The organism is Campylobacter sp. 2014D-0216, assembly GCF_014931215.1.
GTDB lineage: Bacteria > Campylobacterota > Campylobacteria > Campylobacterales > Campylobacteraceae > Campylobacter_D.
On record NZ_CP063089.1, the window covers coordinates 1,494,724 to 1,552,394 of the forward strand.

Consider the following 57,671-nt stretch of genomic DNA (forward strand, 5'->3'; position numbering starts at 1 on the left):
CCAGATAAATGGAGAAGTAGCCACTTTTTCAAAAATTTTAAAAGCCATTGCTTCGGCTGAATTTGGCGTGATATTTTCAAAACTTCCTTGTCCTACTTTGGCTGCTCTTAGTTTGCGTATTAAATCCGCAAGAGGAATTTGCACCGGACACACTTGAGAACATCTTCCACAAAGCGAACAAAAAGAAAGAATATCTCCATTTTCTTGCATACCAAAAAGATTAGGACTGATAACCTCTCCGATCGGCCCTGGATAAACACTTTGATAAGTATGGCCACCGATTTTATCATACACGGGACAAAAATTCATACAAGCACCACATCTTATACAGCGTAAGGCTTCATAGTAGTCTTTGTCATTTAGCATTTTACTTCGATTATGATCAAAAAGGATCACATGCACTTCTTTAGGGCCATCTAAGTCGCCATTTTTTCTAGGGCCTGTGATGATATTGTTATATGTTGGTATAAACTGCCCCGTTGCTGATGGTGTGAGCAGTGAAACCATAGTCGCAGCATCTTCAAAGCTTTCCATTACTTTTTCTATGCCACAAAGTGCCACATGGATATCACTTGCGGTAGTGCACATTCTGCCATTTCCTTCATTTTCTATCAGCCAAAAAGCCCCTTCTTTAGATATGGCAAAATTCACACCACTTAAGCCCATTTTCAAACCTTCAAATTCATCTCTTAAGTGTTTTCTTGCGATAGAATTAAGCTTTTCAGGTTCACTTTCTAAACTAGAACCTAGCTTTTCTTCAAAAATTTTTCCGATTTCATAGCGGTTTTTATGCACCGCAGGAACCACGATATGCACCGGTGTTTCATCATTTAGCTGTAGTATGAGTTCGCCTAAGTCAGTTTCTATGGCTTTTAAACCTTTAGCTTCTAGATAGTGGTTTAACCCTATCTCTTCACTAGCCATAGACTTTCCTTTGAGAATTTTACTGATGTTTTTTTCGATCATTAGTTCATAGATGATTTCACATGCATCCTCATCAGAACTCGCCCAATGCACGTTGATACCGTTTTTTGTCGCATTTTGTTCAAATTCTAAAAGTCTATCATGTAAGCTTGAAAGTGCGTTGTTTTTTGCTTGCTTTGCTTTAGAACGCAAACCTTGCCAGTCTTCGAATTTTTCATCGATGATTTTCAAGCGATTTTTTTGCAATGTATGCATTGCCGATCTTAAGTTTTCCCTCATTTGCTTGTCGTGAATTTTCACATCGACAATTTGCTCATGTGCCATTTTCATATCGCTACCCCTTCAAGGCGTTTGTTTAAGAAGTCATATAAGTGAATTCCTTTTATATCAAGCCCCATTTTACTCATCGTTCCTGCGATATTCATCAAACAACCGCCATCAGAACTTAGCACGTATTTTACGCCTGTATTTTGAATGTCTTTGATCTTTTCTTGTGCCATGGAATTTGAAATTTGAGGTTCCTTCACCGAAAAAGTCCCACCAAAGCCACAGCATTCTTCTTCAAATTCCAAAGGGATCAACTCTACATTTTTGAGTTTTTTAAGTAAATTTTTACTCGCTTGGATGCTTTTTTGAATTCTTAATGCATGGCAGTTTGAATGCCAAGTTACTTTTATAGGCTCGCCTTTGTCTTCATAGTCTACTTTTAAAACCTCATCTAAATACTGACTAAGATCAATCACTCTAGCACTAAAATCCTTCACCAAACTAAAGTTTTCATCATCTTTAAAAAGCTCTAGGTAATCATGGCTCATCATACCCGCACAAGATCCACTTGGCACGATGATGGGATAATCTTGCGTAAAAAGTTTGATATTGTGCAAAGCGATATTTTTACTTTCTTTAAAATACCCCGAATTAAACGAGGGTTGGGCACAGCAAGTTTGCTGTTTTTTAAATATCACTTCCACCCCTTCTCTTCTTAAAAGCCTAACTGCATTTAAAACACTTTCTTGCATGATAGCGCTACCCAAACAAGTAGCAAATAAATATACTTTTTTCATTTTACTTCCTTATTTTAAAAGTACTGCTTGAGGTATGATCCCATGGAAGAAAAACGCTATGATAAAGGTCCAAATTCCTATCAAGATGATAAATCCAAGCGAGTATTTTAAAGTAAATCTAAACAACTCAGACTCCTTACCCACAAGTCCAACTGCTGCACAAGCAACTGCTATGCTTTGCGGTGATATCATTTTCCCTACCACTCCACCAACGGAATTAGCCGCTAAAAATAAAGTCTCTGAAATTCCTAATTTTTGAGCACTCACTTGCTGTAATGTCCCAAAAAGCAAATTCGAACTAGTGTCAGAACCTGTTAAGAACACACCTATCCAACCTATGATAGGAGAGAAAAACGCATAAGCATCGCCTGTATTTGAAAATGCAAGCCCTAAAGTCGTACTCATACCGCTATTTTTTGCGATAAAAGCAAAAGCAACCACCAAACCTATGGTTAAACATGGTGTGGCCATTTCTTTTAAGGTGTCCCAAAAACATTCGGTTGCTTCGTTGATTTTGATCTTTAACACAACAATGCTTAGCAAAGCTGCCACTAAAATGGCTGTTCCTGCTTGTGCGACTAAGTCTATAGTGTGTGATGGGATCATGGTTTTTGTGATCTGTGGGTTGACTATGTCAGGGCTTATGATCGCGCCTAGGGTTTCGTTAAATTTCAAAGTAAATTGCATGAAATTTAAAACACCATCTTTTGCAAACAAAGCTTTAAACCATGGTTGAGTCCATATCACTATACAGATGATCAAAAGCACAAAAGGCATCCAAGCTAGAAGGACTTTTTTTAATTCTAGTTTTTGCGTGTTATCGAAGTCTTTTACATCATCTAGTCTAAAGATGTTTTTTGGTTTCCAAAATTTTAAAAATACCGTAGTCACAGACAAAGAAACAACCGCCGAAATGATATCAGGAAGTTCTGCTCCTAAGTGATTTGAACTCCAAAACTGCGTAGCGGTAAAAGACACCGAAGCTACAAAAATAGCCGGAAAAGTTTCTTTAACTCCTTTAAAGCCATCCATTAAAAATACTATAAAAAACGGTATGGTTAGACTAAGTGGCACGAGCATTCTACCTACCATAGCCGAAACACCGTGCTGTTCTATGCCTGCTAGGTTACTCATAGCGATGATGGGAATTCCCACTGCACCAAAAGCTACTGGAGCGGTATTGGCGATGAGGCAAAGTCCTGCGGCATATAATGGTCTAAGCCCAAGCCCCACAAGCAAAGCCGCCGTGATAGCCACTGGCCCTCCAAAACCTATAGCACCTTCTAAAAATGAACCAAAACAAAATCCGATCAAAATCACTTGAATTCTATGATCTGGAGTGATACTCATCACACTTTGTTTGATCACTTCAAACGAACCTGACTTAATGGAAAGTTTGTATAAAAATATAGCCGCGATAATGATCCAAGCAATAGGCCAAATACCGTTTGCAAAGCCTTGTATGAAACTCGCACCAAGCAAAGAAAATGGCATATCATAAGCAAATAACGCCACAAAACTTGATACAATGAGGGTCAAAAACCCCGCCTGATAACCCTTGAGTTTAAACACTACAAGAGAAAGCAAAAAGCACAAAATAGGCAAAAAAGCCACCAAAGCACTTAAAAGTATGTTGTCAAATGGATTATATATTTGCTGCCACATATTTTTCCTTTTGATAAAATCTCCAACATTTAGCTTAACAAATATATTCTTTTTTTTGTATTTTTGTTAAATAAAATCAGCACTATGAGTATAAGAGTAACACCTGATGTTGAAATTTGTAAATCCTAAGCTAAAAAGCACACTATGCTTTTTAGCTTGGCACTATGGAGTTTTTACGTGCAGTTTTTTGGAGTGAGAAAAGGACTAAAAACATTAAGATGGTATAAGTAAATGTCATTACCATTGCTAATGGATCTTCGATTTTTATTTTATCGTTTAAAATTTTACCTATAAGTGGATTTAAAATAATAGGACAATACACAATAACTAAAATAAAATTTATATAACTTAATATAGCACAATAATATCTTAGATACAAAGAATCAATATAAATCACTAAAAAAAATATACTCAAAAAAACAACTATTTTAGTCAAAGGGATAAAAAAGTTAGAATTTATCACAAAAAGCATAAAACAGATCGCGGCAAAAATACTGACAACCGATAAAAACCTTCCTATTTTAAATTTAATTTTTTTAAAAACAACGCTTCTTTTTTGTTTGTCACTATAATACAATGAAGCAATGAATATAGCTATTGGAGCAAAAAACAATAAAAGCAAACAAGATAAAGGTGAAACTTTAGCAGCTGCAACAATTTTATCATCACCATAAAAACTAAATGACTTTAAAAAAGAAAAAATATTAATTTCTTCTATTCCTAAAAAATCAATATTTGTAAAATTAAATATACATATAAAATATATTGCTATCAATATAAAACAATTATTTATCACTTTAAGCAAATCTGTATGATGATCGCTAAGTTTTCTATAAAATAACAACAAACACCAATCGACTTTTTGTTTAAGACGCAAAGATAACTTATCAAAAACTTCATCTCTTTCATATTTTGAGAGTACATCATTTGAATTTAATTCTATTTCTTTACAATAAAGCTCATATTTGTGAAAATTTGAAGCCTCTAAAAGATTATTATCTTTTATCAATGCATTTTTAAAAACTCTAAAAGAATCTCTAAAATCATTTGCAAATTTATCTAAAGATTTTTGATATTGTTCATTTTTATCTTTATTAAAATTTTCATATTCTTGCTTAATTTTTTCTTGTAAATCATCAAAAGTAAAATTTAAATTTGTATTTACAACATTTAGACTTCCCTTGAAAACAGATTGAGAAAAATTAAACATATTAAAATCAGAATTATAAAACATAACATCATTTAGAAATTGATTTTTTTCAAATTGAGCATTATTAAATAAATTATCTTTAAAATTACATGATCCAAAAAAAATATTTTTATTAAAGCGACATTTTGCTTTGAAAACACAAGATGTTATATCTAATTTTTTTCTGAATATCGCATCATTGATATTTATATCTTTTTTAAATATACATTTATGTATGAAAATATCATTTTGTATATCTAATATTATATTTTCTGAGTTATAAACGAAGCAATCAAAAACACAATTAATAAAAGATAATTTATATAATTGAAATAATTGAAAATCGAAACTGTGCATTATTTCATTAGAAATTTCCACACACTCTAGATAAAAATTGTAGCATATGTTTTTTACTCCAAGAGAATCTATCAACTCTGCTTTTATGATATCAAATTTATCAAAATACGATTCATTTTCTTGCATTGTTTTCCTTCGATATTTTTATTTTCTAGTGAAATTACAAAATTTACAAACAAAAACTTATTTATATTTTACAATTCTTTTATTCTTAATATTTATTTGTAAATTTTTATCATAAAAACCCAATTAAGAACTTTTTTTATACAATAATTGGCTAATATGATCAATCGTATTTACCATATCATCAAGAGTTGTTATATTAAAAACATAACACATAAAATCAATAAACATGATTGCTAATATCATAAAATTAAAACTAACAAAAAACCAATTGATTTTAATGTAAACATTTGAAGAAATTTTTAAGAGAAAAGAAAACAAGGCATAAAGAATATTTCCTATAAACAAAGCTATAAAAGACATAACAAAAACCAATCTAAAAATACTCGCTTTATCTATATTTGATAATACAGAATTTGAAAAATTCAAACCTGCAACAAACGATAAGATTATAGAAGCAAAAATACCCAATATAGTTATATAACTTTTTTTACTTTCTTGAACTTCTTTGCTTGTTTTTTCTATTTCTATTTTACTTTCTTGAACTTCTTTGCTTGTTTTTTCTATTTCTATTTTACTTTCTTGAACTTCTTTGCTTGTTTTTTCTATTTCTTGTTTTATCTCTCTGATATTATTTAATCTTACAATTTCCAATAATATATGATCTTGTAATTTCAATAAATTATCTTTAAGTTGTTTTATATTATCTGGTTTATCTATCAATAATTGGATATTTTTTCTTATATTATCTATTTTGCCATCTTGTTTCATATGCAAACGAAATAAATGTGATGTTATATCAGAATACCTATGTCTTTTATTAGTATCATAAAAATTTTTTATATCTTTTTTTAAATCTTGAATATTTTCTAATTTATCGCTAGATAGTTTCTCTAAAATATTTTCAATTTTAGAAGATTTATTTTTGGTTTCAGCAAGATTAGCATCTTTTTTATTGTCGATAATATCAAATAACGACTCATTGTTACTTTCTGTATCTGTTTGCATATTCTTCCAATAAATCAGGTGAAATTATTCCATATTTTTTTGTTTTATCCCAAGGACTATTTTTTTCATGGCTTTTTTTAACTAAATCAGACGCATACATATTAGATAATTTATCAATATAACCATATAGCTCACCTCTCATATTATCATCAAACTCTTCACTTGTTTCCTCATAAACATTAATTGGATTTGACGCATAAAAAGAATATTTTTTATATATGCTCTCTATTACTGGACCATAATCCCAAGCACTAAAATTCTCATCGGTGATTAATCTTTTTCTAGTTCTTATTAAATTGTAAATATCCATAAAATACATTATCTTTTGCAATTGTAAGTTGCTTATAGGATTTTCTATACCTATACAATAATTAATAACATGTCTTGCAACATTTTCAGCTTTCATTTGCAATTCCCTTTAATTATTTTGCAAGGATTATAACAAAATAATATTAATTAACTATGTCTCAATGATTTTTACTTCTTCTTCGTTTAGGTTGTAAAGTTTGTAAACGATAGAGTTTATTTTGTCTTCTTGGGTTTTGGTGTTTGCGTTTTTGTCTTGTTCTTTTAAAACTAAAATCTCATCGACTAAGCTTATAAGCTCGTTTGCTAGTTTTTCATTTTTAGAATTTATTTTTGGTATAGGAAGTCTTTCTAAAAATGCTTTTTTGTATCTAAACCCATTTTCACCTAAGTTTCCACCGGCATAAAACATTTTAAACATAAAAGCCACAAAATCATTGTTTAAAAAAGCAATAAGATATTTTAGATTTTCCCCTGTTAAAATAAAACTTGTTGCTTCTGCGTAAAAATTTAACTTTGTATCTAAATAAAATTGTGGTTTTCTTACTATTTCACTATACACTATCTTTTCTTTTTCAAATTCCTCCAAATAAGCACAATTTCTAAGGTTATAAGGTGTTTTTCCTTTGTCAGTTCTTTTTTCTAAAGTTTTATAATACGGCTTTAAATGCTGTTTTAAGCTAGGGTATTCATCTATGTTTATTGCTTCTATCTTTTCTCCACTTTTGCTTTTATAGCCATTGTGAGTGTTGATCACCCAAAGCCCTGCCCACTCATAACTATATCTTTTTATATCTCTACCGCGTAGCATTTTGCATATGAGTTTGGCGGTGCGTTCTTTTTCGGCTTCATCTTTGCATTTAGCTAGAATTTCATCTCTTTTTTCAGTAGTGATGATAAAGGCTTCATTAAGCCCTGTTAAAATTCCACGATATATATTAAGCCCATGCCAGTCTTTAAGTGGAGTGCCGTGCTTTTCTATCTTTGCTTTTAGTGCGTTTGTGCTTTCATCGTTAAAAGTAAAGCTTTCTTTGCTTAAGGAATTTTGTGCGATTTTGTTAAAATTTAAAATGCTTTCTATGTTAAAGTCGTTTTCTTTTAAAAGCTCGGTGTTTGGAGCTAGGTATTTGAAGCTACTATCTTTAGTTTTTGCTTTTTCAAAGCTTAGTATGGAAGTATCTACCGTAGCACTTTCAAAGACTTTTATGCCATTTAGATCGATGTATTCTAAAAGTGTGGTATTTTTGAGCAAAAATTCACGCAAAGACTCTCCATAACCTGCTCTTGTGTATTTGTTTGAAGTGATGAAAGACAAAACACCATTTTGCTTTAGCACATTAAACCCAAGCTCATAAAAGTAGGTATAAATATCACTTGTGCCTTTATATACTTTATAGTTTTTGGCTAAATTTGGCTTTAACTCTTTGATGTCTTCTTGTCTGATGTAAGGTGGGTTACCGATGATGAGATCAAACCCTTGAAAATTCCCACCCTCATCAAGCACTTCGCTAAATTCAAAACGCCATTCAAAAGGATTTGCACTTTCTAAGTCAAATATACTCTCATAAAGCTTTTTAAGCTTTTTAAATTCTTTCTTGGCAGCACTTTCATCAAAGTCAAATTCAAACATATTTTTAGAGAAAAATGCTCTAAAATTCTCATCTTTTTCATCTTGTGCTAAAAAATCGCCGTATTTTTTAGAGTATTCATTAGCACCGTTGGTAAGTTGCTTGATCTCTTTGGCAAATTTGTCTTTTAAGCAGAAATTTTTAAAAGACTCTTTGAGGTTTTTGATCTCTTTTGCGATGAGAGTTTTGTCGGTGTAAAAGCCTTCTTTGTAGTCTTTGACTATGCGTTTGTATTTATCCATGCGTTCTTTGATGTTGGGGTAGTGAGAAAGGCTTTTATGAATTTCAAAGTAGCTTATTAAAGAATTTCCGCATTTTATGTTGATATCGATGTTTGGTAGGGTTTTAAGATCATGATAGTTTGCATCATCAAAGCTTTCATAAAAGCTGTGTTTTAAAAGCTCTATCCAAAGTCTTAGTTTAGTGATCTCGCATGAGTTTGGGTTGATATCTACTCCAAAAAGGTTGTTTTCTATGATGTCTTTTTTACGCTCGAAAAGTTCTTTTTGGCAAAGGTGGGTTTTGTCTTTGTCAAAATCAGGGCGTTTATACTCTAAAAACTGGCCTTTGTGATTTTGCACTAAAATTTCATCATTTTGCACGCTTAGGTAAAAGTCCTCTTCAAACAAACCAAGCTCATAATGCACCATAAGCATGGCATTTAAAGCTGAAACTAAAAAATGCCCACTTCCCACCGCAGGATCGCAAATGCGTATGGAATTTAGCAAGGCTAGTTTTTGTTCTTGAGGGATTTTTTCTTGGCGTAGCTGGGTTCTTAGCTCGCTTAGCTTGGTGGCATTTAGCTTAAAAGTATGGTTAAACTTATCAAGCACGACTTTTTCTATGCTTGCTTTACACATGTATGAAGTGATAAAGCTTGGGGTATAAAAACTACCTTCTTTGTAGCCATTTAGCTTTTCAAAGACATTTCCTAAAACGCTTGAGTTGATGAGTTCTTTTTGCTTGATGAGTTCTTCGCTTTGCTCATCTGCTCCAAAGTCAAAGCTGTCTAAAAACTCAAACAAATACTCTAGCAAACCTACTTTGCCTTTTTTACTTTTGCTTTTGTCATCTTTTAACTGCGTATGTGGGTGGTACTCTAGTAAAGCGTCATTTTCTAAAGTAGCGATTTCTAGTGTGGTTTTTTCGATGGCTTGTTTTTCAAAAAGCGATGAATTTAAATAAGGCAAATAGCTAAATTTACTCTGCGTCCTTGTGTGCTTTTCTTTAGCTAAGATATCAAAGAAAAGATGTGAAAGGGTGGTGAAATTTGGAATTTTTTCATAGTTTAAGAATTTTAGGGTTTTATCATCGTTGAATCTAACCAAATTTGACTCTATAAGCTTTAAAAATAAAATGCGATTTAGCCAAAGTATGATGAATTTTAACACCTCTTCAAAGTCGTGCTTTGGAAGCTTGCTCGCTATGAGATGATAAAGTGTGCCTTGGGCTTGTTTGCTTTGCTCACTTTGTGTGATGATGAATTTAGAAAGCTGTTTGCTCTCGCTTAAACCCAAGATATATAAAAGCTCTTTATAGAATGCATTGTTTAACGAGTTTGCGTCATTTGGGCTAAATTCATTTAGCAAAAAGTCTTTGTGGAAAGTTTTAAAAATGCTTGCTAGGTTTTTGAAATTTGACTTTTGCTTGTCTTTTAAAAAGGCTAAATCGATGAAAAAGCCTTTTAAGCTTTCTTTAGAATTTTCTATGAGTTTGCTTGCTTCTTTGTAAAATTCATCGGTGTTGCCTTTAAAAAGTGAATTTGGGCTTTGAAATTCTTCAAAAAGCTTTTTAAAGCTTGTATTTTTATAAAAAAGCTCTTCAAACTCACTAGCTTTGAAAATGTAAAATTTATAAAAGTCTGTGATGATGATAAATTTCAAACTAAAGCTATGTTCTCTATTTCTAAAATAATACAAAATGGCTTCATGCAAAGCTTTAGAATTTGGCTTTGTGTGGGTGATGAATTCTTTTGAGTTGGGCTTTTTAGCTTCGATGAGAACTTCTAAGTCTTTACTAAGCTCATCTTTAGCGATGGCTAAGTCGATCTCGCTTTTGCCTTTTTGTTTGGTTTTGATGTGGGTTTTGAAATTTAGCGTGGTTAAAAATGGGCTAAGTGCATTGCGACTAGGTAGTCTTCGTTTTCGCTTTGTGAGTTTTCAAGCCTTTCTAGATACTGCGTTAAAGCTTTGCAAAAAGTGTCAAATTCATTTTGTGTGATTTGCTTTTTGCGGTAGTAAGGGTTGAAAAAATCTTTTTCGTTTAAAATCAATACATTCATCACTTTAGCCTTTTGTTTTTATATCGTTGATTTTACTTAAATTTATTTTATATTGTAACTAATCACAAATATGCAAAGCTTTTTGTTTTATTATCATTAATACACAGTATACTAAATATTTTAAAATATTCTCGATGATTAAGTTTTATTTTATATATATGCAATAAAATATAAATGATTATTTAACTAGGAGGTTAAATGAAAAAGATTTTCATCACATGTTTAGCACTAGCTTCTTTAGTATGTGCTAGGGAGGAATTTTTCACAAGTGAGGTTAATTCGCTTTACTTAAGCAAAAATGACACAAAAGCTGTTGGTAGACTACTACCTACAAATCCTTTTGAGGTGTTAAAAGTAGAAGGAGATAAAGCACTGATCAAAATCACAGGCTATGTTAATCCCGCTTCTGCTTCTGTGCTATACTATAATGATAGTCAAAGGATCATCGTAGCTGCATTTTCTAAAAATACAAAGCTTGATTTTAAAACTTACACAAAAAGCAAAAATGGCAAATGGGATAAAGCCACCATAGAAGTTTGGACTGATAAGAAAGATTTTGCCAAGAGTGATAAAGAAATGTTTATAAAAGCCAAAGAACTTTATATGAACAACTGTGGAATTTGCCATAGCGTGCATAAAGAAAGTGAATTTACCGCTAATGGTTGGCCTGCTACGTTTAGATCAATGGTAAATCGAACAGGTATTGATAAAAAAGATCATTGGTTAGTGATACAGTATTTGCAAAAAAATGCAAAAGACTTCAAGGAGGCAAAATAAAATGGGACTAGATAGAAGAAAATTTTTAAAAATCGGAGCGGGTTTAAGTGTGCTACCTTTGGTGCCTAGTTTGGCTATGGGTAAGAGTGTGAAAGCTTCTAGTATAAATTCAGGATTAGTAAAAAACGGCACAGTGATCACCGCAGCACATTGGGGAATTTTAAAACTTACTATCAAAGATGGGGTGGTTGTTAAAAGTGAGCCTTGGGAAAAGGTTACGCAAATGGACAATCCTTTGCAGCATTACACCCCTGATATGATCTATCAATCTCGTGTAAAATACCCTTATGTGAGAAAAAGCTACCTTGCAAACCCTGACAGCCCAAAACCAGAGCTTAGAGGTAAAGAAGAATTTGTTCGTGTGAGCTATGATGAGGCGATCAAGCTGATCGCTAGAGAACTTAAAAAAACAAGAGAGAAAAAAGGCACTCAAGCGATTTTTGGCGGTAGCTATGGTTGGAAATCAAGCGGAAATATGCAAAATTGTAGAATTTTACTGCATAGGTTTTTAAATGTAACCGGTGGATTTGTCGGAACTACGGGCGATTACTCAACCGGTGCTTCTCAAGTGATCATGCCTTATGTTGTAGGGTCTATTGAAGTATATGAGCAGCAAACATCTTGGGAAAACATCTTAGAGCATTCTAAATGCGTTGTCATTTGGGGTGCTAACCCTCTTGCAACCTTAAGGATAGCGTGGACTTCAAGCGATCAAAGAGGTTTGCAGTATTTTGAAAAATTAAAAAATAGCAAAATCAAGGTTATTTGTATAGATCCTATCAAAACAGAAACTGCTAAATTTTTAAACGCACAATGGATCGCACCTAAGCCAAATACCGATGTTGCTATGATGCTTGGTATGGCTAGTCACTTGATCGAGAAAAATAAAGTAAATTATGAATTCTTAGAAACCTATACTAGTGGTTTTGATAAATTTAAAGCATATTTAGATGGCAAAAAAGATGGTGTAAAAAAAGATGTAAAATGGGCAAGTAAAATTTGTGGAATCGATGAAAAAACAATCAAATCTCTTGCTGAAAGCTTCTATGATAATCCTACTATGATCATGAGTGGTTGGGGTATGCAAAGGGCACACCATGGCGAACAACCTCACTGGATGTTGGTCACTCTTGCTTCGATGATCGGGCAAATTGGCACCAAAGGAGGTGGCTTTGGCTTAAGCTATCATTACAGTAATGGTGGCGTTCCTTCGTGTAAAGGTGGAGTGATCGGAGGGATCACTGCTGGTGCTGTGGGAATTTGGGAAAATGGAAAATTTAAAGGTCTTCCAAAAGCAGGTGCTACTCAAAGTGGTGCTGAATGGCTACAAAATGCCGCTAGCTACTCTTTTCCTGTAGCTAGGATAGCAGATGCCTTGCTTAACCCTGGTAAAACCATAGACAACAATGGAGCAAAGATCACTTACCCTGATATAGACTTTATATACTGGGCGGGTGGAAATCCTCTTGTGCACCACCAAGATACCAATACAAACGTAAAAGCATGGCAAAAACCAAGAACGGTAGTGGTAAATGAAATTTACTGGACTCCAACAGCCAAAATGGCAGATATCATCATGCCTGCTACGAGTTCTTACGAAAGAGATGATATCACTATGACAGGAGATTATTCTAATATGAATATCGCTCCGATGAAACAAGCGGTTTTACCTATAGGCGAGAGTAAAGATGACTATGAAATTTTTTCAGATATTTGCAAAGTATATGGAGATGATGTATTTAATGCTTATACCGAAAATGGCAAAAAAGCTAAAGATTTCATCAAAGAATACTACAATAGCGCTTTAAAACAAACTCAAGCTTATGGAGATGTTTTTGAAACACCTATGCCTAGTTTTGAAGAGTTTTGGGCAAAAAATGAGCCGATTACTTTTTCTCCAACCATAGAAAGCATGGAGTGGGTTAGATTTTCAGAGTTTATCGAGGATCCTATTTTAAATGCGCTAGGCACCGAATCAGGCTTGATAGAAATTTACTCTAATACTATCGAAAAATACAACTATAAAGACTGCAAAGCACACCCTACATGGATGGAGCCGATAGAATGGTTAGGAAATGCCACTAAAGAAGCACCTTTTCATCTTTTAACCAATCACCCAACCAACAGACTGCATTCGCAAATGTGCCATACATCATTACGCGATAAATACGCAGTGAAAGGAAGAGAGCCTATTTTGATCAATCCTGCTGATGCTAAAAAGCTAGGCATTAAAAATGGCGATGTTGTAAGAGTGTTTAACAAAAGAGGTCAAACCCTAGCGGGCGCTGTGGTAACAAAAGACATCATGCCAAATGTAGTAAGACTTTGTGAAGGTGGCTGGTACGATCCTGATGAAAATGGCATGTGTAAGTATGGTAATGTGAATGTTTTAACCATAGATATGCCAACTTCTGAACTTGCAAATGGCAATATCTCGCATACAGCTTTAGTAAACATAGAAAAGTATAATTCTTCTTTACCAGAAGTTACGGCGTTTTCTGCTCCAAAAGGCGCACAGTAACGTTAACTTTTCCTTAGAAAATCTAAGGAAAAGTTTATTTACTCCAAAACTTTACCAACCTCACTATAAAAACTACTAAAATCCAATTTTCACCCCGCCTACTTTTTTAACACTCAAGCCCATAAAAAAATAACATTCACAATAAATAGCATTTTCCACACAAAGCAAATAAACTACAACTTACCCACAATTAGCCATAACCTAAAATGATGATACATAAAAATACCCCCTCCCACAAACAACCTAAAAACTATAAAAAACAATTAACCCACATCCACCATACACCCTAAAAAGCCATAATTACACCAACAAGTTTACCAAAGCTACTTTCTTATATTAATCAATAATCCTAAGCCTATTAATGATAAAAAACAATATCTTATTAAATAAAAACATCTATAACAATCTAAGCAAATAAACAAGCAATCTATCAATTATAAATAATACACACCTAAGAACATAAAACTACAATTTCATCTAAAAAACCCATAAAAGCAAATTTAATAAAGCAATAAAAAAGATATACACAATTAAAAATTAAAACAAGCCTCCATAAATTATTAAAATAATTTAATACAAACTACAAAGCACCGCCAACTAAAAAACTAAAAAACTAAAAAAGTAATTTACCAAACTTACTATAAGCATTTTAAAGCTAAAACAACTAAACCTTCAAACCAACTAAGCCAACTATTAAAATAATTCAATCACAATAACACAACTTAAAAGCTATAGCAACCAAATAAACCAACTCTATACAAAAACGCTACGCCCACCCCCCCCACACACAAACCACACAAACCACACAAACCACACAAACCACACAAACCACACAAACCACACAAACCACACAAACCACACAAACTACACAAACTACACAAACTACACAAACTACACAAACTAATCCACGACAAGCAGTAAAAACTAACTTAACCACTAAACAATTCATGATCGCACCATAAAAGAAATAAAAGAAACCTACTTTTTACAACTATCTCTAAAGCTCTTTATTATAATTTAATCACTTTCCTAGAAAGATATTTATTATAAAAAACCATAAAAGAAATAAATTATAAAACAATAAAAACTATCTCTAATAAAAAAACAAAGAATAAACTAATTAAGGATTTAACTAAGTAATAAGTAAGAATAATAAGAGAATTAACAAGTCCGCAATGAGCTACTTTCCCCCTGCCAGTAAGGCGTAGTATCATCACCCACGATGTGCTTAGCTTCTTGGTTCGGGATGGAGCAAGGCGTCTCCACATCTGTATAATCACGGACATTGTTATTTAAATATTCTATTTAAATCTTTATACTGTTTTATCAAGAATACTTAAAAAACAATGTTAAGAGCAAGTTCTAATATCAACGAACTTCTACTATAAGATTTTACTTTTAAGACTAAAGCTTAATAAAAACCTTAACAAGGAAGTGATGCTTAAATAAGATAAGCCAAACGCTCTATTAGTACTGGTCAGCTAAAGGACTTTCATCCATTACACACCCAGCCTATCAAACTAGTAGTCTTCTAGAGAGCTTAGAGAAGATTCATCTTAGAGTTGGCTTCACGCTTAGATGCTTTCAGCGTTTATCCGTTCCAAACTTAGCTACGCTGCGATGCTCTTGGCAGAACAACAGCTACACCAGTGGTTTGTTCAACCCGGTCCTCTCGTACTAGGGTCAAATCTCTTCAATCTTCTTACGCCCACGGCAGATAGGGACCGAACTGTCTCACGACGTTCTGAACCCAGCTCGCGTACCGCTTTAAATGGCGAACAGCCATACCCTTGGGACCTGCTCCAGCCCCAGGATGCGATGAGCCGACATCGAGGTGCCAAACCTCCCCGTCGATGTGAGCTCTTGGGGGAGATCAGCCTGTTATCCCCGGGGTACCTTTTATCCTTTGAGCGATGGCCCTTCCACACAGAACCACCGGATCACTAAGACCGACTTTCGTCTCTGCTTGACTTGTATGTCTTGCAGTTAAGCTGGCTTATACCTTTATACTCTACGAACGATTTCCAACCGTTCTGAGCCAACCTTTGTAAGCCTCCGTTATTATTTGGGAGGCGACCGCCCCAGTCAAACTACCCACCAGACATTGTCCCACTTGAGGATAACTCAAGCTGGTTAGCTACCCAAATAAGAAAGAGTGGTATCTCAACAACGGCTCATATACAACTGGCGTCATATACTCAAAGCCTCCCACCTATCCTGCACATTCTTATCCAAATAGCAGTGTCAAGCTGTAGTAAAGGTCCACGGGGTCTTTCCGTCTTGCCGCGGGTAGGAGGAATTTTCACCTCCACTACAATTTCACTGGATCCCTCTTTGAGACAGCTCCCATCTCGTTACGCCATTCATGCAGGTCGGTATTTAACCGACAAGGAATTTCGCTACCTTAGGACCGTTATAGTTACGGCCGCCGTTTACTCGGGCTTCGATCAAGAGCTTCGCTAATGCTAACCCCATCAATTAACCTTCGAGCACCGGGCAGGCGTCACACCCTATACATCCTCTTACGAGTTAGCAGAGTGCTGTGTTTTTGGTAAACAGTCGGGAGGGACTCTTTGTTGTAAGTTTCTTCGCTTTCGGAGTAAATCCTAATACGAAGCGAACCACACCTTATACCGAAGATACGGTGCTATTTTGCAGAGTTCCTTAAAGAGAGTTCTTCCACGCGCCTTAGAATACTCATCCCACCCACCTGTGTCGGTTTACGGTACGGGCAACATTAGCTAAACTTAGAAACTTTTCTTGGCTCGACGGCATCAGCAATTCTCCTCGCTGTCCGAAGACTTTGAAGAGCCTTTCAGTTCTCGGAGTATTGTTATACGGATTTGCCTATATAACCTCCTACGACCTTAGACTAGCACTTCCATCCGCTAGCTTGCTTAGCCCTAAGCGTCCTTCCATCGCACACTAATGTTGGTATTGGAATATTAACCAATTTGCCATCGTCTACCCCTTTCGGACTCGACTTAGGACCCGACTAACCCTACGATGACGAGCATCGCGTAGGAAACCTTGGGTTTACGGCGTTAATGATTCTCACATTAATTATCGCTACTCATGCCTGCATGCTCACTTCTATTCGCTCCAGCACTCCTTACCGGTATACCTTCGGCGCAAATAGAACGCTCTCCTACCACTTGATAAAATCAAGTCTACAGCTTCGGTACTTACTTTAGCCCCGTTATATTTTCCGCGCAAAATCACTAGACCAGTGAGCTATTACGCTTTCTTTAAAGGATGGCTGCTTCTAAGCCAACCTCCTGGTTGTTTAAGTAACTTCACATCGTTTTCCACTTAAGTAAGATTTAGGGACCTTAGCTGGTAGTCTGGGTTGTTTCCCTCTTGACGACGGATTTTATCACTCGCCGCCTGACTGCTGTGATTACATATAAGGTATTCGGAGTTTGATAGGGTTTGGTACATTGGTGTATGCCCTAGCCCATTCAGTGCTCTACCCCCTTATATTACGACACAACGCTATACCTAAATATATTTCGGAGAGAACCAGCTATCACGAAGTTTGATTGGCCTTTCACCCCTATCCACAAGTCATCCGGGGGCTTTTCAACGCCTATCGGTTCAGTCCTCCACTAGTTCTTACACTAGCTTCAACTTGCTCATGGATAGATCACTTCGTTTCGGGTCTGCAGCATCTGACTTAATCGCCCTATTCAGACTCGCTTTCGCTACGGCTTCGCGTGTGCTTAACCTTGCCAGACACCACAACTCGCAGGCTCATTATGCAAAAGGCAGTCCATCACACTGTATTGCTACATAGTGCTCTGAATGATTGTAAGCAAATGGTTTCAGGTTCTATTTCACTCTGATCACCTCAGTTCTTTTCACCTTTCCCTCACGGTACTTGTGCACTATCGGTCTGGTAGTAGTATTTAGGGTTGGATCGTGGTCGACCCAGCTTCAGACAGGATTCCTCGTGTCCCGCCCTACTCAGGATACTGCTAGCTAAGGTTTGGTTTTCGTATACGGGACTATCACCCTCTATGGCTACACTTTCCAGAGTGTTCTACTAACCTCACCTATTGCACATTGCAGTCCTACAACCCCCAGTGCAAGCACTGGGTTTGCCCTCTTGCGCTTTCGCTCGCCGCTACTGACGCAATCTCTATTGATTTCTTTTCCTGTAGGTACTAAGATGTTTCAATTCCCTACGTTCGCTCCATTATGGTAGTATATATCTCTATATACTGGGTTGCCCCATTCGGAAATCTACGGATCAAAGCTTCTTGACAGCTCCCCGTAGCTTATCGCAGTCTAGTACGTCCTTCATCGCCTTTACCAGCCAAGGCATCCACCATTCGCTCTTAATAGCTTACCTTTTAAATTCATTCTAAAACGCATCACTTCCTTGCTAAAGTTTTTATGATAAGACTTTACTATCTTAAGACGGAAAGCATTTAAACACTTAATAAAACTAAAAATATTAGTCCAACTAAGCTGTGAGTTTAAAACTTGTCTTTAACTAAAAGCTAAAGAAAAGATAGCTAGGTTTTATCCTTTAACAAGTCCTGTAAAATTGTTTTTATTAAAACTTGCTTGTGACTCTTAACAATGATAATTCAAATAACATTAAATAACTAATCTAATATATAAAATATTCTATTATTTATTTAGCTTAGGTCTTAAAACCTAAAGGAAGTATATATCAAGAGTTTAAATAATTTAAAAACATAAGTAATAAATCATTTTACTTTACTTATTGCTTTATTATTAGCTATATACTTGCTTTAAGTTTTAAAACTTTAATTTATGATTGATAAACAAATCTTTTATGGTGGGCCTAACAAGACTTGAACTTGTGACCTCACCCTTATCAGGGGTGCACTCTAACCAGCTGAGCTATAGGCCCTTAATAAATGGTGGAGAATAGCGGGATCGAACCGCTGACCTCCTGCGTGCAAAGCAGGCGCTCTCCCAGCTGAGCTAATTCCCCAAAATTAGCTTTTCATCAATCTTTGAAATCTAAACAAGGATGATTGAGTCTATATATGAACTGATAGTTGTGAGACTTATCAGTTTGTACTCTAGAAAGGAGGTGATCCAACCGCAGGTTCTCCTACGGTTACCTTGTTACGACTTCACCCCAGTCGCTGATTCCACTGTGGACGGTAACTAGTTTAGTATTCCGGCTTCGAGTGAAATCAACTCCCATGGTGTGACGGGCGGTGAGTACAAGACCCGGGAACGTATTCACCGTAGCATGGCTGATCTACGATTACTAGCGATTCCGGCTTCATGCTCTCGAGTTGCAGAGAACAATCCGAACTGGGACATATTTTATAGATTTGCTCCACCTCGCGGTATTGCGTCTCATTGTATATGCCATTGTAGCACGTGTGTCGCCCTGGGCATAAGGGCCATGATGACTTGACGTCGTCCACACCTTCCTCCTCCTTACGAAGGCAGTCTATTTAGAGTGCTCGGCCGAACCGTTAGCAACTAAATACGTGGGTTGCGCTCGTTGCGGGACTTAACCCAACATCTCACGACACGAGCTGACGACAGCCGTGCAGCACCTGTCTCTAAGTTCTAGCAAGCTAGCACCCTCATATCTCTATAAGGTTCTTAGGATATCAAGCCCAGGTAAGGTTCTTCGCGTATCTTCGAATTAAACCACATGCTCCACCGCTTGTGCGGGTCCCCGTCTATTCCTTTGAGTTTTAATCTTGCGACCGTACTCCCCAGGCGGTACACTTAATGCGTTAGCTGCATTACTGAGATGACTAGCACCCCAACAACTAGTGTACATCGTTTAGGGCGTGGACTACCAGGGTATCTAATCCTGTTTGCTCCCCACGCTTTCGCGCCTTAGCGTCAGTTAAGTTCCAGCAGATCGCCTTCGCAATGGGTATTCTTGGTGATATCTACGGATTTTACCCCTACACCACCAATTCCATCTGCCTCTCCCTCACTCTAGACTACCAGTTTCCCAAGCAGTTCAACGGTTAAGCCGTTGGATTTCACAAGAGACTTGATAATCCGCCTACGCGCCCTTTACGCCCAGTGATTCCGAGTAACGCTTGCACCCTCCGTATTACCGCGGCTGCTGGCACGGAGTTAGCCGGTGCTTATTCCTTAGGTACCGTCAGAATTCTTCCCTAAGAAAAGGAGTTTACGCTCCGAAAAGTGTCATCCTCCACGCGGCGTTGCTGCGTCAGGGTTTCCCCCATTGCGCAATATTCCCTACTGCTGCCTCCCGTAGGAGTCTGGACCGTGTCTCAGTTCCAGTGTGACTGATCATCCTCTCAGACCAGTTAAGCGTCATAGCCTTGGTGAGCCATTACCTCACCAACTAGCTGATACTATATAGTCTCATCCTACACCGAAAAAACTTTCCCTACTCAACTTGTGTTAAGCAGGAGTATAGAGTATTAGCAGTCGTTTCCAACTGTTGTCCTCTTGTGTAGGGCAGATTAACTATACCTTACTCACCCGTGCGCCACTAATCCACTTCTAGCAAGCTAAAAGCTTCATCGTTCGACTTGCATGTATTAGGCACGCCGCCAGCGTTCACTCTGAGCCAGGATCAAACTCTCCATAAAAAATAATTGGATAAGTTTAATCTTTTTCTTCAAAGAAAAAGTTGATTGTTAAGATTTAAAAATAAATCTTTCTGGCTCAATCGATCACTTATTTAGATTTCAAAGATTGACTATAAGATTTGATTAACAATATTAATAATTTAAAGAACAAATACTAAAAAATTAAGACAAAAAATCTTAGCTTTTTAAATCCCTTTCGTTTGAAAAGGAAATGAAATTATAGCAACAAAAGCTTAAAGTTTTATTAAATGAAAAAAGAAATGAAAATAAAAAAAGAAATTTATAGAAAGGAGAATTTATAAATATAGAATAATAAATATAAAAGAATATAAAGTGTATTGATATAGGGTGTATGAAGTGAAGTGTGTTAAAGAAGTGGGGGGGGGGATTTAGCTAAGAAGTATTTTAAACTTCAAAACAAAATACCTTTTTTATAAAAATATGTTTTCCAATAAAATAATATTTTTTATCCAAATAACTCCATCGCATCTTTATATGCGCTAATAAGTGAAGCCAAAGTAACAAAACCACCGATAATCAAAAAAAACATCTCGATTTTTTTTCTTTTATCTTCTTTGATTTTTTCTATTTTTTCTTCTTCTTGATTTTGGTCTATATATAAGATGTCTACAAGATTTTCTATCTGGATTTTAAGTTCTTGATGTTGTTCTAAAATATCATAGTATTGAAATATAATTTTCCATATCGTGTGTTTTTGTTGGTAATTATAATGCACCGGATTGCTAAAAAAATATTTTAGATTAAAAGTATAAAAGTCTTTTTTTACATCGATCACATCGTGATAATTTTCTTTATCTACAATGCTTGATGTTAAATTCAAATAATACTCCATTTTCTCACGATATGCCAAAGAAAGAGCAAACATCGTCATAGTATCATCAAATTTACTCTCACAGTTGCTAAATTTAGCCTGAAATAAAAAACCTTTTTCTGAAAACACAACTTTAGCATCTGGATTATCATAACAGTTTGATTTGTCAATTTTTAAAGTAGAGCTACCCCTTAATAGTTGCGATATAGCACTATCACTCATACTTTCATCGGTATATACTGCCATGTGATCTATCACACCTTTTTTGAATTGGCAATACTCTTGATTTACTAAAACCCCACCTTTTATACATATAATACATATATCAAAAATTTTATATACTACTATCGTATTCTTAGCATACTTTTGATCTTCTATATTGGTATAGATTTGTAAATTTTGTGCTAAAAAGGTATGAAAAAAATCTTTTACTCTTGAGTCTTTTCTAAATTTAGTTTCATTGAAACTCTTGATGATTTTTACTTGATACACATTGATCATGATATGTCCTATTTTGTATATTTTATAATTTACTTTATATCACTGCAAAATTAAAATGTATTATGAAATTATATTTATAATGGGAGTTGCTAATAAGTGGTGCGGATGAAAGGACTTGAACCTTCACGCATTGCTGCACCAGATCCTAAGTCTGGCGTGTCTGCCAATTTCACCACATCCGCAAAGTGGTACGCTCAAGAGGATTCGAACCTCTGACCTACGGCTTAGAAGGCCGTTGCTCTATCCAGCTGAGCTATGAGCGCATAAAAATAAACAACAATGGGCTTAATGGTGCGCCCGATAGGAATCGAACCCATAACCTACAGATCCGAAGTCTGTCGCTCTATCCAGTTGAGCTACGAGCGCTGATGGGGTGAGTGATGGGAATCGAACCCACGACCCTCAGGACCACAATCTGATGCTCTAACCGACTGAGCTACACTCACCATTTATAAAAATGGTCGGGGTGAAAGGATTCGAACCTTCGGCCCCTTGGTCCCAAACCAAGTGCGCTAACCAGACTGCGCTACACCCCGATGTACAAAAATAAAGCGTTATTTTACATAAAAAAATATCAAAAGTCAAGATAAACAAAAATATTTAGCACAAAAATGCTAAATATTTTAAAAATTAGTCTTTATTTTGCTTTTGTGAAATAATATTTAAAATTTCAACCACCAAAGAAAAAACCATAGCCACATAGATATATGCCTTATCTATATGAATATCAAAACCTTCGCTTACCAAAACAAAACCTATCATTACTAAAAACGCCAAAGCTAAAATCTTGATACTAGGATATTTTTCAACAAAATCCGCAATTGGTTTAGAAGCAAACAACATCACAAGCACAGCCATAATAACCGCTATGATCATAATTTCAATATCTTGAGCAATACCCACAGCAGTGATGACGCTATCAAGTGAAAATACAATATCAATCACAGCTATTTCAGCTACCACAATCCACAATTTATTGCTAATTTTTATATTGCTTTGTTCTTGCTCTTTATGATTAATGCTTTCTTTGATTTCTTTAATAGATTTAACTATCAAAAACAAGCCTCCGAGTATAAGCACCAAATCCCTACCTGAAATTTCATTGCCTAAAACACTAAACAAAGGTGTAACAAGTTTCATCACCCAAAATAAAGACAACAACAACAAAATTCTAGTAAGCATTGCAAAAGCAAGTCCTAAAATTCTCCCTTTATCTCTGTGTTCTGGTGGTAACTTACTTACCAAAATCGCTAAAAAAATGATATTGTCAATCCCTAGCACAATTTCCAAAGCAGTAAGGGTAAACAATACCACCCAAGCATCTACACTAAAAATCCACTCAAACATTTATTTTCCTTAAGACAAAAAAAGCGTAATTATAATGACAAAAAATTAATTATTTTCAAAAATTTGCACAATCGCTTCAGGTAAAAGCTCATGTTCTAGTGCGTGAATTTTAGCTTCAAAGTCTTCAAAATTTAACTTTCCTTTTTCAAAGGCCTTTTGCGCGATGATTTTTCCACCATCTAATTCTTCATTGACCCAGTGTACACTAATGCCTGCAACTTTCATATCGCTTTCATAGCTTTCTTGAATAGCATGAGCACCTTTAAACAATGGAAGCAAAGATGGATGAAGATTGATAGCCTTTACTTCTTGCGTAAAAACAGGGCTTAAAATTCGCATAAACCCTGCCAATACAGTTAAATCTGCTTGACTTTCTTTTATAGTCTTTACTAACTCTGCATCAAATTCTTCTCTTGAAGTAAATTTTTCATGCTCTATGATTTTTGTGTTAAGACCGTATTTTAAAGCTCTTTGTATGCCATAAGCTTCTTTTTTATTGCACACACATAAAACCACTTCAAAGGTATTTTCTCCAAAAGTTTTTTGGTGTAATTTCTCTAAAATATTTTCTAGATTGCTTCCATTGCCACTAAATAAAACTGCCAATTTTATAAGCATTTTAACCCCTTTATTAATTTTAAAGCATCAAAGCTGTTTTTGTTTTTCTTGTAATCTTTAGCCACTAATGCATGTGCTAATACCGCATTTTTCGCAGCCTCTAAAGCACTAAATTTAGCTCCAAGCAAAGCAGCGATCATGCCACTCAACACATCTCCGCTTCCAGCTTTTGCCAAAGCCTCATTGCCACAATTTACCACAAAAAGCTTATCTTTTTGGGCAATGATAGGATTTGCTCCTTTTAAAACTAAAACACATTCAAATTGTTTACTAAATTCTTTAACATAAAAAAATCGCTTCTTTTGAATTTCTTCAACTTGGATATTTTTATTCATATATAACTTCAAAAGCATAGAAAATTCTTTAGGATGAGGCGTTAAAACCACATCTTTTCTATTTAAATACAAAGTTAAATCAGCATTTTGAAAACAATTTGCGTCTAATACCAAAGGAACACTTTGCAATCTTTCATCTTTTAAAATACTTAGATCATTCAAACCCATGCCTATAGCAGCTGCATTTATTTTACTTTCAATAGTATCTTTTAACATCAATAAAGGTGAAAAACTCTCTTTTGCTACTAAAGAAACCAAACCCGAGCCAAACTCTAAAGCCCCAAGTCCAGCTAAAGTACCCGCACTTTTATTGGCAAAAATATATACATGACCTAAATCACCTTTGTTAAAACTACACTTTTTTTGAATAAGCTTTAAGTCTTTTCTCTCTAGTAAAAAACCCGATGTACTTTGTGCTTGAATTTTTAATCCCAAATGTGCGATTTTGATTTTTCCTACAAACTCTTTTGCAAAATCTTCCAAAAGCTTTTCTTTGACTACCCCCATACAAAGTGTATAATCTGCTTTAAAACACACATCTTGTCCAAGCCCACTAGGAATATCACAAGCAATTTTTATTGCTTTACTTTGAGAGATTTTTTGAATAATTCCTTGTAACTTTTCATCTAAAGCTTTATTTAAACCGCTACCAAAAACACAATCAACAATAATGTCAAAATCTTCAAAACAAGGTTCTTCTTGTAAAAATTCAAAACCGATGTTTTGCAAAATTTGTTCTTGTTTGAGAAACATTGTGCTTTTTTTATACGCCAAAACATAAGCAGATGCTTTTTTAAGGTGTCGAATGGCTACAAGTCCATCGGCTCCATTGCCGCCTGTGCCAAGTAAAAATAAAATTTTAGCATTGTGTATTTTTTTGCTTTTTTTCTTGATAAAATTTGCAAGTTCAACGCCTGCATTTTCCATCATCAAAAATTCATCTAATCCTTTTTCAATCAGCTGTTTTTCATAAGAAATATTATCTTTACATATGGCTTTCATTACCAGCCTCGCAAGCTATAAGTTTTTGAGTTTTAGCACCTAATTCTTTAAGCTTTATCACTCTTGAAGCAATATTGCCACTTCCGTGAGTAAGTTTTGTTTGCATATTATCTACATTGGAATTTAATCTTTTAATATTATCTTTGATTTTTTCAAAATCTTCCAAAACACCAGCAAATTTATCGTGAAATTTTCCAAGCTCTTCAAAGGCCTTTAAGATATTCTCATTACTTTGGGTGTTTTTCCATGAAATATTTATCGTATTTAGTGCCATAAAAAGAGTATTTGGTGTAGTTAAATATACCTTTTTTTTATAAGCATATTGATAAATTTCAAGATCTACACTTAAAATCAAATCTAGAATGTTTTGATAAGGTATAAAAAGCAAAACAAACTCATAAGTATGCTTATCATACTGCATATAAGGTTTCTTGGCTAATTCATCGATCCTAGCTTTTAGATTATATGCTAAATCAAGGCAAGTATTTTTACTAATCTCCTCAAAACCAAAATCACTCGGTAGTGAAAATTTTGCATCTATAATAATGCTTTTTTGTTTATCTAAAAACACCACCGCATCAGGAATGTAGGTTTTACCCTCTTCTTGAAATCTCTCCTGTAGTTTATACTGCACACCTTCTACTAAACCACTATTTTCTAAAACAGACTTAAGTTGTAACTCTGCAAAATTACCACGAATTTTTTTATCGCCTTTTAAAACTTTGGCTAATTTATCCGCATTTTCACCCATATTTTGACTAAATTTGAACATATGTTCAATTTGTGTTTTAATACTTGTTTCATTTTGGGCAAGTTTTTCACTGTATTCTTTAACACTTTTTTTAACCGGTAAAAAGATTTCTTCTAGGATTTTTTTCGCATCTTCATTCAGCATAAGCTTGTTTTGATTTAATATATTAGTATTTTGTTTTTGTAAATTTTGCTCTAATTCTTGCTTCAACTCTATCAAATTTTGTTTATATTTTTCTTCTAACTTTAGCAAAGTTTGAGTGTATTCATCTCTTAATTCTGCACGTTCTTTTAAGTGCATATTTAAAAGTTCTTGTTGGGTGTGTTCTTTTTGCGCTAATTTTGCCTCTAAAGCTTCGCTTTTTGATAAATAGTTTATTTTTTCTTCTAATAAAGTTGAATTTTTCTCCATAAGTGATTTTTTTTCTGATTCCAAAATAGAAATTTGATCTTGTAATGTTAAATTAGTTTGGTTTAAAAATTCTAACTTTGCTTTTTCTTTTTGACTTTTAAACACATACCATACAAAAGACAAAACTACAACCGCCAAAAGTGCTATTAAAATGTTTTCCATTTTTACCCTTTTGTTTTTTCAATCAGAAAATAAATGTTTTTTTCATTACCTTCTTTAAATTGCTTCATTTGTGGTAAGAATTCTTTTACTAAGGCTCTAAAATTTTTAAAACCAAAATTTTGCGGGATAAAATTCGCATGTTTTCTGCTCATATTGGTGCGAATTTGAGCATATTCTGCACGACCCTTTTCTTCTATCAAAGCTTCTGTGATATTGATCAAATCTTTAATATATTCTTTGGTGCTTAATACTTTTTCTTTAGATTCATCTTGATCTAAATAAAAAAATTCACTAAAGGAATTAACATAAGATTTTACAGCTTGTTTTAATCCCATACCTATAACTTGCTTTTTGCTTTCTTTAAGTCTTTGAATTAAACTAGTATAATCACTATCGCTAGAAACAATTACAAAAATATCAATATCTTTTTCATAAAAAATACTCATAATTTCAGTGATTAAATACATATCACTTGAGTTTTTATTAGCAGTAAAATTAAACTGCTGCATAGCTATAATAGAATACTGACCAATTTGCTCTTTCCAATTTTGTATATTTTTTTGCGTCCAATCTCCATAAATGCGCTTGATGATAATTTCTCCATAATCAGAAGCAATATCAAAAATCGATTTTGCGTATTTTGATGGAATATTTTCTGCATCGATAAATATCGCTATGCTTTTATTTTCCATTTTCACTCCTATGTAGTTCTCATTCTAAAGCTTAATGCTTTTAACATATGATTTTTTAAAATAAACTCACTTTGCTCTAAATCTGCTATAGTTCTTGCCACTTTTATTGTTTTATTTACACCTCTTTGGGAAAGGTTATACGAAGCTATAGCTTTTTTTAAAATTTCATCTGCATTTGCATCTAAAATACAAAACTGCTTCATCTGTTCTTCGTTTAATTTAGCATTAAATTCTTCTTGCTTTCTTTGCTTTTGAAACAAAAACCCCTTAAACACCATTGCACTCATTTGTTCTGATGTTAGGCTTGTTTTATCTTCGTGTGAAATTTCATCCATAGCCACATAAAGGTCAATTCTATCTAAAATTGGCGAGGAAATTTTATTTTTATATTTTTTGATTTCTATCTCTTGACAACGACAGGCAAGACTTTTAGAAAATAAATTCCCACAAGGACAAGGATTTTGCGCACAAGCAAATAAAAATTTAGTCTCATACACTACTTTTGTGTTAACCCTTGAAATAAGAATTTTAAAATCTTCCAAAGGCTCCCTTAAACTTTCAATAATCTGTTTTGAAAAATGAGGAAATTCATCAAAAAACAAAACACCGCCATTTGCCAAAGCAAGTTCGCCCATTTTAGCACTTTTAGTTCCTCCCCCAAAAATACTAGCTCTAGTACTTGTGTGATGAGGGCTTCTAAAAACCCTACTTGCACTAAAATCATCCTCTAAAGAATTTAAAGATTTGTATGCATTTTGAGCCAAAATTTCTTTTAGACTTTGCGGCGGCATAATATAAGGAAGTCTTTTAGCGCACATACTCTTACCACTTCCTGGACTACCCTCGAATAAAACATTATGCATACCCAAAGCAGCTATAATACATGCAAATTTAGCGCTTTCTTGCCCTTTAACTTCTTTAAAGTCATAAGGAAAAAAAGTGTTTTTGATGTATTTTTGCCCATTGAGTTCTATAGCATTTTCAAACAAAGGATGTTCATTAGATACATGAAAATTTTCGTAATTTTTTGCTTTAAAAAAATCTATCGCTTGAGTTAAATTTTCTAAAGCATAAATTGTTAGATTGGGTATCATTGAAGCTTTTTGCGCTATACTTTTTGGCACAACCACCTTGGCATTTTGCACTTTCGCGCTCAAAAAAAGCAAAATAGAAAACAAGCTCGCTGTGCTTTTGATACTTCCATCTAATCCAAGTTCGCCAAAAACAAAAAAATCATCTAGATTTTCTTTTTGAAATAAAATCAAAATCGCAATAGCTAAATCAAAATGAGAGCCATTTTTAGGTATATCTGAAGGACTAAGGTTGATGGTGATTTTTTGCGCTGGAAAGCTAAAATTTTGACTTAATAAAGTTGCTTTAACTCTCTCTGTGCTTTCTTTGATGGTAGAATTTGCAAGACCTACTATGCTAAAACCTGGCAAACCTCTTGTGAAAGTTGATTCTACATCGATTATATCAAGCTCTGTAGAAAAACTCGCACATCTTAGTTTTTTCATTTATTTTTTTTGGATTTTTTTTTAAAATCTTTATCAAATTTTTGGCGTTTTAAAAAAGAAAGTTTTTCTATAAATAAATGCCCATCAAGATGATCGATCTCGTGCTGAATAGCTACTGCTAAAAATTCATGTGCCTCTAGACTTTGTGCTTTACCAAATCTATCTTGATAATCAAGTCGTATGTTTTTATAACGCAAAACATCTTCATAAAAACCTGGTATACTTAAACACCCTTCATTACATGATATCATCTCATCATCTAAAGGAGTAATGATAGGATTGATGATTTCTAAAAGAGTTTGCTTGTCTTCTTTTTGCTCGCCTTCTTCATCTCCAATATCTACAAGCAAAGCTCTAACCGGCACATCCACCTGAATGGCAGCTAAACCAACTCCTTTATTTGCTATCATAGTTTCATACATATCATCTAACAATGTATGTAACTCATTGTCAAATTTTTCTATTTTTTGAGATTGCAAAAACAGTCTCGGATTAGGATAGGTGATTATTTTTCTGATCATTTTTCTTTTTCCACTACCACAAAGGGTTCTAAATTTTTACCCGAATTTTTTAAAGCTTGGGTGCATTTTTCTATCAATTCTTCACTTTTACTGTCTTGATTAACCGCACTAACAGCCACTTCAACATCAACTTCTATTTCTTTATCTGCTAAGAAAAAATTGGAATTTTCTAAGGATTCTAAAATTTTATTACATATTTCTTGTGCTTTTTCTAAATTAGTGTGTGAGATCATCATAACAAAAACATTATTGCCACAATGAGCAACAATATCGCTTGATGATACATTTTTACTAAAAATTCTACAAATGCTTTTCAAAAAAGCGTTTTTTTCTTTTTGTGTATAAGTTTGTTCTAAAATTCCTTCTTTTACTCTAAAAAATATCAAAGAAGTTCGATAATTATATTTTGCATTACTTTCTATGCTTTTTTCTAAATTTTCTAAAAAATATTTTTTGTTATAAACTCCAAATTTAGAGTCAAAATCACTTTGTTCTTCAATGTGTTTATAAGTTTGCCTTACCTCATCAAAATTTTCTTTAATATCATCTGAATATCGATCTAAAATACTTGAAAATCTCGAAAGATCTGATTCTAAAGCGTGGATTACATTTGAAACAGCTAAATTACCTGTGCTAATAGCAAGTTCTGAATTACGTCTTCTTAGCATATCTTTAACTGTTTCAAGATGTCTATAAATCATAGCAATGTATTGTAATAGCGCCGAAGTAGAACTAAAGCTTTTTTTAATCTCTTGCTCTATATTAGCTCTTTTGATATCATCATCATTTTGCTCAAATTCCATGATCTCATGTACTTTTTTCTTAAAAGCCGAAGGACGCTCTTCGAGCATTTTTTGAAAATAAACTCCATAGTTAGTAGGTGTTGGAGGCACATTGTCTTTTACAAGTTCAGTTAGTATAGACTTTGCAAATTTTTCAAATTCTCCACCACTAATTTTTTGGATTTTTGGAGCTTCTTTGGCCGGAGTTGGATCGCTACTTAAATTTAAGTCAGCAAATAAATCATCATCTAACATTGCTATGCTTTTTCCTTATTTAAAACTTTTTTCCAAAACCTTATCAATTAAGCCATATTCTTTAGCTTCAGCTGCACTCATAAAAAAATCTCTGTCGGTATCTTTTTCGATTTTAGAGAGTTTTTGCTTGGTGTTTTTAGCCAAAATATCATTCAAGATTGATTTTAATCTTAGAATTTCTTTTGCTTGAATTTCAATATCAGTTGCTTGTCCTCTTGCACCGCCTAATGGTTGGTGAATCATGATTCTTGAATTAGGCAAAGCAAATCTTTTACCCGGTGCACCGCAGCTAAGCAAAAACGCACCCATAGAAGCAGCCTGACCAATACAAATAGTACTCACATCGGCTTTAATATAATTCATCGTATCATAGATACTAAATCCACTTGTAACTACTCCACCTGGTGAGTTAATGTAAAGATAAATATCTTTTTGTGGATCTTCTGCTTCTAAAAACAAAAGTTGCGCCACTATAGAAGCAGCAAGATCATCATTGATCTCACCACTTAACATAATGATTCTGTCTTTTAGAAGTCTTGAATAAATATCATAACTTCTTTCACCTCTGCTTGTTTTTTCAACCACATAAGGGATATATGAACTCATTATTTTTCGCTTTCTTTTTCAGTTTTCTTTTTATCATTTTTTTTGAAGATATCTGCAAAAAGTTTTTCTTCAATTAAAGACATTTTAATTGCTGGCAATGCACCTTGTTTTTTATAGTTTTCTAAGTGTTCTTGCGGATTAAAACCATATCTATATGCTTCAAAATAAATCGCTTGGATTAATTCTTGATCACTTACTTGAATATTTCTAAGTTTTGCTAACTCATCAATGATAAAAGTCAATTTCACGCTTTTTTGCGCATCTTCTTTAAAGCTATCTCTTTTTTCTTTGTATTTTGCTTCATCTTTAAATTCTTTCAATTCCTCTTCGCTTAAAGTTCTTAAAGAATTTCTAAACTGCATATCAGTTTCTTGCTCTACGATATTTCTTGGCAAAGTAAAATCAAATTTTTCAACCAAAGCTTCTGCAAATTGATTTTTTAATTCATCATTAATAAGTTTAAAAATCTTTTCATTTTTTAACTGTTCCTTGATTTTAGCATCAAGTTTTTCAACACTTGGTTCTTTTTCATCAGGAATTAGATTTTTTAAAAGCTCTTCGTTTAATTCAGGCATTTTAAGTTCTTGAATTTCATGAATTTTTACTTTAAATACCGCATCTTTTCCTGCTAAATGTGCTGCGCCATACTCTTTTGGAAAAGTCACGTTAATATCTTTTTCTTCACCTGCTTTTAAACCAACCATACCTTCTTCAAATCCTGGTATAAATTGTTTTGAACCGATTTCTAAAACATAATTTTGTGCTTTCCCGCCATCAAAAGCTTTACCATCTACAAAACCTTCAAAGTCAAATTTAGCAAAATCGCCTTCTTTTAATGCTCTTGCCTCTTTGATTGCTTCAGGAGTAGCAAATCTTTTCAACAATTCTTCTTTTTTTGCATCAATTTCTTTTTGAGTTACTTTTGGTGTATTATAAGTTGGAACTAAAGCTTCATAGCCATCTAGTTTTACTTCCGGTCTAAAAGATAATACCATTTGAGCTTCAATGTCACCATCTTTTCTATCAAATTTTTCAAAATATGGTTCGCCTACTAAATCTTTTGCTTCTTTTTTGATCTCTTTTAATGCATTATCTACAGCATTTCTTAAAAGATCTTGCTCCGCATCTCTTGTAAGCTCTTTTTCATATCTTTTAAGTATAGCAGCCACAGGAACTTTTCCCGCTCTAAAGCCATCCATTTTCATAGTTTTAGATGCTTTTTTAGCTAATTTTTCCACTTCTGCTTTAATAGCTCCTTGAGCAATTTTCACAGTAGCATTTGCATTTGCAAAATCAATTAGTTTTGCTGTAACTTCCATAATATTTTCCCTTTTTAAATAAAATTTTTCGATAATATACCAAAATTTTCCTTATCGCTTTATATAAAAATAAAAATATGTTAAAATTTTAATTTTTGATGGAGAAAAAATGCAAGAAAAATTTGAACAATCAGTAAAAAATATGTTAGAAATTATCGGAGAAAATCCTCAAAGAGAAGGACTTTTAAAAACTCCTACTAGGGTTTTTAAAGCTTTTGAATTTTTAAGTAGTGGTTATAAACAAGATCCAAAACAAATACTAAATGATGCTTTATTTGAAAGCTCAAACAACGAAATGGTTTTAGTAAGAGATATTGAATTTTATAGTCTTTGCGAACATCATCTTTTACCGTTTTTTGGGCGTGTACATGTTGCATATATACCAGATAAAAAAGTAGTAGGACTTAGTAAAATTCCACGTCTTGTAGAAGTTTTTGCAAGACGCTTGCAAATTCAAGAACAACTCACAGAACAAATCGCAGAAGCACTAATGGAGCATGTAGGCGCCAAAGGTGTTGGGGTGGTTATCGAAGCAAGGCACATGTGTGTGGAAATGCGTGGGGTACAAAAGGCAAATTCAACCACTAGTACTTCAGCCTTAAGAGGTAGCTTTTTAAAAAGCGAAAAAACCCGAAAAGAATTTTTCACTCTCATCAACTCAGCAAAACAGGTTAGATTTTAATGGGTTTAGAAAAACTTCGCAATAAAATCAGCTCACAAAATCTAGCTAGTGTATTTGGACAAATCACTAAAATTTCAAGCACCAGTATAGAAATAAATGGCTTAAAAACTAGCATAGGAGATATTATTAAAATTGTTTCTAATGAAGATGAAAGCAAAGAAGCAATGGCCATGGTAGTAGAAGTAGATGAAAATTTAAGCTATTTAAGTCCTTTTGGTTTTGTGGAAGGTTTTAAAATAGGTGATCGTGCATTCATTAACGATGCAGGTATGCAAATAGGCGTAAGCGATGGGCTTTTGGGAAGAGTGGTAGATCCTTTCATGCGTCCAAAAGATGGTAAAGGCCCTATCGAGGCAAGTAAATTTATGCCTATTATGCGCGCCCCCATTGATGCGATGAAAAGAGGTTTAATAGAAGAGGTTTTTCCAGTTGGCGTTAAAACAATAGATGCGCTTTTAACCTGTGGTGTAGGACAAAAGCTTGGAATTTTTGCAGGAAGTGGTGTGGGAAAATCAACCTTAATGGGCATGATAGTAAAAAATTCCAAAGCTCCGATTAAAGTGATCGCTTTAATCGGGGAGCGTGGCAGAGAAATTCCTGAATTTATACAAAAAAACCTTGGTGGCAAACTCGATGATACCGTGATCATCGTTGCAACAAGCGATGATAGTGCTTTGATGAGAAAGTATGGTGCATTTTGCGCCATGAGCGTGGCTGAATACTTCAAAGAACAAGGCAAAGATGTTTTATTTATCATGGATAGCGTAACACGTTTTGCTATGGCACAAAGAGAAATAGGCTTGGCCTTAGGTGAACCACCTACAACAAAAGGCTACCCACCAAGCGTTTTAAGTCTTTTACCTCAACTTATGGAGCGAGCAGGAAAAGAAGAAGGTAAAGGTACCATCACGGCTTTTTTTACTGTGCTAGTTGATGGAGATGATATGAGTGATCCAATCGCTGACCAAAGTAGATCTATCTTAGATGGACACATAGTACTTAGTCGTGAACTTACTGATTTTGGAATTTATCCACCTATAAATATACAAAATTCAGCCTCAAGGGTAATGGGAGATATTATCAGCAACGAACACAAGCTAGCTGCTAGAAAATTCAAACGTTTAAATTCTTTACTAAAAGAAAATGAAGTATTACTGCGTATTGGCGCGTATCAAAAAGGAAGCGATAAAGAACTAGATCAAGCTATCACCAAAAAAGACTTTATGCAACAATTTTTAAGTCAAAACCCAGAAGAAAGCTTTGAATTTGATGATACGATTAATATGCTTAAGATGATCGATATGCAATAATTGGAATGATTTTTGCTTTTATTTTGACAAAAAGTCATGAAAAAAGGATGGATCATGTCAAATTTAGCATTTTTAGATCATCAACAAAATTTAGGTTTAAAATATACTGATATTTGTCAAAATATTTTTGAAAGAGAAATCTTTACACATATGTATTTAGAATTTATCAGTTTTATTTTATTAGAAGATAAAGCTAAGCTAAAATACTTAAAAATCATCAATTCAAAAGAAGAATTTATCGTCGAATTTAAAATCAATAATCAAAAAAAATCTTTTGTTATCAACAATAAAAAAAGCTTAAATGAAGAATTCAGCGCAAAAAGAATGACTCAAGAAGAATATGAGAGAGAAATTGCTAGAATTTATCAGATTGAAAGATATTTAAAAATACAAAACAATCTTCAAATTTTTTCTAATGAAATCAGCACCACAATGAAAAATCTTTTTAAAGACATGAATGAATTTAAAAGCTACATTGATATGCTTGAAACAAAAGAAAACACCCACAATCACTACTTATCAAAAATTTATAATATAGCTTAATATTAATCAAACTTTGCCGATAATAGTACTAATCCAAACAAAAGGAGTATGTTATGGGCGAAGTTACCAATTCTCAAGCAGGTTTAATGCTTAACATTGCAACCACTATGATGAAAAAAACCATAGAGGTTAATGAAAATGCGGTAATGCAAGTATTAGAAGGCGTAAATGCAAACCCTGCTCCAACTACTACTCCTACTGCTAGTTCAGGATTGCTTGACATTTACGCTTAATTTTTCTCTTCGATTCAAAAATTTTGGCATAGCTTTTGCTTTTTTAAAGCTAAGCAATATTTTTGAAGAGAAGAGTTATGTTTGTAAATTCTAATGTCAACCCGTATCAGAATTTTGCAAATTATCCATTTGCAAAAACTGAACACATTGAACAAAAAAAAGAAAACACTAATGTCAAAAACGATCTTCATGAGATCAAAAGTCCTAATTTAGATTATAAAACTACTTATGCAAGTGAGTTTGGATTTAGAATCGATGAGCAAGGTTTTTTTGAAAAAGATCTTAACAAAACAGCAGCAATACCACTTGATTATGATATTAATATAAAAAGCATAAGAGAAATTTCAAAGCAACTTATCAAGCTAGATGAAAACCTAAACTACAACAAAATAGATCTACCAAGGCTTTTAAACACATATCATAATACACTTAAAACCATCAATACTGAATTTCAAAATAACAACAATGATTTTTTAAACAAAAGTCAGATTTTAGATTTACACCAAGGCTATAGCTATACTTATGAAGGAAAAATTTTAAAAGTTTATGAAAGCGCAAAAAGTTTGCAAGGTGCAAAAGAAGCTAATAAAAATCTCAACACCCTTATGCTAGATAACAAAATAGGTGATTTTGCATTTAATGCGAGTATCGAAAACACAGCTAGCAACCCTATCATCAAGCCTTATTTAAACAAACAAGGGCAAGTTTCAAAAAGTGGTTTACTGCTTAATTATATTTATCATGATTTAAAAGAACAAAACCATCAAAAGGCTAATTTCTTTTTATCGCCCATTGAATTAGATATGTCTTCAAATGTCAAATTTCAAAAGCTCATGAGAGGTGAATTAAGTGTGCAGGATTTTCTAAATGAAAGCAACAAGGAAAAAATGAGTTTTGATTTATACTTACACATTAACGGGGTGAATAAAAACAACACTTCAGAAGATAAACTTTCGGTTTTCTTCCAACAATACATCAACTACCAACACAGCATCAATATGCAAGAATTTGCCAATTCAAGCTCTATTTATAGTCTTTATAGTGAACAAACTAGCAAAGAATTAGAGGCTTTAAAAGAAGAATTTAACCAAAATGATTCTCATATTGATCTTGAAAAAATCAATATCCAAAAAGAAAATTTAGACACACAATTTTTAGAAAATCGCAAAAGACAAGCTAGTATTAACAAAATTTTACACTCTTACTTGAATGCAATGGCTTAACTTGTGCTAAAATAATAACAAAATTTTTGCACAAGTTAAAAACACAAACGATTTAATGTTAAATTTAATATTTTAGTGTATATTAACAAAAAAGATAAAAATTATCCTAATTAAAGGAGACTGATTTGAAAGTATATTTAGACAACAACGCAACAACGCAACTTGCGCCAGAAGCTTATGAACTTATGAAGCCTTTTTTAAGCGAGCATTATGGCAATCCAAATAGCTTACATCAATGGGGTAGCGCAACCCACCCTGCACTTAAAGAAGCTATGGACAAGCTTTATGCGGGACTTGGTGCAAGTGATTTAGATGATATCATTATCACTTCCTGTGCTACTGAAAGTATCAACTGGGTATTAAAAGGTGTGTATTTTGATAGAATTTTAAATAGCGACAAAAATGAAGTGATTATTTCTAGCGTAGAACACCCTGCAGTAGCAGCTAGTGCTATGTTTTTAAAATCTTTAGGAGTAAAAGTTATAGAACTAGGAGTAGATCATGAAGGTGTTTCTAGTGCAAAAGATCTAAAAGAGGCTATTTCTGATAAAACTGCATTAGTTAGCATTATGTGGGCTAATAATGAAACTGGAATGATCTTCCCTATAGAAGAAATGGCTCAAATAGCACATGAACATGGGGCGTTATTTCACACTGATGCAACCCAAGCTGTTGGGAAAATTAAAGTCAATTTCGCAAAATCTGGAGTTGACTTTGCTTCTTTTTCAGCACACAAATTCCATGGACCAAAAGGTGTAGGTGGACTTTACATTAGAAAAGATATAGAACTAACCCCGCTATTGCATGGTGGTGAGCATATGGGCGGTAGAAGAAGTGGCACTTTGAATGTGCCATATATTATAGCTATGGCAGAAGCTTTAAGAATTGCAAACACCATGCTTGATTTTGAAAACTCACATATTAGAAAATTAAGAGATAAATTAGAAGATCTTATCTTAGCTATGCCTGATACAAGTGTGGTAGGGGATCGATCAAGAAGAGTTCCTAATACAATCTTAGCAAGCATCAAAGGCGTAGAAGGTGAAGCTATGCTTTGGGATTTAAACAAAAATGGTATAGCAGCAAGTACTGGTTCAGCCTGTGCAAGTGAAGCACTAGAAAGCAACCCTATCATGGAAGCAATTGGTGCAGAAAATGACTTAGCACACACTGCTTTAAGACTGTCTTTGTCAAGATTTAACACAGAAGATGAAATTGATTATGCAGCAGAGCAAATAAAAAAAGCAACGCAAAGACTTAGAGCAATTTCAAGTACTTATGCATATAAGCCTGAAAATAATTAAAGGATAAAAAATGGCAAAAAATAATTTAATTGGCGGATCAATTTGGGATGAATACTCTCAAAAAGTACAAGATAGAATGAACAACCCTCAACATATGGGAGAGTTCACACAAGAAGATGCAGAAAAAGCAAATGCAAAACTTATTGTTGCAGACTTTGGCGCAGAAAGCTGTGGTGATGCGGTTAGATTATACTGGTTAGTAGATGAAAAAACCGATAAAATCATCGATGCTAAATTTAAAAGTTTTGGCTGTGGAACAGCAATAGCAAGTAGTGATACTATGGTTGATCTTTGTATAGGTAAAACCGTAGATGAAGCTGTAAAAATTACCAATTTAGATGTTGAATTTGCAATGAGAGATAACCCAGAAACTCCTGCGGTTCCACCTCAAAAAATGCATTGTTCTGTTATGGCTTATGATGTTATCAAACAAGCAGCAGCACACTATAAAGGGGTAAATCCTGAAGATTTTGAAGATCAAATCATTGTTTGTGAGTGCGCTAGAGTTAGTCTTGGAACCATCAAAGAAGTAATTAGACTTAATGATCTACACACCGTGGAAGAAATCACTCAATTTACCAAAGCAGGTGCTTTTTGTAAATCATGTGTAAAAGCAGGTGGACACGAGGAAAAAGATTATTATCTTGTTGATATTTTGGCTGAAACTAGAGCTGAAATGGAAAGAGAAAAACTAAAAGATCAAAGTAAAACTGATATAGCTTTTGATGATATGACTATGGTAAAACAACTAAAAGCTGTAGAAGCGGTGCTAGATAGCGATGTGCGCCCAATGCTACATGGAGATGGTGGAGACTTAGAAGTAATCGATATCCAAAAAAGCGACAGTAAAAATATAGATATTTACATACGCTACCTTGGTGCTTGCAGTGGCTGTTCAAGTGGAAGTGGTGCAACTTTATACGCTATAGAAAACATCTTACAAGAAGAACTAAGTCCAAATATACGCGTTATACCAGTTTAACCAGTTTAAGCAGTTTTTTTCTGCTTAAACTTTTTAATTTAAAGCCTTTTTATGTTAAAATATTATTTTATTAATTTTTAAAAAGGCTATTTATGCAAAGACTTCAAACCTTTGTTCAAAGCGAAACTTTTCCAGGCGTTTTGCTGATATTCTTTACCGTACTTGCACTCATTTTACAAAACAGTTCTTTAACAGATCAATACACTAACTTTTTAAATATACCTTTTGGTTTTCAAGCGGGAAGTTTAGAAATTTTTAAACCTTTGCTTTTATGGATTAACGATGGCTTGATTGCGATTTTTTTCTTTGCAATTGGACTTGAGTTAAAATACGAAGTAACTAAAGGTCAACTCAACAGTGTTAAAGCTATGTCCTTGCCTGTATTTGCAGCACTTGGTGGTATGATTGTCCCTGCGTTGATTTTTGCATTTTTTAACTATAAAGATCCTTTTGCCCTACAAGGTTGGGCTATACCTACTGCAACTGATGTTGCTTTTGCTGTGGGAATTTTAATGCTTTTGGGCAAACAAGTACCCACCTCTTTAAAGCTATTTTTACTTTCTTTGGCAATTTTTGATGACTTAGGTGCGATTATTGTGATTGCATTGTTTTACACAAGTGAACTTTCAGTATTTGCGATGATTGCTGCTTTGGTTTGTATTTTAGCACTTTACTTACTTAACCACTTCCATGTCACTAAAAAATCTTTTTATATTATCATTGCAATTATTTTTTGGATTAGTATGCTAAAAAGCGGGGTGCATGCAACCTTAGCAGGAGTAATCACTGCTTTATTTATACCACTTGAAACTAAAAGCGGAAAATCTTTTCTAAAAGAAATCGAACACGATCTAGCTCCTTGGGTGAGTTATTTTATCTTGCCTATTTTTGCTTTTGCAAATGCAGGGGTAGATTTAAAAGACATGGATCCAAGCTTTATGTTTTCATCAGTAAGTCTAGGGATTATTCTAGGTTTATTCTTAGGAAAGCAAATTGGCGTGTTTTTGTTTTCTTATATTAGTATCAAGTTAGGTTTAGCAAAATTGCCGCAAAATGTTAGCTTTAAACAACTCTATGGCGTTTGTATTCTCACTGGTATAGGTTTTACCATGAGCTTTTTTATCGATGGCTTAGCTTATCAAAATAGTGATATTTTTGCATATTCTGACAAACTAGCCATTTTAGTTGCGTCACTACTAAGTGCTGTAGTTGGGTATGTTTATCTCAAGCTCATATATAGCCTTAAAAAATGAAATTTAAAAGCTTCCAAAACTTTTTATCACTTGAAATTTTAGGAGGATTGTTGCTTTTAGTCGCAACCATCCTCGCGCTTTTACTTAAAAATAGCCCTTATGGGGAGCATTATATGCATTTTTTAAGTGTAGAAATGGGCTTAAAAGTTGGATCTTGGGAGCTTTTTAAACCTTCGCTTTTATGGATTAACGATGGTTTGATTGCGATTTTTTTCTTTGCAATTGGACTTGAGTTAAAGAAAGAATTTGTCCAAGGAGAATTTAAAACTCTTAGCAATATCACCTTGCCTTTAATGGCTGCTATAGGTGGCATAGTCGTACCTGCTTTAATTTTTTGTGCTGTAAATTTTAACGATGCATATGTTTTAAAAGGCTGGGCTATACCCACTGCGACTGATACTGCATTTGCTCTAGTAATTCTTGCCATGTTAAAACAACGCATACCGAGTTCACTCAAAGTTTTTCTAGTGTCTTTGGCTATTTTTGATGATGTGGGGGCTATTTTAATTATAGCTATTTTTTATACTAATGAACTTTCAACTCTAGCTTTTTTTGTTGCATTTTGTTGTATTATAGGATTATTTTTACTTAATCGCTTAGGTAATGAAAGAAAATCTTTCTACTACATACTTGGTGCTTTACTGTGGCTTAGTGTTTTAAAAAGTGGCGTGCATGCAACCTTAGCAGGTATTATCACTGCTTTATTTATCCCGGTTTTTACAAAAAATAATCATGCATTACTAGAAGAAATCGAACATGGCTTAAAATTTTGGATTGCTTTTGTGATACTACCACTTTTTGCTTTTGCAAATGCAGGAGTAGATCTTTCAAAAATTGAAACGCATATGCTATTTAGTGGCGTAAGTGTAGGTATTTTCCTAGGCTTGTTTATTGGAAAACAACTAGGTGTGTTTGGTTTTGCCTATATGGCCATTAAATTTAAACTTGCAAAATTACCCAAAGATGCAAATTTTAAACAACTCTATGGCGTTTGCATACTTACTGGTATAGGTTTTACTATGAGCTTTTTTATCGATGCGCTTGCTTATGAAGTTAGTGATATATTTAATTTTGTAGATAACTTTGCTATTTTACTAGCCTCGCTAGCTTCGGGTGTTTTTGGGTATTTTTACCTACGATTTGTTCGTTAATTAAGTTTTTTTTAAAAAAAATAAGATATAATTTCATTTCTTAATTAATTTTAAAAGGCCCATTCGTCTAGCGGTTAGGACATCGCCCTTTCACGGCGGTAACACGAGTTCGAGTCTCGTATGGGTCACCACTTTTTTAATTTCCTTTTTGATTATCTTCCTTAAAAGAAAATATTGGCAAAGACAATCCATAATGTATCGCTAAAAGACGTGCGATTGTTCCTACGATCAAAGAAGCAAGAATTACCCATAACTCATCTACCCCTAAAACATGCAAAACATAATATAAAGCTCCAGTTAAAATAGCCACACCTGCATAAATTTCTTTGCGAAACACCAACGGGATTCTCGTACACAAAATATCTCTTAAAATACCACCAAACACCCCTGTAATCACCGCCGAACTCACAGCCACAATGAAACCATATCCCATTTGTATAGCAATTTGAGCCCCTAAAACACTAAAAACAACCAAACCAATAGCGTCTAAAATCAAGAAAAGTTTTTCAAGCCTAATCACATATTTAGCTATTTTTGTTGTAACAATTGCTGCAACGCAAATTAAAATCACATATTCTGGGGTTTTTATCCAAGTAAGAGGATGATGGTCTAGTAAAATATCTCTGATTGATCCTCCGCCAATTGCAGTCACAAGTGCTATAAAAATCACCCCAAAAAGATCCATCTTATGGCGACCCGCTGCAATAGCTCCTGTCATAGCATCAACAGTAATCCCGATAATATAAAGCACAGTTAAAAGCATGGTGAGTTAAAACCCTTGTTAAAACAAGGGTTAGTTTTTACTTACAATATCAATGATATTTTGAGCCACTTTTTTTGCAATAGGCTCAACAAATTCAGCCGGAGAAGTAAACCCTACACAAGAGCAATTAATCTCACCTAAAACATACTTATCTTTCCCATTTTCATCTGTATCTAAGATAAAATCTGCTGTCCAAATTAAAGGAATATCATAATTTCCAAGTTTAGTACGAATTTCTGGCAAGGTTGCTAAGAACCAATCTACCAATTCTTGCCAATCTTTTGGCTCATCGTATCGATATTTTGCACCTGAAAAAAGTGTTGCTGAAAAAGCATCAGCACCTTCAGCTGGCTTTTTATGCACTACATAAATTGGAGTATGATAGAGCATTAAAATTCTAATCTCCCCTTCTTTGATGCGTGGTAAAAAAGTCATATCTACCAACATGCCATTATCGCCTACAATGTATTGCTCACAAAAGTCCATAAATTCACCAAGTTCTCTTTCTTCTGTGTGATTATCTTTTGCCTCAGTACATTTGATTTTTGCATTTAGTGGCACACTCACAGTTCCTGCTGGTAACTCATCTATCAATCTTACACGCCAAATTCCCTCACCTGTTGAACCACGATTTTGCTTTAAAACCCTCTCTCCTTTTGCCAAAGTTTTCACAAAATTTTCTTTAAAACTCTTTATATCATAGTATGCGTAAGTATCTTCTGGAACCAATGCTGTTTTATTTAACTTAGTAAGTGCATCTTTAGCACCATATCCTATCATCGCATCAGGGTGAGGCATACCTATAACGCCATTAGCACAAAGCTTTCTTAGCATATCAAAATACTCATTTTCTTCTTTTAAGTTTCCTGGATTAATCCTAGAAACATAAGCATCGGCGTTATTTTTTACATACTCATAAATTTCATCTTTTTTTGCCACCTCGAAAAAGATTACTTCAGCATTCCAACCTTGCTCTTTTAGGGCATTTACCATAGGCATAGTGTCTTTTCTATGTCCATCTTCACCTTTATCGCTTCCGCCTCTTACTTCAAAAAAAACAATATTTTTTTTCATGCTACTCCTTTTTTTAAAAATACCCTATCATCTTATCTAAATAAGTATTAATTTTTTATTTATTTTTCTTATATATTTGTTTTAAATTATTTAAATTTGAGCTAGCGTTTAAAAGCAAAGCATCTGCGATGCATATTGCCACCATAGCATTTACCACCACGCTTCCTCTTATCCCTACACAAGGATCATGCCTACCTTTTAACTCATATATGATATTTTCCCCTTGAATGTTTTGAGTTTGTTGGGGTAAAAATATAGACGGTGTTGGCTTAAAATAAGTTTTAATATCAATAAAATCCCCATTAGAAATTCCACCTAATACCCCACCGCTATGATTACTTAAAAAACGATCATTTTTTAATTCATCATTATTTTCACTTCCATACATATAAGTACTTTGAATACCACTTCCTATTTCTATAGCTTTAACCGCATTGACTCCCATAATTGCATGTGCAAGTTTGGAATCAAGCTTATCATACAAAGGTTCTCCTAAACCTTTAATAGGGTTTTTTACTCTAGTAAAAACTCTTGCTCCTATGCTATTTTTTGCCTTTTTTGCTTTTAAAATTTCATCTTTAAAGCCTTGCTCTAAATTTTGATCCAAAGCAAAAACTTCACTGTTTTTAGCATGATCAAAATCAAATTCATCACTACTCAAACAACTATCAATCTTTCCTACACCAAAAACACCACTCACAACCTCTATATCAAACTCTCTCAAAAGCATACAAGCCAAAGCTCCTGCTGCTACCCTTGCCGCACTTTCTCTAGCGCTAGATCTTCCACCGCCTCTATAGTCTCTAATACCGTATTTATGATAATAAGTAAAATCAGCATGAGCAGGGCGAAATACATCTTTTTCATAATCTTTCGAACGCGTGTTTTCATTCATTATAATAATACTAATAGGAGCACCTGTTGTATAGCCTTCAAAAACACCACTTAAAACTTGAGCCTTATCTTCCTCTTTTCTTGGTGTGCTAAAAGAATTTTGCCCTGGTTTTCTTTTGTTTAGCATCTCTTGTAATAAATCAAAGTCAAATTTAACCCCTGCAGGCATACCATCTACTACACAACCTATAGCTTGACCATGTGATTCACCAAAGCTTGTAAATTTAAATCTTACTCCGAAACTATTCATAGTTTTCCTAATTTCTCTAATGCAATTTTTGCGCATTGTTGTTGAGCTTCTTTTTTACTACCCGCGGTTGATCTTGCCACTTCTACACCTTGAATTTTCACTGCAATTTCAAATTGTTTTTTATGATCAGGTCCAAAAGCTTTTACTACGATATACTCAGGAGTTCCCGCCATATTTGCTTGTGTAATTTCTTGCAACCTTGTTTTATAATCCTTAAACAAACTCTGTGTATCAATATGCGGGTAAACTTCTTTTAGTAAAGTCAAAGCTATATTTTTGGTTTTTTCAAAGCCTATTTCCAAATACAAAGCACCCATCAATGCTTCAAAAGCATCTGAAAGTATAGAAGGCTTATTGCGACCATCATTGTTTTCTTCTGCAATAGACATAAAAATACACGCACCAAGATCAAGTTTTTGTGCTAAAGTTGCGAAAGATTTTTCATTTACCAAAGCGGCTCTAAGTTTGGAAAGGTTTCCTTCTGAATCTTTTTGAAATTTAAAAAACAAAAATTCTCCCACTACCAAATCCATCACCGCATCTCCCAAAAACTCCAATCTTTCATTATTATAAGGTTTTTTATAACTCTTATGTGTTAAAGCTTCGATGAGTAATTGCTCGTTTTTAAAATGATAATTAAGCTTGTCTTGGAGTTTTTTAAGCATTTATTGACCTTTCTTCTTGGAGTTTTAAAGCTGCATTTCTAGCCAACTCATCACAGCGTTCATTCAACTCATGACCATTATGTGCTTTAATCCAAAATGCAGTGATTTTATGATCTTTAGCCACTTTTAAATACTCTTTCCAAAGATCGGTATTTTTTTTACCTTTAAAATCTTTTTTCACCCAACCTTCAAGCCATTCATTAATACTTTGCACCATTAAATTTGAATCAGTATAAAGCTTAACCTCACAAGGCTCTTTCAAAGCCTTTAAAGCCTCGATAATAGCCATTAACTCCATGCGGTTATTGGTGGTATTCTCGCAAGCCCCGCTTTGTTCTTTTTGGTGGTTTTTGTATATCAAAACATAAGCCCACCCGCCAAAACCAGGATTATTCAAACAAGAACCATCGGTGTAAATTTCAATACTTTTCAAGCTTTTACCTCATAATAAATCTCACATGTACCAAATTCATAACAAAATGGACAATGATAAAAAAACAAAGGACTTTGGTTTTTGCAATTATTACACACATAAGTAAAGCTAAGATTTGCATTGAGTTGATTATCGTTTAAAATTTTTAAAATTTTCAGTTTTTGGTTTTTAAGTGTAGCAACTTGGGTGGTTAAATTTTTAGCATAGAAAAATTCATGGTATTTTTCATCTTCTAGATAAAGCGGACTTTTGCACTCATTAAGCAAATCAATAACATTTTCAAATTTAGGTATACATTCTAATCTATCTTGATAGTGCAAAAAACACAATCTCAAAACATACTCATTTTCTTTGCTTAATGCTAAAATTTCTTTAATCTTTTGTGTTTTTTCTTTAGAGCTTGCTTGAATTTTTAAAGCCTTAACTAATGCTTTTTCTGCATATATATTTTCTCCTAGCTCAAACAAACACTCCAATACATCTAAAACTTTATCGTAATCTTTGAGTTTTAAATAGACAATTTTTAAAAGCTTCAAGCTTTCTTTATTGCGTGCTTTAATTTTTAAGGCATTCAACAAAGCTTCCACGCTACGCTCTAAAAATCCCGCCTTGAGATAAACCTGTGCTAACGAAAAAAATATAAATTCTTTCTGACTTGCTTCGCTTGATTTTTGTAAAGCAATGAGATAAATTCCCACCGCTTTTTCAAATTCGCCACTTTTGGTAAAAATTTGTGCTAAAAAATTTAAATTTTCTATGCTTAGATTAGCGTTTTTTAAAATTTGCTGATGGGTAGAGTTGATTTCAAATTTTTTAACAAAACGATCAAGCTTGCTTTTTTGATCTTTATTTGCAAAAAAACTCCATATATAGTGCGAACTAGCAACAACAAAAATCAATGCAGTTAGCACAATAAGACCAAATAAAGGATCGCGGTATTCTACAAAGAAAAAATCCATAATCTTACAACTTTAACTTTCAAATTTATAACAATTATAGCTAAATGCTTATATAATTTTCTTTAAGGTTTAAAGATGATAGAACAAGCAAGTATAGAACAACTTTTACAAAAAACAGATATAGTTGATATTATAGCTCATTATGTTGAAGTGAAAAAACAAGGCTCTAGCTATGTGTGCGTTTGTCCTTTTCATGATGATAAAAATCCTAGTATGCACATCAACTCTGTGAAAGGATTTTATCACTGTTTTGCATGCAAAGCAGGAGGTAATGTTTTTAAATTTGTAATGGACTATGAAAAATTAAACTTTGTAGAAGCAGTGGAAAAAGTTGCCTCTTGGAGTAATTTCTCGCTAACTTACACCTCGCAAAAACAAGACAATAAAAAATCTATCATTCATATATTACCCACTCTTAATGCCTTTTATAAGCAAAATTTATCAAAAAACAAAGAAGCCCTTGCTTATCTTTATAAAAGGGGTTTGAATGATGAGGATATTAGAGCTTTTGAACTAGGTTTTGCGCCAAGTTCTAATGAGACACTAAGACTATTACAAAATGAGCAAATTACCCAAGAGGAAGCTTTAGAAGTAGGCGCGATAAAACAAAATGATAATGGGGTTTATGCAAGCTTTATCAACCGCATTACTTTTAGCATTTATGATCATAAAAATTTACTCATAGGTTTTGGCGGTAGAACTCTAGATGAAGCTAATATGGCAAAATACGTCAACTCACCTCAAAGCAAACTCTTTGACAAATCACGTGTTTTTTACGCACTTAATTTAGCAAAAGATGCGATTTACAAACAAAAAGAAATGATAATATGCGAAGGCTATATGGATGCCATAGCATTTCACAAGGCAGGTTTTAAAAATGCTGTAGCGGTTTTAGGAACTGCTTTAGGAGAACATCATATACCTTTAATCAAACGATTTGAAGCAAGAGTGATTTTATGTTTTGATAATGACAACGCAGGACTAAATGCTGCGGTACGTTCAGCACATTTGCTAAGTTTGGCAAAAATTGATGGAAAAGTAGTTTTAATAGAAGGTGGAAAGGATCCTGCTGAACTAGTCGCTACCCATCAAGAAAAACTACTTTTTAATATCTTAGAAAAAGGTTTGGAGTTAGGAGAATTCTACATAAGAAGTTTGATTTCAGGATTTGATCTAAATTCTGCACTGAGCAAGCAAAAAGCTTTAGAAGAAGTACAAAAATATACTTTTAATCTTGAGCCTTTAATAGCTAATTCTTACACTACTTTAGTGGCAAATCTTTTGGGCGTAAATATCACAGATATTAAACTTTCTAAAAATACAAGAAAAAATTTTACCCTATCAACCCCGGTTAGACAGAATAAAATCAACAATATAAGCGAACTTGAACTGTTGAAATTCTTATATGAAAATCCAAAAGCCATAGGACTGTTTCAACTTTTAAGCGCAAAAGAGTATTTTTTGCACCAAGATATTGCTAAAGCCATTATTGATCAAAAAGACTTTGAAAATCCAAGTATAAGAGAACTTTATGAGGTAGAAAATATAAAAATTCTAAATAACTTGGAAGAATTTCTATATGCCATATGTAAAATTAATTTTGCACACTTTAATAAGCTAAAAAATTTAACTTTAAAGCAAGCTTTTAAAAAACAAATTTACAACATTCTTAATCAAAATTTAGAAAAAATCAAAAAAACCTATCAAGATGATGAGAAGTTTTTCAACCATCTCATGGAAGTTTTAAAAAATATACAATTTCTTGACGATGAAGACAGTTTGGAATTATTTTTCATCCGCTTACAAAAAAACATCAAAGATAAAAATGCTATTTATCATGAGATCAATGATGAAGTTTTTTAAACAAAAAACCGCATAAAAATTAAAAAACATTCACTACAATGTTACGAAAAATTCGAAAGGACAAAATGAAAGCATTAGCACTTTTTAGTGGTGGACTTGATTCTATGCTTGCTATAAAACTCATAAGTTCTCAAGGCATAGAAGTAAAGGCTTTAAATATCAACATAGGCTTTGGTGGCACAAGCGACAAAAGCGAATTGATGGCAAAACGCGCTGCAATGGCAGGAGCGAGTTTTGAAATGATAGATGTAAGAAATGCGTATTTGCAAGAAGTTTTATTTAATCCTCAATATGGCTATGGAAAACACTTTAATCCTTGCATAGATTGCCACGCTTTTATGTTTAAAACAGCTCTAGCTATGTTAAAAGATGAAAATGCAAGCTTTATCATCACAGGAGAAGTGATTGGCCAACGCCCTATGAGTCAAAGAAATGACGCTATGGCAAAAGTTAAAAAACTAGCACTTGATGAGGAAGATTTGATTTTACGTCCTATGTGTGCAAAAAATTTACCCCTAACCAAACCTGAACGCGAAGGCTGGGTAGATAGAGAAAAACTAGAAAATATAAGCGGAAGAAGTAGAAAAAGACAGCTTGAACTTGCTGCAAAATTTGGATTTGAAGACTTTGAAAGTCCAGGTGGTGGGTGTTTACTTACACTTGAAAGTTTTTCAAATAAAATTAGAGATTTTATTCGATTTGATAAAAATATGGAAGTAAATGACGCGCAACTTTTAAAATATGGTCGCCATTTGAGATTACCTAATGGATCTAAAATGATAGTAGGTAGAAATGAATTAGAAAATCAATTTCTAAAAGAGCTTAAAACTGAAAAATATGAAGAATTAAAATTATTTGATTTAGTCGGTGCTTATTCTTTAGTAGATGCAAATATCCACCCACAAGATCTTGAACTTGCATTAAGCATAGCACTAACTTATGCCAAAACTCAAGATAATACTACCTACAAAATAGGCTTTAAAGATAAAATTTTTCAAAGCATGGCTTTTGAAGATAAAAATAAAATTCAAGCATACTTTATAAATTAAACTACCCTTTAAAGGGTAGTTTTTTAAAATTTCTTTCTTCTTACTTCTGCCACAATTTCAGCTGACATAGAATCAACTTCATTGGCAACTGAGTTAGTTGCATGTGCAATTTGTGAATTTTCTTTAGTTAAGCCGTCTATCACCGAAACAGATTGATTAATTTGTGAAATTCCCAAAGCTTGTTCTTTAATACTTTCACCCATTTCATTGATAGATTGAACTAAGATATTTGTATTAGCTTCAATTTCACCCAAAGACTTTTGAGTTCTTTCAGCTAGATTTCTAACTTCATCTGCAACAACAGCAAATCCTCTACCATGTTCACCAGCACGTGCAGCTTCAATAGCAGCATTTAATGCAAGTAGGTTAATTTGATCTGCAATATCTCTAATCACATCAGTCACATCTTTAATATCACCGCTTTGCTTAATAACCTCTTCTGTTCTTGCCGCAACTGCGTTCATAGATGCACTCATCTCTTCAACTGCTGCTGCACTTTCTTGTAGCGAATCAGCTTGTTTTTGCGCACCTTCATTCAGCTTTAACACACTTTCTTTTAAAGCATCGGCCTTAGTTTGTAGCATCTCACCTTGACTTAGCGAGGCTTGAAGCATTTTTTTAATCTCTTCGCCTACTGAATTGAGTGATTTTTCTATTTCGCCTTCTGCATTTTCAAGCTTATCTGAAAAATCAAGGTTTTGGAAACTTGTAAAAACTCTTTCGATTTCGTTTAAATCCTTACCGATTTTCATTTGCATATCATCAAGCATTTTATTCAATACTTCCTTAAGCTCTACAAGCTTTGGATTTACTGGATTGGTTTCTATTCTTTGAGTAAAATGACCTTTTTCTATATCACAAGATACTTCTAAAATGTTTTGCACTGTTATTTCATCTTTTTCCAAACAATTATGGATATATTGTACATTATCATTAATCATTAATGCCATTTTTCCAAGCTCATCATTGTATCTAGGAACCAAAACTTCAACAGTTGGTATCTCATGGTTTAAGTATCTAAAAAACTTCAATAAATGCGCTTGCAGTCTTTGAACCCTCAAAGTTACGATTTTCTTCACTGAAGTACTTATAACAATAATGATAAATACAACCGCGACAAGGGAACAAATCATAATGATATTTGTAATCTCAACAATAGGTGCATATACGGTTTTATTAGGTACTATAGCAAGCATAGCCCAGTGAATGCCTGTATTTGGCCAAACTTCAAAAACCTTAATAGCTCCATGGTACTCCTCACCATCATCTGCAATATAATTAATAGGTTTTGCTTGAATTGTTTTTTGCTCTTGCAAAATAAATGTTGCATTTCGGTTTACTTCATTGATTTTTTTAGTAACATAATCAGCATTTGGGTGTACCGCTATAGTCCCACCACTAGCTATAACCATTCTCCTAGCACCTTCATAAATTGATCTTGAAGTATCATTCATAAAATCAGAAATAGGCTTAAGATCAAACAACATACCAACCACACCTATTGGCTTGCCCTTTTTATCTATAATAGGTGCAGCTACATTCAAACCTAAAAATTTGCTTCCATGAATGTTGTACCATCTTGGTTCACCAAAATAAAGTTTACTTCCGGTCATCAAATTCTTAATGGCTCTTGTTTTTACTATTTCTTCACTCGCAGCTAGGGTTTGCATACCACCTGCATTGTTAATGTCCGTATCTCTCATTAAGACCATAAATTCACTATTATCAGTAAAGTACTTTGGATCAACTCCTAAATTTTTATACATAGCACCATCCTGCAAATAGTAATATCCATAGGCTATGTCACGGTTTGCATCGATCGCCTCTCCAAGAATATTTTCTATTCTTTTTGGATTAATAGCACCTTCACTAATGAGATTGTTTAAAGTTCTTTGAGTACCTATGGCACTTACAAATAAAGATTTAATAGTAGCCTCTATTTGATTACCATAGCGATGACTTGATGCCACCAAGGTGTTATCGATTTGATCATTTAAAATTTTAGTAGATCTATCTATGATAATCATAGACAAAACACCTAAAATCAACAACACAGTTACTATAGTTATGGCAACAATTTTTGTTCCCAAACCCCAATTACGCATTCACTCTCCTTCAATTTAATTAATTTTTTGTTGTAATTATAAATACTTATTATTAAAAACTAATAAATTATGTTATTTTTTTGTTTATTTTTAAAAATAAACAAAATAAAAAATATATTTTGTTTCAAATAGTGATAAAATGGGGGGGGGTATGAGTTTTTTATAAAATAAATTATGGTAATCTTATTTAATATATATTAAATATTACAAAATCACTAACTCCACTCTGACTAATTATATTAAGACTATATTTACCTTTTTTTAAATCTAAAGATAAAAAATCCTCTGAGCCTTCATGAATCAACTCCTGATTTAAATACCAAAATAATTTTTCTTTTTTTGGGTTAAAAAGTTTTACAATCAATTTTTGTTTTTGCTTGAAATCTTTAGGCAAAACGATGTTTAAATGATTCAATGGATATAAAATTTTAAATTTTTCACTTGTATTTTGAATGGTTTGTTTTTCTTTTGCAAAAAATGATTGTGCGTTTGAAGGCAAATTTAAAATGACCTTTTTCTTTGCATAAATAAAGTCCTTATCCAAGGAATTAACTTCTTTTCCATTATATGCAAATACTTCTTTTAATAGCGGAGAAACTCTTAACACATTAGCACTTTGAGGATAAAGCACTTCTTTGTAACCAAAACCATGCTTATATCGATAAGCTGTTTGATTTTCTATCTTGATCGAAATCAAATCGCCAGGTTGATCAAACTCCAAATTCATATCATCAAGCAAAGATAAAAGCTCGAAAAATAACTCGCCTGCAACACTCACTCCATATAAATTTGCATTTGCTTCGCCACTAAAATTACCCACCCAAACACCTAAAGTGTATTTTGGAGATGTTCCTATAGCCCATGCATCCTTTCTACCATAGCTTGTACCAGTTTTCCACGATACAACTATGTTAGAATCATATTGCTTTAACCCTGCTCTATCTAAGCCTTTTAAAACTTGCAAGGTTAAAAAACTTGCACCACTACTGATTATTTTTTTGCTTTCTTTATGATAAGCATTTTCTTCGTATAAAAGCTCATTAAAAGTTCCATAATTTCCAAGCCCCAAATAAAGTTTAAGCATATCCTCCAAGCTAAATTCTTTTGTCCCTAAAATTAAAGAAAGTCCGTATTTTTTAAAATTATCATCATTAAATTTTAAAATATCTTTGAGTTTAAAAAAGAATTTTTCATAACCATACTCTAAAAGCAAATTTACAAAAGGAATATTAAGTGACTTTTGTAAAGATTCTCTTGCGCTAATTAAACCATGGTATTTTTTATTTGCATTTTGCGGTGCAAAATTAGAAAAAAGTGTAGGCACATCAAGCAATAAAGAATCAGGCACTATAAGCCCCTCATCTATAGCAAAAGCAAAAAGCAATGGTTTTAAAACAGATCCGACACTACGTTTTGCTATGACTCCATCAATCTGACCAAAATTTTCAAAGTCATAAAAATCATTCGAACCCACATAAGCTAAAATTTTACCGCTTTTAGTATCAGCAAGCAAGATGGCTAAATTTTTTATACCTTTTTGCTGCAGTTTGTATGCATACTCTTTCGCTTTATCTTCAAACCGAATTTGAATGTTTTTATCTATACTCGAAACAACTCTTTCCTTGTTGACTAAAAGTCTTCGGGCTAAATGAGCTGCTATGTTTTTTCTTGGTTTAAAAGTGGGAAGTTTTTCCGCCTTTGCGAGATTTAAGATGTCTTGAGAAAAATACCCTTTTTTAAAAAGTCTATCAAGCAAGGCATTGCGTTTTTTCAAAAGCTTATCTTTATTTTTTTCAAGATTAATCAAACCAGGATTATTTGGAAGCACCGCAAGCAAAGCCGCTTCGCTCCAAGTGAGGTTTTTTAAATCTTTTTCAAAGTAAAATAAACCAGCACTTGCGACACCAACTAGATTTCCACCATAAGGAGCATTATTTAAATAAAGTCTTAAAATTTCATCTTTACTATAAAAACTTTCTAAAGCAAAAGCCTTGATAACTTCATTAAATTTATTAAAATATGTACGTTTATTTTGCTCTAAAAGTTTAATAGTCTGCATAGAAATGGTGCTTGCACCACTTCTTTTGCTTGAAAAAAGATTATTTTTAAATGCTCTTACAAGCGCTAAAAAATCCACCCCATAATGAGAGTAAAAGTTTTTATCTTCATATAAAACCACCGCGGTTTTTAGTTTTTGTGGTATAAATTCACTTTCTAGATGCCACTGTTCATTAGGATCTAAAAACACACTAAGAAGTTCTTTGTTTTTATCCAACAAAACCTTACTATAAGTCCCTTTAAATAAATCCTTGCTATCAAAACTAAAATAAACCAAACCTATATAAAAACACAGGCTTAAAACACATAATGCAAGGCTTATTTTGACTCTCACTGCACCACTTTAACTCTTTTACTCTCACTTAAAGCCTTATATGCATCATCATACATTGCCTCAGCATAAGCCCCGCTTAAAGTATATACACCTGGGGTTATAGCGCTTAATTTTACAAAAAACTCTCTAGTTTCATCATGATGTAAAGGAAAGAAATACATAATTTTATCATCTCTTATATCCATAAAGTCATAGTAAGAATTTCTTACAAAATCGGGAGTATCTTCGCCCAAAAGATCATGCACGACCTCCCACCCACTTGGTAAAATTTGAGTTAATGCAAAATGAGAAGTGCCTGGATAGTTTTTGTTAGAAATTTTTAATTTCATATAGAAAATTTGAGAGCTTTTAATCATGCTTTCATCGATTGTATTGCCATTTTCGTCATAGAAACTTCTTTCTATATCTATACGCTGTCTAAAAGGTTCAGCAATACCCTTTTTAACACCTTCTATGCCAAAATGCACATAAGTGTCTTCTTTAGCCTCTATCAAAGCACTGCCTTGGTTAAATTCAAATTTTGCAAAAGATGAATCAAGCTTTTGATTTTCATGGTTGATTGTTAATTTTGCTTTAATGGTTTTAGAGACATTATCATCAAAACTATTAGCCAAAGCATATAAAGCATAGCCTATGCTTTGAGTGCTAAGCCAGGCATGACCTTCTAAAGTTTTTTTAATATCATCTAACAGCACATCGTTATTTTTATCATAGATTATTTTATATGCATTTGCGATAATCGCTTCATCTCTTAAAAAAGACCCATAAGTATCAGCATAGCTATCTTTATTATCAGGTTTTGTGCTTAATTGTTGTGCTATATTCAACGCCACCTCATCAAAGCCTGCTAATTTATATGCTGCACCAAGTTGCCAAAGACTTACACTATCCAAACTCTTCATATATGCTTCATCTTCATAAATAGCATTCATAATGCTTAAATTTGGCTCCTTGGCTAAAGCAAGCAAATATAAAGAATTGATTCTAATGTTTTTATTACTTGTATTTTGAATGTATTTTTTTTCATAATCTAGCCATGCTTTAAACATTCCATCGCTTACATAATAGCCTCTTTCTTTAGCCAATATCATAAACATACCCGCATAATTGCTTCCCCATGCATCAGAGTCTTTAAGCCCTTGCCAATAAGCAAACCCACCATTTGCTGTTTGAAAATTTGCATATTTTCCCAATAGCGCATTAATATTGTTGATATTTTTTTGTTCATTTGCTCCTTGATCGAGCTTTTGCAAAAAAAGTTGTGGTAAAACCGCTGAAGTGCTTTGCTCTATACAACCATAAGGATAATGTTGTAAATACTTTAATCTATGATTTATATTTAAAATAGGCTTAAAACTCACACTTAAAAATGCCACTGGGTTTATATAATCATCTTTGATTTCAAATTTCATAGAGCTATTGGCGGGAATTTTGTAAGAATTTCCCTCATACGTGATGGTGTTTAAAGCCTTAATATCAATTTGAGTATTTTGAGTATAAGTATAATTTTTTGCATTCAAGCTAAGTTGTATTTCTTCTACTCCGATCTTATTTGCATTTACTTTTGCATTGATGTAAATATCTTTGGTTTTTTCACCTTTAAAATCAATCTTAATTTCGTTTTTATCAAAATTTATGAGAGAATTTTTAACATTGAGTTTAAGTGTTGCGCTTTGCACATCATCATCTACTTTAAACACTTGTACCAAAAATTTAAATTCATCATTGATTCTTAAGGATCTTGGTAAAGTTTCAAGCATTACAGCAGGTGCGCTAACTTGTATATTTTTATCAGCACTTCCAAAACCCACATCATTGTTTGCCACTACCATAACCCGAAGCGAACCCAAATAAGAAGGCATATTAAATTTTACTTTTGCGTAGCCATTTTCATCACTTTGCATTGGCTCTTGAAACAAAACAACCGGCTTAAAGCGTCGTGCTTTTTCATCGTTTTTGCTTTTTTCCGCCCTTGAACTTAATAAAACATCACCGCCTGTAGTCAATACCTTTGCAATATCTGAAGTATTTTTAGCAATGATTTTGTCATAAGTATCATATATGCTCATATTAAAACGAATTTTTTGATAAAAATACTCCCAAATATCTGGCGTTTTAAACGCATTAACATCTAATAAACCCTCATCAACAATCGCTATAGTATAAGTGTATTTTTGTTTATTTTCGCTTTGAATTTCTACTTCAAAATCTTGCTTTGGTAAAACTTTACTAGGTGCTTTTATATCTAACTTAATTTTACTTTGCTCATCTGCTACTTTTAAAGCAAGTACACCAAAAAGCCTTAAAGCTCTATCATTTATATATTGGTTGTAATCTTGAAGCAAGATAACACTAACATACACATTAGGTGTATATTCTTTTAAGATAGGAATTTCAACCTTGGTGGTATCTTCATGTGTATTGATTACAAAACGCTTTAGAATTTTTGTATTGTCATTTAAAGTTACAATAGCCTTTGCACCTTTGACACTTTCAAACTCTACCACGGCAATATCATTTGGCTTGTATTCTTTTTTATCACTTTTTATTTTTAAAGAACTTACAATATCTGCATTACTCGGGGCTCCAAAACTATTTACATAAAAAAAATCTCCCGTGCTTGTCTTTCCTTGTATGTCCTCAAGCTCTATAAACATCTCACCGTGATAATCTTTTGGATCAAATTCAATTTTAACTGGTTTGTTTTCACTTAAAACCACTCCTTGTGCTACTACTTGCGTATTTTTGTCTTTTTTTAACGATTTTAAAAAATCATCATAATTATCATAATCCCACCACCATGAATAGCTATTTGCATAAATAGTGTATTTGATTTCTCTATTTGAAATTAGTTTTTCGTTTAAATCACTCACAATGGCTTCGAAATTAATTATTGAATTTGAGTTTAGATAACGATTTTCTAAGCGTTTTAATCCTACAAAATCATCATGCAAGATAATTTGCGTTTTTGAGCTTGCCTCTGCTGATCTAGAACCTTTTTCAAAAACCCTTGCTTGAATTGAAGCTTCTAGATTATACGGTGCATTTTTCAAAAATTCTTTTAAAACAAAAACACCTTTTTCTTGCCCTTTTTCATCTAAAACACCTTGTATATTGTCACTATAAGTTTGCATGAGTACACTAGGGTTAGAAAAAACATAATTAGGGTATTTTAAATTGCGATATTCTTGTTTGCGAACCAACAAAGATGCCTGGAAATTCAAAGCACTAGCAGGACTTCCAAAAAGATATCTAGAGCTTAGATTAAAATCCAACTGATCTTTGTTTTTAGTTTCTTTTTCCGTTTGCAAACTCACTTTTATACGATTTGGAATGATATTTTGCACCAAAATTTCTTTATCAAAAATTGAATCAGCAAATTCAACCCTAGCTAAATAAATTCCACTTGGAGCTTGTGGGCTAAGAGTGATTTTTTTATAAAAAGTTCCATTACTTAAAGGAAGTAGTTTGATTTTATCAAGAATTTTTTTATTTTGTGGATCAAAAAAACTTAAAGATATCGGGTGCTTAAGCACGCCTTTGTCATTTCTTGCAACCATGTTTAAGTGTATATCATCACCTGGTCTATACACCCCTCTTTCGGTATAAATAAAAACTTTATTCTGTGAGTTTAACTCCAATCCATCTACATCAAAGCCATCATAAAGCAAAGGAGAACTTAAACGCAAAATAGAAGCTTGTTTGTCTTTTGATGCGATCACAAACAAGGCTTTTGATTTGTCTATATTTTCAAAAATAGCTAAACCATCTTCATTGCTTATTTTAGAAGCTAGAATTTGATTATTTTTACTAATCACATCAACCTTAACTCCACTTAAAAGCTTTTGATTGGTATAATTTCTAACATCTACAATAAGTTTTTTATCTAAACTTTGAGCAATGAGCGCTATGTCAGAAAAAATTAAATTTTTACTCACTTTTGCTTTTTGATCAAAAAATCTATACTTTTTCCAACTTTCCATATCCTCATCAAAAACATAATCTACATCTTCTTCTTTAAAATACAACTTAACAATAAAAACTCCACTCAAATCTTTTAAAGCATCTAAGACTATTTCGCTTTCTTGCCATTCGTTTTTACTATATTCGATATCAAAATCTCTCTTAAGCACTACTTCGCTGGTATAATCACTCTCTGAAAATATATCACTATCATAATCGCTTACATTTTTAAAACCTTGCAAGTTTTTATACCTTAAATATTCGCTTAAATTATTTGAAAAAACTTGCCAAACTTCTAAATGAACTTTTTTTACGTTTAAAGTTTTAAAGGCAATTTTTTTACTTGCTTTACTAGATAAAAAAACTCCTTGATTTGAAAAACTTATAGCTGGCTCATAGTCTTTAAGACTTACTTTGGCTTTAAAGTTTTGCTTAGTGTTAACACCGCTTTCGCTTTTAATGCCTTGAGCTATTTGAATTTCATAGTCTTTATTTGGAACAAATGCTC

At 33.4% G+C, this 57,671-nt stretch carries 39 protein-coding genes, 8 tRNA genes, 3 rRNA genes and 3 pseudogenes (2 of these 53 only partly in view); 14 read left to right on the plus strand and 39 right to left on the minus strand.

Going from position 1 to position 57,671, the window contains the following annotated elements:
• The 7 genes and pseudogenes from A0083_RS07540 to A0083_RS07570 form a co-directional block, all read right to left on the minus strand.
• Positions 1-1,254 carry the 5' portion of a LutB/LldF family L-lactate oxidation iron-sulfur protein gene (locus A0083_RS07540; RefSeq protein WP_039664617.1) on the minus strand. 162 nt of this gene lie to the left of the window's left edge, so 1,254 of the gene's 1,416 nt are visible here — the first part of the coding sequence; it begins with the start codon at positions 1,252-1,254; its stop codon lies off the left edge, out of view.
• Positions 1,251-1,988 (minus strand): NAD-independent L-lactate dehydrogenase, oxidoreductase subunit, encoded by a 738-nt coding sequence (locus A0083_RS07545; RefSeq protein ID WP_039664618.1) that lies wholly within the window; start codon positions 1,986-1,988, stop codon positions 1,251-1,253. Before A0083_RS07545 ends, A0083_RS07540 begins: the two co-directional genes overlap by 4 nt.
• A gap of 9 nt (positions 1,989-1,997) precedes the next feature.
• Positions 1,998-3,653, minus strand: a complete 1,656-nt coding sequence (locus A0083_RS07550) for an L-lactate permease (protein WP_442861583.1) — start codon at positions 3,651-3,653, stop codon at positions 1,998-2,000.
• 151 nt (positions 3,654-3,804) lie between these two features.
• The gene (locus tag A0083_RS07555) at positions 3,805-5,325 is read right to left on the minus strand and encodes a hypothetical protein (RefSeq protein ID WP_197553160.1); all 1,521 of its coding nucleotides are present in this window, start codon (positions 5,323-5,325) and stop codon (positions 3,805-3,807) included.
• A gap of 123 nt (positions 5,326-5,448) precedes the next feature.
• Positions 5,449-6,330 (minus strand): coiled-coil domain-containing protein, encoded by an 882-nt coding sequence (locus tag A0083_RS07560; RefSeq protein ID WP_197553162.1) that lies wholly within the window; start codon positions 6,328-6,330, stop codon positions 5,449-5,451.
• Positions 6,308-6,736 carry a Panacea domain-containing protein gene (locus tag A0083_RS07565; protein ID WP_197553164.1) on the minus strand — a complete coding sequence of 143 codons (429 nt, stop codon included), beginning with the start codon at positions 6,734-6,736 and terminating at the stop codon, positions 6,308-6,310. Before A0083_RS07565 ends, A0083_RS07560 begins: the two co-directional genes overlap by 23 nt.
• Before the next feature lie 54 nt (positions 6,737-6,790).
• Positions 6,791-10,545, minus strand: a pseudogene (locus A0083_RS07570) (type IIG restriction enzyme/methyltransferase).
• A gap of 198 nt (positions 10,546-10,743) precedes the next feature.
• Between A0083_RS07570 and A0083_RS07575 the strand changes: the two are divergent.
• Positions 10,744-11,322: a monoheme c-type cytochrome gene (locus tag A0083_RS07575; protein WP_039664622.1), complete on the plus strand. Its 579-nt coding sequence runs from the start codon at positions 10,744-10,746 to the stop codon at positions 11,320-11,322.
• Between the two features lies 1 nt (position 11,323).
• Positions 11,324-13,843 (plus strand): molybdopterin guanine dinucleotide-containing S/N-oxide reductase, encoded by a 2,520-nt coding sequence (locus tag A0083_RS07580; RefSeq protein ID WP_197553166.1) that lies wholly within the window; start codon positions 11,324-11,326, stop codon positions 13,841-13,843.
• Between the two features lie 766 nt (positions 13,844-14,609).
• On the opposite strand, the gene A0083_RS07585 is transcribed toward A0083_RS07580, so the two are convergent.
• The 22 genes from A0083_RS07585 to tig all read right to left on the minus strand — a co-directional run bounded on the left by A0083_RS07585 (position 14,610) and on the right by tig (position 32,072).
• Positions 14,610-14,792 (minus strand): hypothetical protein, encoded by a 183-nt coding sequence (locus A0083_RS07585; protein WP_197553168.1) that lies wholly within the window; start codon positions 14,790-14,792, stop codon positions 14,610-14,612.
• 218 nt (positions 14,793-15,010) lie between these two features.
• Positions 15,011-15,127: ribosomal RNA gene (rrf, locus tag A0083_RS07590) — 5S ribosomal RNA — on the minus strand.
• A gap of 162 nt (positions 15,128-15,289) precedes the next feature.
• Positions 15,290-18,197, minus strand: a 23S ribosomal RNA gene (locus A0083_RS07595).
• Between the two features lie 454 nt (positions 18,198-18,651).
• Positions 18,652-18,728 (minus strand) — tRNA-Ile (locus tag A0083_RS07600).
• 8 nt (positions 18,729-18,736) lie between these two features.
• Positions 18,737-18,812 (minus strand) — tRNA-Ala (locus A0083_RS07605).
• 95 nt (positions 18,813-18,907) lie between these two features.
• Positions 18,908-20,421: ribosomal RNA gene (locus A0083_RS07610) — 16S ribosomal RNA — on the minus strand.
• Together the 16S, 23S and 5S rRNA genes with 2 tRNA genes alongside form the textbook arrangement of a ribosomal RNA operon.
• Before the next feature lie 466 nt (positions 20,422-20,887).
• Positions 20,888-21,754 (minus strand): hypothetical protein, encoded by an 867-nt coding sequence (locus A0083_RS07615; RefSeq protein WP_197553170.1) that lies wholly within the window; start codon positions 21,752-21,754, stop codon positions 20,888-20,890.
• A gap of 97 nt (positions 21,755-21,851) precedes the next feature.
• A tRNA-Leu gene (locus tag A0083_RS07620) sits at positions 21,852-21,936 on the minus strand.
• A gap of 4 nt (positions 21,937-21,940) precedes the next feature.
• A tRNA-Arg gene (locus tag A0083_RS07625) sits at positions 21,941-22,017 on the minus strand.
• A gap of 26 nt (positions 22,018-22,043) precedes the next feature.
• Positions 22,044-22,120 (minus strand) — tRNA-Arg (locus A0083_RS07630).
• Positions 22,121-22,123: 3 nt separating this feature from the next.
• Positions 22,124-22,200 (minus strand) — tRNA-His (locus A0083_RS07635).
• A 12-nt stretch (positions 22,201-22,212) separates the two neighbouring features.
• Positions 22,213-22,290, minus strand: a tRNA-Pro gene (locus tag A0083_RS07640).
• A gap of 94 nt (positions 22,291-22,384) precedes the next feature.
• The gene (locus A0083_RS07645; RefSeq protein ID WP_120760619.1) at positions 22,385-23,101 is read right to left on the minus strand and encodes a TerC family protein; all 717 of its coding nucleotides are present in this window, start codon (positions 23,099-23,101) and stop codon (positions 22,385-22,387) included.
• A gap of 45 nt (positions 23,102-23,146) precedes the next feature.
• Entirely contained in the window at positions 23,147-23,719 is a 573-nt protein-coding gene (gene purN / locus A0083_RS07650) for a phosphoribosylglycinamide formyltransferase (protein ID WP_120760618.1), read from the minus strand.
• Positions 23,710-25,056, minus strand: a complete 1,347-nt coding sequence (locus A0083_RS07655; RefSeq protein ID WP_197553172.1) for an NAD(P)H-hydrate dehydratase — start codon at positions 25,054-25,056, stop codon at positions 23,710-23,712. The genes purN and A0083_RS07655 overlap by 10 nt, the downstream gene beginning before the upstream one ends.
• The gene (gene rmuC / locus A0083_RS07660) at positions 25,040-26,380 is read right to left on the minus strand and encodes a DNA recombination protein RmuC (protein ID WP_120760614.1); all 1,341 of its coding nucleotides are present in this window, start codon (positions 26,378-26,380) and stop codon (positions 25,040-25,042) included. Before rmuC ends, A0083_RS07655 begins: the two co-directional genes overlap by 17 nt.
• A 2-nt stretch (positions 26,381-26,382) precedes the next feature.
• Positions 26,383-27,072: an NYN domain-containing protein gene (locus A0083_RS07665; protein ID WP_120760612.1), complete on the minus strand. Its 690-nt coding sequence runs from the start codon at positions 27,070-27,072 to the stop codon at positions 26,383-26,385.
• 8 nt (positions 27,073-27,080) lie between these two features.
• Complete coding sequence (locus A0083_RS07670; protein ID WP_120760610.1) at positions 27,081-28,589, minus strand: YifB family Mg chelatase-like AAA ATPase; 1,509 nt, start codon at positions 28,587-28,589, stop codon at positions 27,081-27,083.
• Positions 28,586-29,110, minus strand: coding sequence for a peptide deformylase (gene def, locus A0083_RS07675; RefSeq protein ID WP_120760608.1), 525 nt, complete (start codon positions 29,108-29,110; stop codon positions 28,586-28,588). The genes A0083_RS07670 and def overlap by 4 nt, the downstream gene beginning before the upstream one ends.
• Positions 29,107-30,147 (minus strand): GGDEF domain-containing protein, encoded by a 1,041-nt coding sequence (locus A0083_RS07680; RefSeq protein ID WP_120760606.1) that lies wholly within the window; start codon positions 30,145-30,147, stop codon positions 29,107-29,109. Before A0083_RS07680 ends, def begins: the two co-directional genes overlap by 4 nt.
• A 15-nt stretch (positions 30,148-30,162) precedes the next feature.
• Entirely contained in the window at positions 30,163-30,753 is a 591-nt protein-coding gene (gene clpP / locus A0083_RS07685) for an ATP-dependent Clp endopeptidase proteolytic subunit ClpP (RefSeq protein WP_120760605.1), read from the minus strand.
• Positions 30,753-32,072 (minus strand): trigger factor, encoded by a 1,320-nt coding sequence (gene tig / locus A0083_RS07690; protein ID WP_197553174.1) that lies wholly within the window; start codon positions 32,070-32,072, stop codon positions 30,753-30,755. Before tig ends, clpP begins: the two co-directional genes overlap by 1 nt.
• Before the next feature lie 109 nt (positions 32,073-32,181).
• Here tig and folE point away from each other — a divergent pair, with 109 nt between their 5' ends.
• The 10 genes from folE (at position 32,182) to A0083_RS07740 (ending at position 40,884) form a co-directional block, all read left to right on the plus strand.
• On the plus strand, positions 32,182-32,754 hold the full coding sequence (gene folE / locus A0083_RS07695; RefSeq protein WP_039619389.1) for a GTP cyclohydrolase I FolE: 573 nt from the start codon (positions 32,182-32,184) through the stop codon (positions 32,752-32,754).
• Complete coding sequence (fliI, locus tag A0083_RS07700) at positions 32,754-34,064, plus strand: flagellar protein export ATPase FliI (protein WP_197553176.1); 1,311 nt, start codon at positions 32,754-32,756, stop codon at positions 34,062-34,064. The genes folE and fliI overlap by 1 nt, the downstream gene beginning before the upstream one ends.
• Before the next feature lie 54 nt (positions 34,065-34,118).
• Positions 34,119-34,607: a hypothetical protein gene (locus A0083_RS07705; RefSeq protein WP_039664645.1), complete on the plus strand. Its 489-nt coding sequence runs from the start codon at positions 34,119-34,121 to the stop codon at positions 34,605-34,607.
• A 53-nt stretch (positions 34,608-34,660) separates the two neighbouring features.
• On the plus strand, positions 34,661-34,840 hold the full coding sequence (locus tag A0083_RS07710) for a hypothetical protein (protein WP_039664646.1): 180 nt from the start codon (positions 34,661-34,663) through the stop codon (positions 34,838-34,840).
• Positions 34,841-34,902: 62 nt separating this feature from the next.
• The gene (locus tag A0083_RS07715; RefSeq protein WP_232087559.1) at positions 34,903-36,063 is read left to right on the plus strand and encodes a hypothetical protein; all 1,161 of its coding nucleotides are present in this window, start codon (positions 34,903-34,905) and stop codon (positions 36,061-36,063) included.
• A gap of 125 nt (positions 36,064-36,188) precedes the next feature.
• Positions 36,189-37,367, plus strand: coding sequence for a NifS family cysteine desulfurase (locus A0083_RS07720; RefSeq protein ID WP_120760599.1), 1,179 nt, complete (start codon positions 36,189-36,191; stop codon positions 37,365-37,367).
• Between the two features lie 10 nt (positions 37,368-37,377).
• On the plus strand, positions 37,378-38,349 hold the full coding sequence (locus A0083_RS07725) for an iron-sulfur cluster assembly scaffold protein (RefSeq protein WP_120760597.1): 972 nt from the start codon (positions 37,378-37,380) through the stop codon (positions 38,347-38,349).
• Positions 38,350-38,441: 92 nt separating this feature from the next.
• Positions 38,442-39,602, plus strand: a complete 1,161-nt coding sequence (gene nhaA / locus A0083_RS07730) for a Na+/H+ antiporter NhaA (protein WP_120760595.1) — start codon at positions 38,442-38,444, stop codon at positions 39,600-39,602.
• The gene (nhaA, locus tag A0083_RS07735; RefSeq protein ID WP_197553178.1) at positions 39,599-40,753 is read left to right on the plus strand and encodes a Na+/H+ antiporter NhaA; all 1,155 of its coding nucleotides are present in this window, start codon (positions 39,599-39,601) and stop codon (positions 40,751-40,753) included. Before nhaA (A0083_RS07730) ends, nhaA (A0083_RS07735) begins: the two co-directional genes overlap by 4 nt.
• Before the next feature lie 56 nt (positions 40,754-40,809).
• Positions 40,810-40,884: transfer RNA gene (locus A0083_RS07740), tRNA-Glu, on the plus strand.
• Positions 40,885-40,889: 5 nt separating this feature from the next.
• On the opposite strand, the gene A0083_RS07745 is transcribed toward A0083_RS07740, so the two are convergent.
• From A0083_RS07745 to A0083_RS07770, 6 genes are read right to left on the minus strand one after another with little or no spacing between them, the layout of a single operon-like run.
• The gene (locus A0083_RS07745) at positions 40,890-41,516 is read right to left on the minus strand and encodes a trimeric intracellular cation channel family protein (protein ID WP_120760592.1); all 627 of its coding nucleotides are present in this window, start codon (positions 41,514-41,516) and stop codon (positions 40,890-40,892) included.
• Between the two features lie 30 nt (positions 41,517-41,546).
• Positions 41,547-42,590 (minus strand): Cj0069 family protein, encoded by a 1,044-nt coding sequence (locus A0083_RS07750; protein WP_120760590.1) that lies wholly within the window; start codon positions 42,588-42,590, stop codon positions 41,547-41,549.
• Between the two features lie 55 nt (positions 42,591-42,645).
• A complete protein-coding gene (gene aroC, locus A0083_RS07755; RefSeq protein WP_197553180.1) occupies positions 42,646-43,734 on the minus strand; it encodes a chorismate synthase in 1,089 nt (362 codons plus the stop codon).
• Positions 43,731-44,399: a ribonuclease III gene (rnc, locus tag A0083_RS07760; RefSeq protein WP_120760586.1), complete on the minus strand. Its 669-nt coding sequence runs from the start codon at positions 44,397-44,399 to the stop codon at positions 43,731-43,733. Before rnc ends, aroC begins: the two co-directional genes overlap by 4 nt.
• A complete protein-coding gene (gene rnhA / locus A0083_RS07765; protein WP_120760584.1) occupies positions 44,392-44,832 on the minus strand; it encodes a ribonuclease HI in 441 nt (146 codons plus the stop codon). The genes rnc and rnhA overlap by 8 nt, the downstream gene beginning before the upstream one ends.
• Positions 44,829-45,791, minus strand: a complete 963-nt coding sequence (locus tag A0083_RS07770) for a hypothetical protein (RefSeq protein WP_197553182.1) — start codon at positions 45,789-45,791, stop codon at positions 44,829-44,831. The genes rnhA and A0083_RS07770 overlap by 4 nt, the downstream gene beginning before the upstream one ends.
• 75 nt (positions 45,792-45,866) lie before the next feature.
• Here A0083_RS07770 and dnaG point away from each other — a divergent pair, with 75 nt between their 5' ends.
• Entirely contained in the window at positions 45,867-47,654 is a 1,788-nt protein-coding gene (gene dnaG / locus A0083_RS07775; protein WP_197553184.1) for a DNA primase, read from the plus strand.
• A 65-nt stretch (positions 47,655-47,719) separates the two neighbouring features.
• On the plus strand, positions 47,720-48,703 hold the full coding sequence (locus tag A0083_RS07780; RefSeq protein ID WP_120760578.1) for an argininosuccinate synthase: 984 nt from the start codon (positions 47,720-47,722) through the stop codon (positions 48,701-48,703).
• Positions 48,704-48,726: 23 nt separating this feature from the next.
• Here the strand turns inward: A0083_RS07780 and A0083_RS08350 are convergent.
• The 4 genes and pseudogenes from A0083_RS08350 to A0083_RS07795 all read right to left on the minus strand — a co-directional run.
• Positions 48,727-49,107: pseudogene (locus tag A0083_RS08350) on the minus strand (methyl-accepting chemotaxis protein); the annotation flags it as partial.
• 1,068 nt (positions 49,108-50,175) lie between these two features.
• Positions 50,176-50,808 (minus strand): annotated as a pseudogene (locus tag A0083_RS08355) (PDC sensor domain-containing protein); the annotation flags it as partial.
• A 187-nt stretch (positions 50,809-50,995) separates the two neighbouring features.
• Positions 50,996-53,200: a penicillin-binding protein 1C gene (gene pbpC, locus A0083_RS07790; RefSeq protein ID WP_197553188.1), complete on the minus strand. Its 2,205-nt coding sequence runs from the start codon at positions 53,198-53,200 to the stop codon at positions 50,996-50,998.
• Positions 53,197-57,671: the 3' portion of an alpha-2-macroglobulin family protein gene (locus tag A0083_RS07795; protein ID WP_197553190.1), read on the minus strand. The gene runs 808 nt beyond the window's last position; only the last 4,475 of its 5,283 coding nucleotides appear in the window; its start codon lies off the right edge, out of view; the stop codon is at positions 53,197-53,199. Before A0083_RS07795 ends, pbpC begins: the two co-directional genes overlap by 4 nt.

What these genes read in the sequence shown, in the direction of transcription:
- rnc (WP_120760586.1), bottom strand. Translation starts at nt 44,399, where the DNA reads ATGCTTAAAAAACTCCAAGACAAGCTTAATTATCATTTTAAAAACGAG.
- fliI (WP_197553176.1), top strand. Translation starts at nt 32,754, where the DNA reads ATGGGTTTAGAAAAACTTCGCAATAAAATCAGCTCACAAAATCTAGCT.
- nhaA (WP_120760595.1), top strand. Translation starts at nt 38,442, where the DNA reads ATGCAAAGACTTCAAACCTTTGTTCAAAGCGAAACTTTTCCAGGCGTT.
- clpP (WP_120760605.1), bottom strand. Translation starts at nt 30,753, where the DNA reads ATGAGTTCATATATCCCTTATGTGGTTGAAAAAACAAGCAGAGGTGAA.
- A0083_RS07545 (WP_039664618.1), bottom strand. Translation starts at nt 1,988, where the DNA reads ATGAAAAAAGTATATTTATTTGCTACTTGTTTGGGTAGCGCTATCATG.
- tig (WP_197553174.1), bottom strand. Translation starts at nt 32,072, where the DNA reads ATGGAAGTTACAGCAAAACTAATTGATTTTGCAAATGCAAATGCTACT.
- aroC (WP_197553180.1), bottom strand. Translation starts at nt 43,734, where the DNA reads ATGAATAGTTTCGGAGTAAGATTTAAATTTACAAGCTTTGGTGAATCA.
- A0083_RS07585 (WP_197553168.1), bottom strand. Translation starts at nt 14,792, where the DNA reads ATGAATTGTTTAGTGGTTAAGTTAGTTTTTACTGCTTGTCGTGGATTA.
- nhaA (WP_197553178.1), top strand. Translation starts at nt 39,599, where the DNA reads ATGAAATTTAAAAGCTTCCAAAACTTTTTATCACTTGAAATTTTAGGA.
- A0083_RS07665 (WP_120760612.1), bottom strand. Translation starts at nt 27,072, where the DNA reads ATGGAAAATAAAAGCATAGCGATATTTATCGATGCAGAAAATATTCCA.
- purN (WP_120760618.1), bottom strand. Translation starts at nt 23,719, where the DNA reads ATGCTTATAAAATTGGCAGTTTTATTTAGTGGCAATGGAAGCAATCTA.
- def (WP_120760608.1), bottom strand. Translation starts at nt 29,110, where the DNA reads ATGATCAGAAAAATAATCACCTATCCTAATCCGAGACTGTTTTTGCAA.
- A0083_RS07780 (WP_120760578.1), top strand. Translation starts at nt 47,720, where the DNA reads ATGAAAGCATTAGCACTTTTTAGTGGTGGACTTGATTCTATGCTTGCT.
- A0083_RS07615 (WP_197553170.1), bottom strand. Translation starts at nt 21,754, where the DNA reads ATGATCAATGTGTATCAAGTAAAAATCATCAAGAGTTTCAATGAAACT.
- A0083_RS07770 (WP_197553182.1), bottom strand. Translation starts at nt 45,791, where the DNA reads ATGGATTTTTTCTTTGTAGAATACCGCGATCCTTTATTTGGTCTTATT.
- A0083_RS07555 (WP_197553160.1), bottom strand. Translation starts at nt 5,325, where the DNA reads ATGCAAGAAAATGAATCGTATTTTGATAAATTTGATATCATAAAAGCA.
- folE (WP_039619389.1), top strand. Translation starts at nt 32,182, where the DNA reads ATGCAAGAAAAATTTGAACAATCAGTAAAAAATATGTTAGAAATTATC.
- rmuC (WP_120760614.1), bottom strand. Translation starts at nt 26,380, where the DNA reads ATGGAAAACATTTTAATAGCACTTTTGGCGGTTGTAGTTTTGTCTTTT.
- A0083_RS07705 (WP_039664645.1), top strand. Translation starts at nt 34,119, where the DNA reads ATGTCAAATTTAGCATTTTTAGATCATCAACAAAATTTAGGTTTAAAA.
- A0083_RS07565 (WP_197553164.1), bottom strand. Translation starts at nt 6,736, where the DNA reads ATGAAAGCTGAAAATGTTGCAAGACATGTTATTAATTATTGTATAGGT.
- A0083_RS07580 (WP_197553166.1), top strand. Translation starts at nt 11,324, where the DNA reads ATGGGACTAGATAGAAGAAAATTTTTAAAAATCGGAGCGGGTTTAAGT.
- A0083_RS07550 (WP_442861583.1), bottom strand. Translation starts at nt 3,653, where the DNA reads ATGTGGCAGCAAATATATAATCCATTTGACAACATACTTTTAAGTGCT.
- A0083_RS07750 (WP_120760590.1), bottom strand. Translation starts at nt 42,590, where the DNA reads ATGAAAAAAAATATTGTTTTTTTTGAAGTAAGAGGCGGAAGCGATAAA.
- A0083_RS07745 (WP_120760592.1), bottom strand. Translation starts at nt 41,516, where the DNA reads ATGCTTTTAACTGTGCTTTATATTATCGGGATTACTGTTGATGCTATG.
- A0083_RS07680 (WP_120760606.1), bottom strand. Translation starts at nt 30,147, where the DNA reads ATGTTAGATGATGATTTATTTGCTGACTTAAATTTAAGTAGCGATCCA.
- dnaG (WP_197553184.1), top strand. Translation starts at nt 45,867, where the DNA reads ATGATAGAACAAGCAAGTATAGAACAACTTTTACAAAAAACAGATATA.
- A0083_RS07670 (WP_120760610.1), bottom strand. Translation starts at nt 28,589, where the DNA reads ATGAAAAAACTAAGATGTGCGAGTTTTTCTACAGAGCTTGATATAATC.
- A0083_RS07655 (WP_197553172.1), bottom strand. Translation starts at nt 25,056, where the DNA reads ATGAAAGCCATATGTAAAGATAATATTTCTTATGAAAAACAGCTGATT.
- A0083_RS07725 (WP_120760597.1), top strand. Translation starts at nt 37,378, where the DNA reads ATGGCAAAAAATAATTTAATTGGCGGATCAATTTGGGATGAATACTCT.
- A0083_RS07645 (WP_120760619.1), bottom strand. Translation starts at nt 23,101, where the DNA reads ATGTTTGAGTGGATTTTTAGTGTAGATGCTTGGGTGGTATTGTTTACC.
- A0083_RS07575 (WP_039664622.1), top strand. Translation starts at nt 10,744, where the DNA reads ATGAAAAAGATTTTCATCACATGTTTAGCACTAGCTTCTTTAGTATGT.
- A0083_RS07710 (WP_039664646.1), top strand. Translation starts at nt 34,661, where the DNA reads ATGGGCGAAGTTACCAATTCTCAAGCAGGTTTAATGCTTAACATTGCA.
- A0083_RS07560 (WP_197553162.1), bottom strand. Translation starts at nt 6,330, where the DNA reads ATGCAAACAGATACAGAAAGTAACAATGAGTCGTTATTTGATATTATC.